This is a genomic window from Mesorhizobium sp. B2-2-3 (assembly GCF_006442405.1).
GTDB lineage: Bacteria > Pseudomonadota > Alphaproteobacteria > Rhizobiales > Rhizobiaceae > Mesorhizobium.
This window is the reverse complement of the sequence record NZ_VFWC01000003.1, coordinates 390,624-446,148: the sequence shown is the minus strand read 5'-3', so window position 1 is coordinate 446,148 and position 55,525 is coordinate 390,624. Positions and strand designations below refer to the sequence as shown.

Here is a 55,525-nt window from a genome sequence, read left to right as displayed (position 1 = left end):
TTCGGAGCTCTCATGGATGCTGCCGCCAAGCCGCTCGATCTCATCGGCCACGGAACGCAGATAATTAAGCGGATGGATGTGAAAGGCTTTCGGGTCGCGCAGGCCCTGATAGTAGCGAGCCGATTTAAGCACCGAACGGACGTCTTCTCTGCGCAGATATTGAAGCTCGTATCCGTGGTCGCGCGCCGTCTGGTCGGCATAGGCCTTGAGCGCGTCGCCATCGTCGTAGCGCAGGACGCTGACCAGCCCCTCGCGCGGCATGGCGGCCGATATGTCGAGAGCCTCGATGGTATGACGCACGAACTCGACGCCCTCGATCGACAGCCGGTGCAGTTGCCGCGCGGCCTCCTTGCCGACGCGTGCGGCAATGGTGTCGCCGCCGGTGGCGAAGCCAGGCGTGACGAAGCCGCCATTGCGGCCGGAGGCGCCGAAACCGACGACCTGGGCCTCCAGCACGGCGACGCGCAGCCCGGAACGCGACAGCTGCAACGCCGTGGTCAGGCCGGCCAGTCCTCCGCCGACGACGGCCACGTCACAGTGCGCCTCGCCGCGGAGCGGGGGCCTGATCTTCCGGTCGATCATGGTGCGGGCGTAGTAGGTGTCCGGATAGGCCATCGGCGACTTTCAACTGCATCCCGCTCGTCAGGAAAAGCGCGTAGCGCTTTTCCCTGGGGAATTGCGCAAGAACAAAGGTTTAGAGAGGGGTGGCGATTGTTTCAAACGCTGCACCGCTCCGGCATCTGACACGTGATGCCCGCCGGTCGCCGAGCGGCGGCCGGCGGGCAATCCAACGTCATTTGGCGCTGTAGTCCTTGCCGTACCATTTCGTGGTCAGCGCGGCGAGCGTGCCGTCCTTCTTCAGCTCGGCGATGATGCCCGAAACCTTTGCGGTCCACTCGGGATCGTTCTTCTCGGCGATGACCACGAGCGGTTCCCGGAAGGCATATTCCCCTTCGAGGATCTTCACGGGATAGCCGTTCTTGATGGCGTTCTGCGCCGTCTGCTCCGGCGCGATCACGGCATTCAGGCGAACGCCGTCGCCAAGCCGCAGGTCATCGAAGGGAAGCATGGAATCGGCGAAGGTGCGGATCTCGCCGGGCTCCAGCTTGTATTCGACGGGAGGCAGGCCGGGCGCGTCGATCTCAAGCTTGCGGCGGATGAAATCCTCCGAGGTGGTGGCCGTCTCGACGCCGATCACCTTGCCGTTGAGATCGGCGACCGACTTCGCGGTGCTGTCCTTGTGCACGACGTAGACATAGGGGCTGTAGTAATAGATGCCGACAAAATCGATCACCTTGGAACGGGCCTTGGTCGGCGTGACCGAGCCGACGCCGAGGTCGTAGCGCCCTTGCCAGCGGCCGCCGGTCAGGGTCGCCCAGTCGGGCGTCTCGAACGAGACCTCGACCCCCAGCCGTTTGCCGATCTCGCGCGAGACATCGATGTCGAAGCCGGCGAGCTCGTTGCTGTCATTGAGAAAGCTTTGCGGCGGCCAGGCGGCGTTGGTGGCGACGACCATCGCCTTCTTCGACGTGACGCGATCCAAAGTTTCTCCGGCCATGGCCGCCGTCGTGATCGCGAATGTCGCGACGGCAAGAATGGCGAAATCGAGCAGTTTCTTCAAAGTTATCCTCCCTTATGGATGCAGCTGAAATGACGGTACCTGCGTCGGGCACCAGTGGTTGTTTCGATCGGCCTCGTCCGCGACGTCTCCGCGGCGTACCGTGGCGTTCGGCTTGCGGATGCAAGTCCAACGCGGCTCGGTGTCGATTTGCGTCCATCGCAGCCGAAGCTGTTCCCCCTCATGGACTGGCGTTTGTGACAGTTGACACTCAGGTCGCGAAAAGCAGGGTTCCACCCGGCGAAATGCCGGATAATGGCAGCCATGCAGTCATTACGTGCCGTGAGGCGGCAAAATGCCGGATATTTGCGCCTTGCGCAGCCTGCACCGGCGGTTCCTGAGGATTGTCGCGGCGGTGGTTCAGCCGATAGGATCGCGCCGAGCGATTGGACGGGTTCCAGGGCGGATCGAAGGAGAGGATTGATTGTGGAATTGACCGAAAAAGATCGCCAGCTGCTCGCGCTGATGCAGAAGAACGCGCGTGAGCCGGTCGCATCACTGGCGCGTCAGCTCGGCGTATCCCGGACTGCCTTGCAGGAGCGCATACAAAAGCTCGAGGCGGGCGGGGTCATCGAAGGCTACGCGGTGCGGCTGACCAAGGAGGCGGCGCAGAATTCCGTCCACTGTTTCACCTTCGCCGCCCTGAACAACAAGAGCTACCCGGACGTCTCCAGGAAGATCAAGGCGATGCCTTCGATCCAGGCGGTCTATGCCATAGCCGGCGAGTGGGACCTGATCATCCATGTCGCGGCCGAGACGCTCGAGAAGCTGAACCGGGAAGTGAATGCGCTGAATGAAATCAGCGGCATCGTCAAAACCGCATCGCATGTGGTGATGGAGACGAAGTTCAATCGCAACATCTATGCCGCACTGTAGGAAGGGCGAGGTTTCGCTCGCCCCTGCCCATCCAAATCCGGCTACACAGTCGCCGGGTCGAGTGCGGGCTCGCCCATGCGGCGAGCGACGATCGCCGCGAAATCGGCGGTCTGGAATGTGTCGCGCAGCGCGTCGAAGGACGGCAGCACGAAATAGACGCGCTGGAACTTGTCGATTTCGTAGCCCGTGCGCATCACCGTTTCCAGGTCGAAAGGCGCATGGTGCGCATCCTTGCTTTCGACCGCGAACTGCAACTCCGTGAAGGATGACATCAGGCCGGCGCCGAAGGCCTTCAGCGGCTGACCACTCTCCTGCATGAGGCCGTATTCGGCCGTGTACCAGTAGAGCCGGCTGATCATTTCGTCGCCGCCCAGCGCGATGATGTCGCCGGCCTTCTGGCCATACATCTGCATGAAGTCGGCGAAGACCGGCTGCGACAGCACAGGCACATGTCCGAAGAAATCATGGAACATGTCGGGTTCGACGATGTAGTCGAGCTCCTGCTGCGTCCGCAGCCAGTTGGTGACGGGGAAACGGCGGCTGGCGAGATGGTCGAAGAAGGGCGCGGCCGGGATGAGCCCTGGCACGGCGACGATCTCCCAGCCAGTCAGCTTGCGCAACTTGGCACTGACTTCGTCGAAGTCCGGGATGCGGTCGAGCAGGCCGAGCTTGTCGACGCCGTCGAGATAGGAATGGTGGGCGAGCTTGCGCGTCAGTTTCGTCTGGCGGTCGCACAGCGTGCGCCAGACCGCCTGTTCCTCGGCGCTGTAGTCATAGCCTTGCGCCACGGTGAAATCGGCACGGCAGACCGAGTAGTCGCCGCGCAACCCTTGAGCCGCGCAGTCGCGGGCATATTCGGCAACGCTCATTGTCGTCATGGTTTTCTCCTCGCCAATCTTGAATTCCGGATGTGCCCGAAGTTAACCGGACTTGCGGAGGCAAATCGGTTTTGGTGATGGCCGGAATGAGGATTTTTGGATAACATCCACTCGGAATATGCCATAGCGGAGGGAAAATGCCTCAATTCGACGATTTCGAGATCAAGATGCTCGATATCCTCCAGCGCGACGGACGCAAGCCGGTCTCCGAACTGGCGCAGGAGATCGGCCTGTCGACGACACCTTGCGCGCGGCGCTTCGAGGCGCTGCAGGAGGCCGGCATCATCAAGGGCTTTGCCGCCGTGCTCAGCCGCCGTGCCGTCGGCCTGACGGTCGAGGTGTTCATCCAGGTGCGGCTGGTCAGCCACAGCGACGGTTCGCCCGAGAGTTTCATCGCCGCGGTCCAGCGCATGGACGAGGTATCATCCTGCTGGACGATGACCGGCGACCACGACTTCCTGCTGCATGTCATGGTGCCGTCGGTCGACGAACTCAACGCCTTCGTCATGCACCGGCTGATGCGGCTTGACGGTGTGCGCGACGTCCACACGCAGCTCGTGCTGCAGAACATCAAGGGACCCGGCCACGTGCCGCTCGGACATCTGCGGCGGTGATGGCGCCGGCCAGCATGGGCGGATCACCCATGAAGAGGTCCCGCCATGAAGCTCGTTCTCCATGCGCTGGTATACGGAGATGGACGGCGGCTCTGGTCCGCGAGTCTGGGGATTTCTGACGCGCGATGGCCGGATGAAAGATGGCCGATTTCCGGAGCGCGCCACAGACGCGGAAGAGCAATCGATGGTGTTCGAACGGACGGCATGGAAACCTGCCGTGCTCGCGGCCATGCATTCGCACCGCGCCTGACTTTTTCACGCTGGCCGTTACCAGGCTGCGCGCTACTTCCTGGAAGCAGAGGGTGTCCGGCAGGAGGAAGAGATGGAGCTTGTCACCCATAAAAAGATGAAAGAGGGCCGGCTGATGCCTTGGGGAAAAGGCACCGTCGTCAGCGGCGCCAGGGGCTATGTCTTTCTCGCCGGCAATACGGGCACGGCCGAAAATTACGACCCGTCGACGGGCAAAGGTGGCGCCGTCGGGGACGCGGCGACGCAATGGCGCTCCATTTTGACGACCATCAAATCGGACCTGGAGGAGCTTGGCAGCTCGCTCGAGCATCCCGTCAAGATCACCCAATATGTCAAAGGACCATTTCCGGACGGCGGCGTTCTGAGTTCCCCCAATTTCCGGCTGGACGTCATGGACGAATTCTTCGCCGCGCACTGCCCGAAGCACTGCAGCTACAACAATCCGCCGCCCTCGGAGGTAATCGGGGTTGCCGCACTTGCGCATCCCGATCTCGTCATCGAGATCGTGGCGGTCGCCGCTCTGCCGGATTAGCGCCGGGCGCGACAGCCCACAAATATCAGGGCACGATCAGCGTGCCGGCGCCGTGCTCGGTGAACAGTTCAAGCAGCACCGAATGCGGCGTCTTGCCGTTGAGGATGACGACGCCTTCGACGCCGCGCTCGATCGCCTCGATGCAGGTCTCGACCTTCGGGATCATGCCGCCCGACACCGTGCCGTCCTTGATCAGCGCCTTGGCCTCGGCGACCGTCAGCTCGTCGATCAGCTTCTTGTCCTTGTCGAGCACGCCCGGCACATCGGTGAGGAACAGAAGACGCGAGGCCTTGCAGGCGCCGGCGATGGCGCCGGCGAAGGTATCGGCATTGATGTTGTAGGTGTGACCATCGCGGCCGGGCGCCACAGGTGCCAGCACCGGGATCATCTCGGAGCGCGCCAGAAGGTCGAGCAGCGTGCGGTCGACCTCGACCGGCTCGCCGACGAAGCCGAGATCGAGCACGCGCTCGATGTTGGAGTCCGGGTCGATCATGGTCTTGCGCGCCTTTTCGGCGAACACCATGTTGCCGTCCTTGCCGCACAGGCCGATCGCCCATTCGCCCTCGGCGTTGATGAGTGCGACGATCTCCTTGTTGATAGAGCCCGCCAGCACCATCTCGACGATCTCGACCGTCTTCTGGTCGGTGACGCGCAGGCCGCCCTCGAATTTGGATTCAATGCCCATCTTGTTGAGCATGGCGCCGATCTGCGGCCCGCCGCCATGGACGACGATCGGGTTGACGCCGGACTGTTTCAACAGCGCGATGTCGCGCGCGAAGGCTTTGCCGAGTTCGCTGTCGCCCATGGCGTGGCCGCCATATTTCACCACCACCGTCTTGTTCTCGTAGCGCTGCATGTAGGGCAGCGCCCGCGACAGCAGGGCGGCCTGCATTTCGGCGGTGGCGGCGATGTCCGTCATCGGCGTGGTTCCCTGGCTTTTGATTTCATGCCTGTCGTTGCCCCAAAACCGCTGCGCATTTTTGGCGACATGCATCAGGTAAAGACGGCGGCGTCTTAGCGGGAATTGACGCGGGCCGCAAACGGCTTTGCTGTCATATTCGGGCGGCTCACGACCTCGTCATCACTTAAGGCACCATAAGCGGCGCCCTGCGGCCAAGCCAACCGGAGATCTTCTCCATCTGCGCGGCCAGGGACAAAAGCGTCTCCTCGTCACCGGGGCGGCCCGCGGCCTGGACGCCGAGCGGCAGGCCGGCTTCGGTGACGTAAACAGGGAGCGCGATGGAAGGCTGGCCGCTGACATTCTGGATCGCCGGCCAGTGAGTGAACCACAGGCTCTTGTCCATCAACTGGCCGAACAGCGGTTCGATCCTGAGCAGCGCCGTGAGGCGAAGCTTGTCGAGCATATTCTCGATGAGCTCGTCGGCACCCTTCGGGTCCATCGCACCGCAAGCGAGCGGCGGGTGGGCGATAACAGGCATCAGCACGGCGTCGTAACGCGCCGTCTCCGCAATCAGTTGCCGCGAGGCGGCATGCAGCCGCTGCAAGCCGGCATAGGTCTCGCCGGCCGAGACCATTTCGCCCAGTCGGCCGAGCACCCGCGTCGCGCGCTCGATGTCGCCGGTGACGGTGCGGCCGACGCGCACCGCCTCGGCCCGCAACATGCCTGCGACAGCCGAGGCAACCGTTCTGCAGAAATCGGCGAAGAAGTCGCGACCGATGGAGGGCAAATCGATTTCCTCGACGCTGTGGCCGCCCTCGCGGGCGAGCGCCACCGCGGTATCGAGCGCTTTCAGCGTCTCGGCCGAAATCGGCAGGCCGAGCGGAGAGTTCCGGTACATTGCGAGCTTGAGCTTGCCGGGATCGCGGGCGGCAGCCGCGGCGAACGCACCCTTCGGCGGCGGCGCGACATAGGGTGCGAGCGGGTCGGGGCCATGGGTGAGGTCAAGCAGCAGGGCGCAATCGCGCACCGAGCGGGTGACGGCATGGTCGACCACCATGCCGTACCAGCTTTCGCTCACCAATGGCGACAGCGGGATGCGGCCGCGCGAGGTCTTGAGGCCGACCAGCCCGGTGCAGGCAGAAGGCACGCGGATCGAGCCGCCGCCATCGGAGGCATGCGCCACCGGCACGACGCCGGCGGCGACCAGTGCCGCAGCGCCGCCGGACGAGCCGCCGCTGGTGTGGCCGGTGTTCCAGGGATTACGGGTGATGCCGAAGGCTTTTGATTCGGTCATCAGCCGCAGCCCGTGTTCGGGCGATGTCGAGGTGACGATGGGTATCAGTCCGGCGGCGAGATAGCGTTCGGTCAGCACCGAACTGACCTCGGGCACCCAGGCGGGGATGCGGCTGCCGCCATGCGACGGCACGCCCTTGATGGCGATGCCGAGATCCTTGATGGCGAAGGGCACGCCGGCCAGCGGTAGGGAACGATCGATGCCCTTCGCCCGGCTGCGCGCCGCATCGTAGAGTGTCTCGGCCGTGGCATTGATTTCAGGCCGGCTGGCCTCGGCGCGCGCGATCGCCGCGTCGACCAGTTCGACCGGCGAAACCTCGCCCTTGCGCACCAACGTGGCAAGGCCGGTGGCGTCTTCTTCCCACAGCACTCGTTCGACCGACATGCGCGCTCCCCCGATCCAGGCAAGGTAACCAGCGGCCAATCCGTTGGCAATCGAGCGATGGAACGAGTGCGGCGCGGTGCGGAAAGCTTTGGGTGCACGGAAATTTGCGCCGTTGCAAATACATCGCAATCCCCTAATTTGCCGACATGACGCCACAGGAGATCAGCAATCTGATTGTCCGGACTTCGATGAAGGACCGGGCTTCGTTCGATCTGCTGTACCGGCAGACCAGCGCGAAACTTTTCGGTGTCTGCCTTCGTGTATTGAAGGACCGGGGAGATGCCGAAGAGGCGCTTCAGGAGGTCTTCGTCAAGATATGGACGAAGGCGGACCGTTTCGCCGTCTCGGATCTAAGCCCGATTTCCTGGCTGGTGGCCATCGCGCGCAACCATGCGATCGATCGTATCAGGGCGCGGCGGGAACCTGCCGCCTATATCGATGCCGCGCTCGATGTGGCCGATCCGGCGCCGGGACCGGAGGCCATGACCGTGGCAGGTGGCGAGTCCGAGCGCATCTACCATTGTCTCGAGGAATTGGAGAAGGGCCGGGCAGCGGCTGTCCGGGGCGCCTATCTGAACGGCGAGAGCTATGCCGAACTGGCGGAGCGCCATGGCGTGCCGCTGAACACGATGCGAACCTGGCTGCGGCGCAGCCTGCTGAAGCTCAGAGAGTGTCTGGAAAGATGACGCTGGTAGACGACGACGGACCGGAACGTGGAGGCGACGACCTGTTCGCCGCCGAATACGTTCTTGGCGTCCTGACAGCGGAAGAACGCCAGATCGCGTCCCGCCGCATCGATGGCGACGCCGCATTCGCTCGGCTTGTCGATGCCTGGGAGGCCCATTTTTCGCCCTTGGCCGTCGCCTATCCCGGGACAGAACCTCCGATCAGGGTCAAGGAGGCGATCGATCGCCGGCTGTTCGCCTCGCAGCCTCGCGCCGGCCTATGGTCGAGCCTTGCCTTCTGGCGCGGCCTTGCCGCCGCCGCCATCGCGGCGCTGGCGATCTACATCGCCTTGCCTTTCATCAACCCGCCGCTCCAACAACCACAGCTTGTCGCCTCGCTGGCCGCCGAAGGCAGCGACGTCAGATACCTCGTCGTCTATGACGCGGCGCATCATGAAGTCGGCCTGTCGCACGTTTCCGGTGAGCGGGCCTCCGGCAAGGACTTCGAACTGTGGGTGATCGTGGGCAAGAACGCGCCGGTTTCGATGGGCGTCATCCCGGCCGGGAAGGCTGCGCATGTGACGGTTTCGCCGGCCGTGCAGCAGAAACTTGCGCAGGGCGCCGTGCTGGCGGTCAGCCTCGAGCCTTCAGGCGGTTCGCCGACCGGCCAGCCGACGGGACCGGTGGTGGCGGCAGGCGACCTGAAGGGCATCTGATGGCTCCCCGCCCGGACCGTCGCCTTACAAAATAGTGAAGTCTATTTTTGCATGGATAACCGCGGACCAAATTCCCGCGGTTGGATCAGCCTATCCACCGAAATCACTGGACCTCATTCGGAAGAAAAGAATTCTTTCATAGAAAGCGAAACTAAGTTTTTCATGGCCCGTATCTCCTCGCGTTCCCAATGATGGGGAAAACAACCCGAGGAGACTTACATCATGCGTAAATTCGCCACCCTTTTGCTCGCCGGTACGATCGGCCTCTCAGCGCTCGGCACCATCGCCTATGCCGCCAATCCGATGGTCGGGGGCGCACCCATGTACGCCAAGAAGAACATCATCGAGAACGCCGTCAATTCGAAGGACCACACGACGCTGGTCGCTGCCGTCAAGGCAGCGGGCCTGGTCGACACGCTGCAGGGCGCCGGGCCCTTCACCGTCTTCGCTCCCACCAACGAGGCCTTTGCAGCACTTCCGGCCGGCACGGTCGAAACGCTGCTCAAGCCCGAGAACAAGGACAAGCTGACCAAGGTCCTGACCTGCCATGTGATCGCGGCGAAAGCGATGGCCGCCGACGTCGCCAAGATGGCCAAGGCCGATGGCGGCGCGCATGTGGTCAAGACCGCCGGCGGCTGCGAGCTGACGCTCAAGGCCGACAAGGGCAAGGTCACCGTCACGGACGAGAACGGCAATGTCGCCCATGTGACGATTGCCGACGTCAGGCAGTCCAATGGCGTCATCCACGTCATCGACAAGGTTCTTTTGCCGAAGATGTAACATACGGCTCGCTGCCGGCGAACAGGCAGCAAGGCTCTCCTGCCGGTGCGCGACTTCGTACACGCGTTGCGCCGGCAGGCGTCCGCTCCGCACTGTGGCTCCATCCAGGAGGCTGGTGCGGGTAACGTTCGGCCCTCAACGGCTTTTGATTTTCAGCCGAGCGTTGAATGTGGCAAACAGATAGCAGGAGGATTGGCCATGAACCGTCGCGACTTTCTCTTGAGCGGCGCCGCCGCCATCGGCGTGGTCGCCGGCACGGCATCTCTGCTGCGCATGGGCGGATCGCAGGATGCACGTGCGGCGGAGACCTTCGAAGTCACCAAGACCGATGCCGAATGGCGCGCGATCCTGTCTCCCGCGGCCTTCGACGTGCTGCGCAAGGAAGGCACCGAATATCCCGGCACCAGCCCATTGCTCAACGAGCACCGCAAGGGCGTCTTCGCCTGCGCCGGCTGCGACCTGCCGGTTTACTCCTCCGAGACGAAGTTCGATTCCGGCACCGGCTGGCCGAGTTTCTGGCAGGAGATCGCCAACGCCGTCGGCAAGACGCAGGACCGGTCGCTCGGCATGACTCGCACCGAAGTCCACTGCCGCCGCTGCGGCGGCCATCTGGGCCATGTCTTCGACGACGGCCCGCCGCCGACCGGGCTGCGTCACTGCATCAACGGCGTGGCGCTGAGCTTCAAGCCCGCCACAGCCTGAGACCATGCGGCCGCGATATGAAAAAACTCCGGGCTTGCGACCCGGAGTTTTTTAGCGGTCAGTCATTTCGGGCGTGGACTGGAGGAGCTTCCCGAAACGGCTGCCCGTGTTTCCTTGCTTCCAGCGCATTACCGGACGCAAATCGTTTCTCCGGTATTGCCCTGGTGTCAGTGCCCGCCGCCACCACCGCCGGCGGCCGCCGGTTTGCGGATCATCATGGTGAACAGGCCAAGCGTCGCGAACAGCACCGTCAGCATGTAGAACACGTCCATGAAGGACAGCAGCGCCGCCTGCTGCTGGACCATGCCCGACAATTTCGAGATCGCCGCGCTGGCCGCATCCAGGCCGGCGGTCTGCTCGAAATTGAGCGTCATGTTCTGAAGCTTCTGCTGCGCGGCCGCACTTCCCCACTGCACGTGCTCGGAGAGCCTTGCATAGTGGAAGGCGTTGCGGTCGATCAGCACCGTGTTGATCAAGGCGAGGCCGACGGCACCGCCGAGATTGCGGGTCAGGTTGAACAGGCCCGATGCATTCTTCAGCCGCTCGGGCGGCAGCGTGCCGAGCGCGATGTTGTTGATCGGCACCATGCACAGCATCATCGAACAGCCGCGCAGGATCTGCGGGATGAGCAGCTCGTAGAAATCCCAGTCGGCGGTCAGGTGCGTCATCCACCAGGTTCCGGTGGCAAAGCCGAAGAAGCCGATCATCATCATCAGCCGCGGGTCCATCTTGTTCGACAGGATGCCCGAGACCGGCGCGGTGAAGAACATCGCCAGGCCGCTGACGAACAGCGCCTCGCCGATCATCATGGAATCGTAGCCGCGGATGCGTCCGAGGAACACGGGGTAGAGATAGGTGAGACCGTAGAGGCCGATGCCGATGACGAAGGAGAACAGCGAGCCGAAGGCGAAGTTGATATTGCTGAACGCCTTGAGATCGACGATCGGCTCCTCGGCGGTGAACACCCGCCAGAAGAACAGCACCGCGCCGAAGGTCATGACGACGGCGCAGATGAACACCGCCTGATCCTGCAGCCAATCATTGTTCGGGCCTTCCTCGAGCACATATTCCATGCAGCCGAGGAACGCCGCCATGCCGGCAAGGCCCCACCAGTCGAACTTCGAGAACAGCTTGAGGTTGGGCTTGTCGAAGTCGATCAGCGACCAGGCCGCCGTCGTCACCAGAATGCCGGGCACGACATTGACGAGGAACAGCCAGTGCCAGGACATTGCGTGGCTGATATAGCCGCCGACGGTCGGACCGATGGTCGGCGCCAGGGTGGCCACCAGGCCGATCATCGGCGACACGACGGCACGGCGCGACGGCGGGAAGATGGTAAAGGCGGCCGCGAAGACGCTGGGGATCATGCCGCCGCCGATAAAACCCTGAATGGCGCGATAGACGATCATCTGGTCGATGTTGGTTGCGGTCGCAGCGAGCGCGCTGGCGGCGGTAAAACCCGCCGCCGAAATTGTGAACAGAACGCGCGTCGACAGCATCCGGCTGAGAAAGCCGGATAGGGGGATCATGACCACCTCGGCGATCAGATAGGCCGTCTGCACCCAGGGGATCTCGTCGGAACTGGCGCTCAGGCCAGCCTGGATCTCGGCCAGCGAGGCCGAGACGATCTGGATGTCCAGGATGGCCATGAACATGCCGAACACCATCGCCAGGAAGGCTATGACGCGCCGCGTCGAGATGGTGTCAGGCACTGCCGGCCTCGCCGGCGGCGCTCCTGCGGTCAGGGTTGCGGTAGCCATGGCGTTGCTCCCCGGAGCGCGCTCAGTTGGTCGCGGCCGGCGCGGTGCGGCTGTCGACGGCGACAACGACGCTCAAGCCGGCGCGCAGCCTGCCGCTCTTCAGGGCATCGGCCGGCACGTCGATGCGGACCGGGACGCGCTGCACCACTTTGGTGAAGTTGCCGGTGGCGTTTTCCGGCGGCAGCAGCGAGAACACGGCACCCGAGGCCGGCGCCAGCGAGGAGACGGTGCCCTCGATGGGCTCGCCGTCGATGGCATCGACCGAAATCCTGACCTTTTCGCCGGGCACCAGCCGGGCAAGCTGGGTCTCCTTGAAGTTGGCGACGATGTAGAGCTTGTTCATCGGGACGATGACGGCGAGCTTCTGGCCGGGGCTCACGAGGTCGCCCTGCTCGACGGAACGGTTGCCGACGACGCCGTCATAGGGCGCCTTGAGCACCGTGAAGGAAAGGTCGCGCGCGGCCTTGTCGCGGCTGAGCTGCAAGGATGCCAGCGTGCTTGCCGATTCAGCACGCTGCGCCTCCAGCACGCCGATATTGGCCTGTGCTGCGGCGATCTGTGCGTCGGCGCCGACGAGAGCGGCGTTGGCCTGGTCGAGCGCCGTCTGGGCGTCGTCGAGTTGCGCCTGCGTACCGACATGGGTCTTGAGCAGTTGCGCGGCGCGCTGCTGGGCGCGCGCGGCATTGGCCGCCGCGGCCTGGTCGGCGGTCTTGGCGGCCTGCGCCTGCTGCAAGGAGGCCTGCGCCGCCTTGGTCTGCGCATCGATGCGATCGAGCGTCCTGGCCAGCGTGGCGATCTGCGCCTCGGCCTGGGCGACCGCTATTTTGTAATCACCGTCATCGACCGTCAGCAGGGGATCGCCGGCCTTGACCTGCTGGTTCTCGCTGACCTTGACCTGATCGACATAGCCGGAGATCTTGGGCGAAATGAAAGCCATGTCGGCCTGGACATAGGCGTCGTCGGTCGAAATCATGAAACGGCCGGTGGTCCAGTAATCATAGCCGTACCAGGCGCCGGCGCCGAGCAGGGCGACGCCGATGATCGGCAGCAGGAAGGAGCGCACGGAACGCTTTTTCTTCGGCGGAGTTTCCGCCAGAGGCGGCGCGGCGACTGGCTGGACGGGAACTTCCGGTGCTTCCGTCGCCGGGGCGATCTTGGCGTTGGGGAAAGGACGGACTTCGGCGGTGGACGGCGCGTTCGAGGACATGACATCTCTCTAAGTTATAATACTGAACCGTTCGGTTCGATCCGGCCGTTGACATAGCGCCTAAAGAGGGCCATATCAAGAGGCAATCGAACCGCTTGGTTCGAATTATTTTCGAGGTGTGACTTTAATGGCCGACACAACGCCCGACGTCGAAAACGACAATTGCGGCGACCTGCTGGACGGCTTGCGCCGCGGCCGCCCGGCTGCTGGACAGGATCCGGTCAAGCGCAGCCAGATCATCGATGGCGCCCGCCGGGTCTTCATCGACAAGGGCTTCGAGGCGGCCTCGATGAACGACATCACGCGGGAAGCCGGCGTGTCGAAAGGCACCATCTATGTCTACTTCGCCAACAAGGAAGAGCTGTTCGAGGCGCTGATCGAGGAAGAGCGCGGCACGATCTTCAAGAACATGTATGACGTGCTCGACCGTGCCGACGACCTGCGCGAGACGCTGGTGAAATTCGGCAAGGTCCTGTCCATGAAGATCACCTCGGCCAAGGTCATCCAGGCCCAGCGCACGGTGATCGGCGCCTCCGACAGGATACCCGACATGGGCGCGCGGTTTTACGAACGCGGCCCCAAACGCGGCCACGACAAGGTCGTGACCTTCCTCAATGCCGCCATCGACCGTGGCCTGCTCAAGATCGACGATGTCGACCTTGCCGCCTATCAGTTCACAGAACTCTGCCTGGCCGGTCTTTTCCGGCAGTGCATCTTCGCCTATCGCGCCAAGGCTCCGAACCAGGACGAAATCGACCATATCGTCAGGTCGGGCGTCGACATGTTCCTGAAGGCCTATGGCACCGAAATGCTTGCCGCGGAGGAAAGCCACAAGATGATCGCCCTGGAGGCGAAGGCTTAACCCGGCTTTTTCTGCCGCTAGCCGCCATTGGCCGCGAGCACGATCGCGGCGCGCAGCTCCTCCAGGCCCTCGGCCTTTTCCGATGACGTCGCCAGCACGAAAGGAAACGCCGCCGGTCGCTTCTTGATCTTGGCAAGCGTCTCCTCAATCAGCCGGGGCACGCCGGCGGCCTTGATCTTGTCGGTCTTGGTCAGAACGACCTGGTACGAAACCGCCGCCTTGTCGAGCAGCGACAGCACCTCGTCGTCCTTGGCCTTGATGCCGTGGCGGGCGTCGATCAGCACATAAACCCGCTTCAGCGTGACACGGCCCTTGAGATAGTCGAAGACCAGCTTCGTCCAATTGTCGACCTTTTCCTTGGGCGCGGTGGCATAGCCGTAGCCCGGCATGTCGACCAATGCCATTGGCGGCAGGTCGGCGCCCTCCCCCGAAAATCCGTCCGGCACGAAATAATTGAGTTCCTGCGTGCGCCCCGGCGTGTTGGAGGTGCGCGCCAGGCCCTTCTGGTTGACCAGAGCGTTGATCAGCGACGACTTGCCGACGTTGGAGCGGCCGGCAAAGGCGATTTCCGGCGGCCCTTCCGGAGGCAGGAACTTCATGGCGGGCACACCGCGGATAAAGATCCACCCGCGGGTAAACAGGTCCGTGCCGATCGTGGTGCTGTATTGAGCGTTCAAGCTGCTGTCTCCAGAAAAGAAATATCGGCGCCCCTGATGGCATCGAGGTTGCGGCTGATCTTGTCCACCGGCCAATCCCACCAAGCCACCGCCAGCAGCCGCCGGATCGTCCTGTCGTCGAAACGCATCTTGACGACCTTGGCCGCGTTGCCGGCGACGATGGCATAGGGCCGCACGTCGTGCGTGACCACGGACTTCGCCGCGACGATGGCGCCATGGCCGATTTGCACCCCCGGCAGGATCACTGCCTCCATGCCGATCCAGACATCGTTGCCGACCACCGTGTCGCCGCGCACCTCCTTCGACCATGTGGCGGGGTCGAAACCCTTTTCCCAGCCATGGCCGAAAATGTTGAACGGATAGGTCGAAAAACCGGACATGGCGTGGTTGGCGCCGTTCATGATGAAGCGGGCACCTTCGGCGATGGCGCAGAACTTACCGATGATCAGCCTGTCGCCGATGAAGGAATAGTGGTGCAGCACGCATTTCTCGGCGAATTTGTCCGGCCCTTCCGGATCGTCATAGTAGGTGAAGTCGCCAATCTCGATGTTGGGCGCGCTCACCAGCGCCTTGAGGAAGCCGACGCGCGCGTGCATCGGGACCGGGTGCTTGATGTCGGGATTGGGTCCGGTCATGGCGGTTCGTCCGGGAATTGGCTGGCGGACGCGTCCCGCGTCGGCGCACACCTCGTCAAAGTAGCGTAATCCGCCGTATAGCACCAATCGCCCCGGGAGCGAGTCTTCGATGGTGGACAAGCGCATTTGCCGGATCGGACGGTGCCGCGCGTTTGCAGTTTCGCCCATCGCGGGCGGACGTGGACCGATGCCGGCGCATAAGAAAAAGCCCGGGCGACCGGGCTTTTAGCGAAGAATGAGGCTTTATTCCGCTGGCGACGGTTTCTTGCGGAACAGCGCCAGCAGATTGTCCCACAGTTCGATCTTGGCGCCTTGGCGCTTCATGATCACGCCTTGCTGGAGGATCGACAGCGTGTTGTTCCAGGCCCAGTAGATGACAAGCCCGGCCGGGAACCCAGCCATCATGAAGGTGAAGATGACGGGCATCCAGGTGAAGATGGCGGCCTGCGTCGGATCCGGCGGCGTCGGGTTCATGCGCATCTGCAGGAACATGGTGACGCCCATGATCAGCGGCCAGACGCCGATCATCAGCATGTGCGGAAGCGTGATCGGAACAAGGCCGAACAGGTTGAAGATCGAGGTCGGATCGGGCGCGGCCAGATCCTGGATCCAGCCGAAGAACGGCGCATGGCGCATCTCGATGGTGATGTAGAGCACCTTGTAGAGCGAGAAGAAGACCGGGATCTGCAATGCCACCGGCCAGCAGCCGGCGAGCGGATTGATCTTCTCGGTCTTGTACAGCTCCATCATCGCCTGCTGCTGCTTCATCTTGTCGTCCGCGTATTTCTCGCGGATCTCGAGCATCTTGGGCTGCACCTTCTTCATGTTCGCCATCGACGCGTAGGACTTATTGGCGAGCGGGAAGAAGATGGCCTTGACGATGACGGTGGTGGCGAGGATCGCCAGGCCGAAATTGCCGAGGAATTTGTAGAGCGTGTCGATCAGCCAGAACATCGGCTTGGTGATGAAGTGGAACCAACCCCAGTCGATCAGCAGGTCGAACCGCTTGATGTGGCGGTCTTCGGCATAGGCATTGATCTTGGCGACTTCCTTGGCGCCGGCGAAGACCTCGGTCTCGACGGTTGCCGACTGGCCGGCCTCGACATTGATCGGGTCGGTGAGGAAGTCGGACTGGTAGCGGTGGCGGCCGTCCACGAAATAGCCGAAGCGCGGCTGGAACGGCTGCTTCTCGCTCGGGACCACCGTCACCGCCCAGTATTTGTCGGTAATGCCAAGCCAGCCGTCCGTCGACTTGCCCGGCTTGACTTCCTTGTCCTTCTCGATGGACGCGTATTTGTGTTCCTGCAGGCCTTCCGCACCGGTGAAGCCGATCAGGCCTTCATGCAGCACGTAGGTGCTGGCGACTGCCGGCTTGTCGTAGCGCGTTACGCGGCCGTAATTCGATAGCGTAACCGGGGCCGAACCCGAGTTGCGCACCTCGTCGGAAACGGTGAACATGTAGTCGCTGTCCACAGAGAAGGTGCGCTTGAAGGTCAGCCCCTTGTCACTGGTGTAAGTCAGCGTCACCGGCGTCGACGGGGTCAGCGTCGGATTGCCTTCGACGTTCCACACCGTATCCGCGCCCGGTACCGTGCCCGTCTTGTCGTTGCCGACGAAGCCGATCTCGGCGAAGTAGCCGCTGGGCAACTCCGAAGGGTTGAGCAGTTCGATCTTGGGCGAATCCTTGTCGACGGTTTCGGTGTAGTGCTTGAGCTTGAGGTCGTCGAGGCGCGCGCCGGTCAGGTTGATCGAGCCTTCGAGGCTCGGCGTGTCGATCTTGACGCGCTTCGAAGCCGCCAGCGCCTGGTCGCGGCTGGCCGCGGTGACGGTGTCGCCGCCGGGCGCGTTGGGGATGGCACCGGGAGCGGTGCCGGCCGGCGCTGGCGTTGCCGCGCCCGGATTGGCTGTCTCCGCCGCCTTCTTCTGCTCTTCCACGCGCTGCTGCTCGACGCGCGCCGCCTCGCGCTGCTGTTCGACGCGCGGGTTCATGTAGAAAACCTGCCACAGGGTCAGGATCAGCACCGATAGCGCGATGGTGATGAAGAAGTTTCGGTTGTTTTCCATCGAGAGCCCTTGGCCTATCGTGTTCCGCGAAGTCGGCGGGAGAGTTCGGCCTTCAACTGGCCGAACGGGGCGCGGAGCGCATCATCGCGCCCGACGATGACATAATCATTGCCGGGCATCATGTCATCGGCCGCATGGGTGCGCACGGCCTCTTTCAGCCGCCGCCGGACGCGGTTACGCACGACCGCGTTGCCGACCTTCTTGGTGACGGTGTAGCCGACGCGCGGCGCGCCGCCGTCGCCGCGGTCGAGGACCTCGACGAGGAAAAACCGCCCGCGACGTTTTTCACCACGGCGGACGGCCAGGAATTCCGCGCGTTTCAGAAGCCGCTTGGGATTTTGTCCCACTGGCTTGCCGGTTGCGGGCAACGATCTTGTCTCGCTCAGGCGCTGAGCCGCTTGCGGCCGCGGTTGCGGCGAGCTGCGACGACGCCGCGACCACCCTTGGTGGCCATGCGGGCACGGAAACCGTGCCGGCGTTTGCGGACGAGTTTTGACGGTTGGTAGGTACGCTTCATTTGTTTTAATACCGCGGGGTGCGGCCCTTCTTGATTCTGTCACTCTGTAACAGGAGCTTTGCCGGGCCGGCTTTGGCGCGATCGAAACCGCGCCGGGACGAATGGCCCGAGCGTGAGCGGGCTTATAGAAAGAAGGGTTTTGGAAGTCAATCCGGTGCCGGGCCGGTGCCGGGCCGGTGTCGCCGGGCCCGGGATGCGCACTTTCGGCGGCAATTATATCTCTCCGACCAAGGGGGAAATTGGCAAAAAAGCCGCAATCGCCTAATCTGGGCTGATCAAGCGATTGTGAAGACAGGACCGCATGAGCGAAACCACGCACGCCGAGGAAGGGACAGGACCAGCGCCAGCCGGCGTCCGCAGCGTACCCTTGTCGCGCGGCCTGTCGACAAAACTGCTGCTGTTGACCATCGTCTTCGTGCTTTTGGCCGAGGTGCTCATCTTCCTGCCCTGGATCGCCAGCTACCGGCTGGCCTGGCTCAAGGAGCGGCTGAGTACCGCCGCGGCCGTATCGATCGTGCTGGTGCAGGGCGAACCGACCTCGCTGTCGCGCACGGCGCAGAACGACGTGCTTATGGCGATCGGCGCCAAGGCGATCGCGGTGCGCGACGGCGGCGTGTCGCGGCTGCTTGTGGTGGCCGATATGCCGCCGCAGGTCGACGAGCACATCGACCTCGCCAGCGTCGGCATGGTCAAGGGCATGACCGGCGCGCTCGACACGCTGTTTTTCGGCGGCAACCGGATGCTGCGCGTCTTCGGGCCGGTCGGCGACAGCGACAAGGAGTTCGAGCTGATCATGCCGGACTACAGCCTGCGCAAGGCGATGCTTATCTATTCGCGCAACGTCGCCTTCGTCTCGCTGCTGATCTCGCTGTTCACGGCCATGCTGGTCTATGCCGCGATCGACCTGATCATGATCGGACCGATCCGCAACATGACGCGCTCCATGCTGTCCTTCTCGCAGGCCCCCGACGACCCCAGCCGGATCATTCATCCCGCCGCTCGCGCCGATGAGATCGGGGTGGCCGAGCGCGAGCTGTCGCAGATGCAGGAGCGGCTGCAGAAGATGCTGACCGAGCAGAAGCACCTGGCCGACCTCGGCCTCGCCGTGTCGAAGATCAACCACGACATGCGCAACATCCTGGCCTCGGCGCAGCTAATTTCGGACCGCCTGCGCCAGGTCAAGGATCCGACCGTGCAGGCCTTCGCGCCGAAGCTCCTGCGTGCGCTCGACCGTGCGGTCTCCTACTCGGAAGGCGTGCTTCATTACGGCCGTACGCAGGAGCCGCCGCCTTCGCGCCGGCGCGTGCGGCTGCGCCAGCTGGTCGAGGACGTGCACGGCCTGCTCGACATCGAGGAAGGCATCGAGTTCATCAACGCGGTCGAAAAGGCGTTCGAGGTGGACGCCGATTCCGACCAGTTGTTCCGCGTGCTCACCAATCTGTGCCGCAACGCCGTGCAGGCGATGGCGGCGGACACGGAGAGCGCCGTGGTGCGCCGGCTGGCGGTTTCGGCCGAGCGCATGGGCAGCGTCAGCCGCATCGTCGTGACCGACACCGGTCCCGGCCTGCCGCCGAAGGCGCGCGAGAACCTGTTCGCGGCGTTCCGCGGCTCTGCGCGCAGCGGCGGCACCGGGCTTGGTCTGGCGATCGCGCATGAACTGATCCGCGCGCATGGCGGCACGGTGGAGCTGGTCGAATCGATCGGCGGGCGCACCACCTTCGCCGTCACCATTCCCGACCAGCCGGTGCGGCTCGACCAGGCCCGCAACGGGCTGCGCCGCCCGGCCTGACAGGCTTGGGCGCTGTTTCGCCCGCAAACCGGTCCGGCCCCCTTCGCCCTGTATGCCGCTTCTAACAACCCGATTTCCGGCCGGATCCAGCGGATGACGCATCGACGACAAAACTTTTGCCGGATCGGCTTGCTTTTCGCGAATTCAGTCGCTAGGGAACTGCACACATTCGCGGCCGGTCCTCGAGGATCGGATCGCGGGGTCATGGAAAGCATGACCTGATGCGCGCCCGTAGCTCAGCTGGATAGAGCACCAGACTACGAATCTGGGGGTCAGGAGTTCGAATCTCTTCGGGCGCGCCATTTTATCCTATTGAAATCAATAGACTTCCAGGCGTTTCCAGCGCGACGCCACTGGCTTGATTTTCGGAATTCAGCCGGTTTTGGCAAGACGGCGGCAGCCGGTGCCAAAATCGCACTATGGGCTAAAGTGCCCTACTTGGAACGGCACAGTCTCTGCCAAGCATTCGAAATTTGCTGAGTTTCCTGGCGGTGCACGTGACAGACTCACATTCCGGGGCCGCGCAGGCGTAGTTCGGGATTGAAATCATTGTAGTTCTTCTTTCCGATCTTTCAGTGCGCGCCACCCGCCTCGATATGGCCCGGGTTGCGCAACAGCAGCGTGGCGAAGAACGCGACGACAAGGGCTGCTCCGAGTAGATAGAACGCGTCGCTGAAAGCCATGATGAAAGCCTGCTTGCGCACCATCTGTCCGATGGCGATGACGGCCTTGTGCATCGCGGCTGCGCGATCGCCGGCGCCATGCGCCAGGAAGTACCGGGTCAGATGCTCGATGCGCGCGCGAGTGCTCTCTTCGAACAGCGACACCGACCGCACCAGCACGTTGGAGTGGAACTGCTCGCGCTTGGTCAGAAAAGTCTGCAGCATGGCGATGCCGACGGCGCCGCCGAGATTCCGGATCATGTTGAACAATGCGGAGGCAGAGCCGGCGTTCTCCTGTTCGATGCCGGCCGTAGCGACCGCAGCCAGGGGTACCATGACCAGGGCCTGACCGACGGCACGGACGACATTCGGCCAAAAGAACTGCTCCGACGCGTAGGTCGCCGTCATTTCGATGTTCATGAAATTGCTCGCCGCGAACAGCGCAAAGCCGAAGGCGACGATAATGCGCATGTCGAAACGCTTCATCAACTGCGGCACCAGCGGGATCAGCACCAGTTGCGGCAGGCCTGTCCAGGCCAGCACCATGCCGATCTGCTGGGCGTTGTAGCCCTGGATGCGCGCGAGATAGACGGGCAGGATGAACACCGCCCCGTAGAGCGCAATTCCGAGCAGGAAGCTGGCCAGGATGGAGAAACCGAAATTCCAGCGGGCGAACAGTCTGAGGTTAAGCAAGGGCCTTTCGCTTCTCAACTCGATCCACAGGAAAAGCGAGAGGCTGACGAGGGCGATCAAGGACAGCCGCACGATGAACGGCGAGCCGAACCAATCGTCCTTGTTGCCCTCCTCGAGCACGGTCTGCAAGGTGCCGAGCCCGATCGCCATGGTGATGATCCCGGCCCAGTCGCCCTGGCGCAGCAGCGAAAGCTGCATCGGCGCCCTTTCGAGGGACATCCACAGCATGCCGACCATCATCGCGCCGGGGACCAAGTTGACATAGAAGATGAACTGCCAGCCCCAGTTCTCGGTGAGATAGCCACCGATTGTCGGTCCGATGGCCGGTGCGAAGGTCGCCGACAGCGCGAACAGGGCGAATCCGATCGGCTGCTTCGCCTTGGGCAGGAGGGTTATGGTGATGGTGAAGGCGACCGGGATCAGCACGCCGCCGCAAAAGCCCTGCAAAGCACGCAGAACAATCATCTGCTGAAGGTTTTGCGCGAAGGCGCATGCAACCGAGAAGGCGAGAAACAGGATTGCATTGGCCAGAAGATAGACGCGGATGGAAAAGACCCGCGACAACCAGCCGGTGAGCGGAATGACGACGATCTCGGCCACCAGGTAGGCGGTCGATATCCAGCCGCCGTCGTCGATGCCGGCGCCGATGGCGCCCTGAATGTCGGCGAGGGATGCGTTGACGATCTGGATGTTGAGGACCGCCATGAAGGCGCCGAGCGTCGAGCCAATGACGGCGATCCAGGTCTTGAGCGAGGCGGAAGAGGCATCGGTCGGCGCCAGGCTCGATGCTTTGGCTGCCGCCGGCGCAGGCGTGGGATTGGTAGTGAGGGTTGCGGGCACGGCTGAATTCCTTGTTTGACGAAGCGCGCGTGAGACACTGGCGTGGCGGCCACCATGCGAGGTCCCGGAGAACCTCGCGCAGCCGCTACGAGTTACCAGCCGGCGATGATCCGGCGGCCGCTGTCCGGTTCACCCCGTTCGGCCAGGATGGTTGCCTTCGTGTCGATCGTCGGTTCCGCCGACATGCCGGCGCGCAGCTTGCCGGCGAGCCTGCCGTCGTTGATCGCGATCTTCACCGGGATGCGCTGCACGATCTTGGTGAAATTGCCGGTGGCGTTATCCGGGGGCAGCAGCGCGAACTCGAGACCGCTGGCCGGCGACACACTGTCGACGCGGCCCTTGAGTGCCACGCCGGGAAAGCCGTCGACGGCGATCTCGACCGGCTGTCCGCTCTGCACATGAGTGAGCTGTGTTTCCTTGAAATTGGCCACGACATAGACCGCATTCAGCGGCACCACCGCCATGAGCAGCGTGCCGGCCTGCACATACTGGCCGACGCGAAGCGAACGGGCCCCGACGGTGCCGTCGACGGGCGCTGTGATCGTGGTGTAGGAGAGATTGAGTTTCGCCTGACGCAGGGCGGCCTGGCTGCTGTCGCGCTCGGCCTCCGCCTTGCCGCGCTCAGTCGTGAGCACGTCGATCGCTTTGCGGGCAGCAACCAGTGCGGCGCGATCCCGCCGCAGTTGGGCTTCGTTTTCGCCAAGGGAGGCCGCGGCTTGCTGGGCGCGTTGGCTGGTGCCGTAGCCGCTTTTCAGCAGGGTTTTATAGCGGTCACCCTCCTGCTGCGCGAATTTGAGCTTCGCCTCGGTTGCGGCGACGTTGGCCTTTTGCTGTTCGACCACCGAATGCTGCAGGCCGATCTGGGCGTCGAGGTTATGCAGCGTCGCTTCGGCTGCTTCGACATTGGCTTGCGCTTGGTCGAGCGCGGTCCTGAAGTCGCGGTCGTCGATGCGGGCCAGAACCTGGCCCGCCTTGACGGGAGTGTTGTCATCGACCAGCACCTCGGCGATGTGGCCCGAGATCTTCGGCGCGACAGTCGTATAGTCGGCCTTGACATAGGCATCGTCGGTCGATTGCAGATACTGCCCGACCGTCCAATAGTCATAGCCGTAGAGCGCAGCCGCGGTCAGGCCGACCACCAGACCCAACCCGACAACGGTGCGCTTGATCATCGTCTTGCGGGCCCGCAGCGCGGGCTTCACCTCAACCGGGTATTCCAAGGTGGCGGGTTTGACGCTTACGTTCATCGTAATCTCCTCTCACGGTCGGGCCGAGTGGCCGATTGGTGTCAGGACGATGCAACGGCAATCTTGATGTGATAATCGAGGAAAGAACAGAAGGATCATCCATTAAGAGCGGATAATCGAAATGGACAGGCTCACGAGCTTGACAGTGTTTGGCCGCGTTGTGGAATGCGGCGGCTTTTCCGCGGCAGCCCGACGCCTCAACATGTCGACGACCATGGTCAGCAACCACGTCCAGGCGCTGGAGGACAGGCTCGGCGTCCGGCTTCTCAACCGCACCACCCGCAAGGTGAGCCTGACCGAGATCGGCCAGGCTTACTACCAGCGTTCCTCACAAATCCTCGCCGATCTGGAGGAGGCGGACCGCGTCGCGGGAGCACTTCAGGCGACGCCGCAAGGCACGCTTCGCCTTCATTCCAGCATGAGCGTCATCCGTTTTCTGGCGCCGATCGTTTCCGAATTCGTCAACCTTTATCCGGCTGTTTCGGTCGATCTCACCGTCGGCGAAAGAATGGTCGACATGGTGGAGGAGGGCTTCGACCTTGACGTGCGTTCGCTGCCGCTTCCCGATTCAAGCCTGATCGTCCGGCGGCTGACCTCATGGCGCAACATCGTCTGCGGTTCGCCCGGCTATTTCGAACGCCATGGAACACCGCGTCGGCCCGATGACCTCGCACGCCACAATTGCATGCGCCATGCGTCATATCCTTTCGGTAACGAGTGGCGTTTCGAGGACCCCGACGGCGAGCCCGTTTCCGTCCGCGTCGATGGCAACTTATTGACCAACAGCCAGGAGACGCTCAGACGCCTTGCTCTCGACGGCCGCGGTCTGTTCATACCGCCGCCCTTCCTCGTGGCCGACGACCTGAGCGCCGGGCGCCTTGTCCGGGTGCTGGAGGAATATTCAGGAGTCGAGTTCGCGATCAACGCGTTCTATCCGCATCGTCACCATGTCTCGGCCAAGGTCAGGACTTTCATCGATCTGTTGGCCGAGCGCTTTGCCGAACACCGCAGATGGATGGAATTGAAGTACTGAACAGCAGTCCACCGTCCGCGCCGGAAAGTCGGCGGGCTGATGTCCCTTCTGATCTTCTGGCCGGCCACATGCGGGCAAGGGCCGGAGCGATTGCCAGCACCGACATGGCAAAATCCTCGATCCGGGAGGGGTCAGCGCTGAGGCAGCGCGCCCGCTCATGATCCTATTATCCGCTCTTGGCGGATGATCCTTCCCAATCTTCGATGATTACCATGAGTGGGCCCAAGATGCATCGTCTTGGCGAACAGGCAAGGACCTGTTCTTGAACCCAAGTCCAGAACTCAACCTTAGGAGATTTCCATGAAAAAGATCGCTCTTGCCACCGCCGCGTTCCTGGCCATCACTGGCGCCGCACTCGCCGAGAACCCGAATGTCGGCGGTTCCGACATCAATGCGATTGCCCGGGAACAGCTCGACAACACCCACACGTCCTCGATCGCGCATAGTGCAGCCTACGAACTGCTCAATGCGGGCTCGAATGCGGCCATCGCGCAGGATCAGGCGGTCGAGCATCGCCGGGACCTTTTCGGCAACCGCTAGACACCGGCTCCGGCCGCCGAGCCCCCAAAGCGGCGGGCTCATCCGCCGCCTTCGCCTCGGGGTTCGGCCGGTCGCGAAAAAAGGAGAAATGCGATGGACGCAGTCGTCAACGGCGCCGCCTTGGAGCGGGCCGAAACAAGGAGTGCACCGCAGCGGCGTGGAGTCGAGGCTCTACAGATTCTGATGGCGCGCGTCGCGGCGATCTTGGTCTGGGTCGAAGCTGGTATGGAAAGGCGCCGGAGCCGCCGCATGCTGATGGAACTCACGGACTCGCAATTGCAAGACATCGGTCTTTCTCGCGCCGACGTTGCCGGCCGAGACTGGAAAACCGATCCTTTCCGCCCTGTTCCAGCCGATGGCCGCTAAATAACCATGACAGGCATCAAGCACCCGGCGGGACAAACCGGAAAGCCTTACCTTCATCAACAGGAGAAAGAACATGCAGTTCATGGTCTTGACACGTCGGCGGACGGAAAGCTTCAACGACGCGGACTACACGCCCGAGAGACTGGAAGCCGAAGCCGAAGGCGTTCGCCGACTTTTCATGGCGAGCACCGTGCGACAAATCTGGAACCGCGGCGACATGGGCGGCGCTTGTCTTCTCATGGAGGCCGAAACGGAGGAAGAGGTTCGCTCGGTGCTCAATGCCCTTCCGCTGTTCAAAAGCGGCATGCAGGAAACGACCTCCATTGTTCCGCTACGGCCATATAGAGGCTTTGGGCCACGGCAATAGAAGATGTCACAAGGCATGCATGGCATATGGGACCTCGGCCAAGCGATCCCTGGCTCCGCAGAGCTTCATTCCCCGCGCGTGCCTGGGAAAAGAACCGTCAGTCGTTGCTCGGCCGCCGCCCAAGCCCGCAGGTGGTAGCTGCGCAGCGCGAACACGCTTGCAGCGAAGGCGAGCATCCCGGCTGCCACACCGAGAGCCATTCCGGCGCCGGCTGCCGCTGTGGCGGCTATGCCCGTAAAGACACCTGCAATGGCGCTGCTGATCACGCTCACCATTCCGGCCGTGGTCATGAAATACTGCAACGGCGATGGGCTGAGCCCCTTGTCCACGAGCACCGCCGAGCGATCGTCGTGCGTGGAATGAACGAGGTAGCTTTGCATGGCGGGCGCGACTTCAACGTAGTAGTGCCGGATCCGCGCCATTCCACGGGCGTGCACCATGTCCTCGATGGCGACCTGCACGGCGCGGACGAAGGTGACCAGGCCGATGAAGAAAACGCAGGGCAGCAAGATCAGGCTGAACAGCACGAACGGCGTACCCATTTTCGTGACTTGCGCCACGAATGACAGCGCGATCGCCGCGCTTGAGACCGACGTGAGGAACAGATTGGCGCGCTGATTTGCCTCCTGAATGGTGGCCGCGCGGGCGGTCTGCAGCACAAAGTGCTCGGTTGTCATGCATTGCAGGACTACCCGCGCGTCGTTGCCTTCTTCCGCCATCCCATCCGTCCTCCGGTCGGCTCGACCACAGCGCCGCCGAAATCGCTCAGGATCGGCAGGCCGCCTTCAGTCGCGCATATGCGGGCCTGGCGGCCTTCCGTAGCCGCCGATGGAGCCACGCCGGCCCGAGAGGCTGGGTCATTCCACGCGCTCGAACACATCCAGGCTGGTCCCGAAGGCGCGCCATGCCCCAACTCTGACCATCCTGGCAGGCGCCCCTTCCGCCGATGCGGTAAGGGTCTGCCCTGCAACGGTATGCCAAAGCATCTCGAGCTTACTTTCCCGCAGAATACCGGTGTAGCTCACGGCCGCAGGCCCGGCCTTGCCCTGTCCCGCAGCCGTGAAGCCGATTACGTCGCCGCAAGCAGCGCCATGGATCGGAAGTTCCTGACCAAAGAAACTGCTGTCTTCCAACGCCGTCCTGAACGTGCCGCGGATGACGCCTTCCGCATCGTCCTCGATGATGACGGTCGAGCCGTATTGGTTTCGCCAAGTCCCGATCCAATCTGGCATGGTGCACTCCACGAGCGGTTCGGGATCAACGTGCAGGGCCCGCCCGTGTTCCGAGGCTGCCTGCGCCGCTCGGCGTCGAGGCCAACCTCTGGGCAGCCGTCGCCGGGCCGAGTGCGGCGCTGATGCCGCAACAGCGCCAATTCCGGCGCCCGCGTCAGCTGACGTCGATGACGACCATCAGCCCGCCGCCGCCCTTTTGCTCGACATTGTTGTTCGTCGTGTGGTGCGGAATGTGGCAGTGGATGAGCCATTTGCCGGGTCGCCGCGCCGTCCAGACGACATCATAGCGCTGGCCCGGACCGACATTGATGGTGTCGGCGAGGAAGCGGGCCGCCGGGGGAATGGTCTCGCCGTCGCGCGCGACGACCTCGAATGGTCCGCCATGAATGTGCATCGGATGGATGAAGCCGTTGTTGGTGCCGATGAAGCGAACCTTCAGGGTCTCGCCGACCTTCATGCGGATCGTCTCGGTGGAGGGATAGGCCTTGCCGTTGATGGTGAAGAAGTTCGGCATGCCGCCGTCCATCGGCATCGAGGGATAGGTCAGCCCCTCTCGCACCAGCCATTCCTGCAACTCGATGACGTAGTCATGGTCGGCGGCGACCTCATCGGCGGGGTTGGCGGGATCGATGATCAGGGCGCCATAGAGGCCGAGTGCCTGGGTGCGGTCGGGCTTGGCGTGCGGATGGTAGAAATAGGTGCCGTGCTGGGTGGCCGTGAATTCGTAAGAATAGGTCTGCCCCGGCTCGATCGGGGCCTGCGTGATCTCGGCCGGCCCGTCCATCTGGTTGGGCAGGATCAGGCCATGCCAGTGCACGGTCGTTTCCTCAGGCAGATCGTTTGTCACGTTGACCCTGATGCGGTCACCCTGCCGGATGTGGATGCGCGGGCCGGGAATCTGGCCGTTATAGGCATAGGCATCGACCGCGACGTCCGGCAGGATCTGCCAGCGGATCACCGAGGGCCTCAGCTCGAACACCTTCACGCCGTTCTCCATTCGGAACGGCAGATCCTGGTCGCCCTTGGTGGCGAGGTCGTATAAAGCGGTGACGAGGCGCGGATCGGCCGCCGCCATGTCGCGCATGGCGTCGGCCGGGGTGTCGCGGTCCATGATCATGCCCTGCGGCATGATCACCCCGCCGACGTCGCGGGCCGAAAGCCTGAGGTTCAGCCAGTTCGCCGGAGCGGCCATGCCAACACCAAGCGCAATCAGCGACACCACGCCGAGCGCGGCGATCTGCGGCGTGGTCGCGTCCGACCGCGTCTGATGGCCGCCCTTGCTTTTGTGGGAACCCGTGTCGTGGCCATGCTCGCGATGACCATGGCCACCGGCCTGCCGCATTTGCGTCTGCGCATGCTGCCTTCTGGCAGCGGGCTCCTGGTTGTCTTTCCCGGCCTCCGGCGGGCGCTCGGTCATCAGGCCGTGCTTCAACTCGCACGCAACCAGCCAGACATTGGCGGGGTAGGCAAGCGCGAAACCGGCGATGACGCCGAGCGACATCACGCCCCAGAACAGCAGCTCGGCCGGCTCCATGGCGCGCATGTCGCGGCCCATCATCAGGAAGCTCATGACCGGCGCCATGCCGGCCATCATGAAGTTCATCGAAATGAACTCGGGCAGGAAGCTCTTGCGCACGTTTTCCCAATAGCTGCCGCCCATCATCGATTTCATGAACAGCGACTGGAAGATGAAAAGGCCGAACGCGAAGCCGGCGAGATATTCGACGATGAGATCGAGCCACATCGGCAGGCCGAGCGTGGCGGTGACGACCGCGGCAAGGATGATGCCCGTCGCATCGCCGGCGACACAGTGGATGGTCGAGCCGACGCCCTGCTTCCAGAGCGGACTGGTGAAGGCTTCATGCTCGCCCGGGCGCGGCTCCTTGTCGGCGAGCACGTAAAGCAGCAGCCCGAGCGGGCCCATATAGAGCGTCACCAGGATGAAGCCCCATTTCATCACCACCGGCTCAGGATTGTTGCGGTACTGGTCAACGCCGACATAGAGCGTCGAGGCCAGGGCGAGCACGAACCAGGCGACCAGAAAATAGTCGATCGGTTGGATAAGCATGGATTCGGCCTCTTTGCGTCGTCAGATAAAACGGCAGGTTGTGCCCTCCTGCGGATGAACGCGGTCGTGGCGGATACGATCCCGTCTGTTCCTCTCATACGCCGACGGCTCGATCCCGCTTGACCTTCCAGCTACTGGAACCTCTAGGGTCGGAGCGAGGTTTTCCGGCGAGGCCTTTCCATCGGGCGCAAGGAGCAAAAAATGCATCGACGCGGTTTTCTGGCGGCAGGCCTGGCGACGGTTCTGGCGAGCCCGCGCGCACTGGCGCAGACGAAGATGGACGACATGTCGATGCCCGGCATGGATATGGGCGGCCATGCCGGCCACGACATGGCCGCGATGAGGCAAGACGCTGTTACCCTGCCCGACGGCCAGGCGTTGCGCGACCTGCCGCTGCTTGCCAACGAAACTGATCGGCCAGGCCTGTTCAAGGCGAGGCTGGCGGCGGAGCCGGCCGTCGCGAGGTTCGCCGAGAGGCTCGACACGCCGATCCTCGCCTATAACTGTGTGAGCCCGGGCCCGCTGATCGAAGCCTTCGAGGGCGACCGCGTGGAGATCACCTTCGCCAACCGCTGCCATTCCAGGTTCCGGCAAAGGGTGAAATGAGAATGGCTGCGACCGCGCCGGCGCGCCCTTTTTTGCAAGACAATCAACCAGCAGGCCGCCAATTGACGAACAGTGTCGCACCGTTGTCTGTTAGCAGGCGACGCCTCCTGGCGCTCACGGGGGAACCTTTCCCGCGCGTGGGGGTTTGGCCGGACGACGCCCGCTGACGGACAAGGTCACGCCGGAGATTCAGGATCATTTCATCCAGCGAAAGAGCCGGATCAGGAAAGCTGTTCGACGGGCGCACGCATCGGATCGCTTCGGCGCTGGAGCAGCTTGGGATCGACTCGAAGCTGAACGAGACAGACGGCGCCGCCGTCGTTCATGAACTGCCGGTCGAGTTCATGGCCAACGTGGCTGGACTGCGTGCAAACGTTAAAGGGACCTACTCGAATGCGGTGCCTCGTCACAGCTATGGCGCTGACCTTTGCCGCGCTCTGCGCCCCCGCACCCGCGCAAGAACAGCAGCACGCAACCTCTGTTGAAACGCAGCAAACCGGCCTGCCACCCGGCTTTGAGGCGCAATTCCAGCACCGCTATATCGACGCGAACGGTACCCGGCTCCACTATGTCATCGGCGGCGGCGCCACCGGCCCGCTCGTGGTACTGCTGCACGGTTGGCCGCAGACCTGGTATACATGGCGGAATGTGATGCCGTCGCTGGCGAAGGCCGGCTACCGCGTCGTCGCCGTCGACTATCGCGGTGCGGGAGAATCCGACAAGCCACTCGCCGGGTATGACAAAGCGACTATGGCCGCCGATATTCGCGCCCTTGTCCACGGGCTCGGCGCGACCAAGGTCGATCTGGTCGGGCGCGACATCGGCGTGATGGTCGCCTATGCCTACGCCGCGCAGTGGCCGGACGAGGTCGCGAGTTTGGTGATGCTCGACGTGCCGATTCCGGCCACCGCCGCATGGAACGAGGCGAAGCACAAGCCCGATCCGGAGCTTTGGCATTTCGGGCTGTTCCAGCAGCGCGACATCGCCGAAATGTTGGTCGCGGGCCACGAATACCCGTTCATCCGGGATTTCTATCTGAAGCGCGCCTACAGGCACGTCGCCGACGAGGACATAGCGGTCTATGCCAGGGCCTACGCCGCTCCAGGAGGGCTTCGTGCCGGCTTCGAGCTCTATCGCGCCTTTCCCGAAGACGAGCGCCGTTTCGCCGAATTTGAGAAACGCAGACTGCCCATGCCTATCCTGGCGCTTGCCGGCGACAAGAGCAACGGCATGACGGAACTCGCCATGGCGAAGGACCTCGGCATCAACGTGCGCGGCGGTGTCGCACCGGACACCGGGCACTGGCTGCCCGACGAAAACCCGGAGTTCCTCACCAAGGAGCTGGTCGCCTTCTTCAGTCAAATCTATCGCGGAGCGAAATAGTGCGGTGATCATCCGCTTTGGACATTCATCGCCCTGATCGTTCCTGAGACAGTCACTCGTTGCGGCGTCCGCCGCCAGCCGTTAAACAGAGACTGACACACGAGCGTGAGAAGCAGCCGTGAGCGAGCCGACGCAGCGAATGGTCGAGACCAACGGCATCCGCCTCAACGTCGCGGAGCAGGGCGATGGCCCTTTGGTGTTCTTGTGCCACGGCTTTCCCGAATCCTGGTATTCCTGGCGCCATCAATTGAGTGCGCTCGCGGCGGCGGGCTTTCACGCCGTCGCCCCCGACATGCGGGGCTATGGCAAGAGCGATCGGCCGGAGGCGGTCGAACAGTATACGCTCTTCCATCTGGTCGGCGACATGGTGGGCCTTCTCGACGCCCTCGAAGCGCCGACCGCCATCATCGCCGGCCACGACTGGGGCGCCGTCATCGCCTGGCACGCGGCGCTGATGCGCCCGGATCGGTTTCAAGCCGTCATCGGTCTCAGCGTGCCGTTCCGGCCGCGGGCCAAGGTGCGCCCAACCAGCGTGATGCCGCGAACGACGGACTCGCAATTCTACCAGCTCTATTTCCAGCAACCCGGCATTGCAGAAGCCGAGCTGGAGCGGGACCCCCGGACCACGGTGCGGGCCATGCTTTACGCCGCATCGGGGGATGCCTCGGGCACGAGCGGGGGTGGAATCGGCATGGTTCCACATGATGGAGGTTTCCTGCAAGCCGTCGAGGCACCGCCGGGCCTACCGCCCTGGCTCAGCCAAGGCGACCTCGATTTCTACGCCGGCGAGTTCCAGCGCACCGGTTTCGCGGGAGGTCTCAACTGGTACCGCAACATCGACCGGAACTGGGAGCTGATGGCGCCCTTTGCGGGCGCGCGGATCAAGGTTCCCGCGCTCTATATAGCGGGCGACCGCGATCTGGTGGTCGCCTTCCCCGGAATGGACCAGTTACTGGCCAATCTCGGAAATTTCGTCCCGCAACTCCGCGACAAGTTGATGCTGCCCGGCTGCGGGCACTGGACCCAGCAGGAACGCCCGGACGAGGTCAACGCCGCGATGATCCATTTCCTCCGGAGCGTGCGGGAACAGCGCTGATCCGAGGACACGACCGGAGCGGAAATCATGGAGATGAGCGTAAAGAGATTTTTTGAACGCTATCAGCGGTTTTTCAAGGAGTCGCTTGGCGGCGGCATGGATATGGATGAGGCCGCGTCGCTCTACACGTCGGAGTTCATAGCCGCCTCGCCTGCCGGCGTCGTGACCGGAAAGAACGACGATCAACTCAAGCAAGTCATGGCTCAGGGCTATGCTCACTACCGGGCGATCGGAACGAAAGAGATGCGGATACGCGACATCGGCATCTCGCCGATCGACGAGCATCATTGCGTTGCCCATGTTGCGTGGACCGCGACCTATGCCCGCGAGGGCCAAGCGGACGTCGGGATAGATTTCGACGTTCACTACCTTGTCCGGAAACTCGACGGGGAGCCGAAGATATTCGGATGGGTGGCGGGCGATGAGCAGGCGCTGTTAAGGAAGCACGGCATCATCTGAGGTCCGCCGCTCCCATTCCCGGTTGTGCTCAGCCCCCTCCTCGGCTTCTGTGTGGTGGCCATCATTGGCTGTGTTTTCGAAGCGCGTCGACAATGACCTTGAAGGCCGGCGAGTTCTGGCGACTGCTTGGATAGTATAGGTAATAGCCGGCGAATTTCGGCGCCCAATCGTCGAGCACGAGTTGCAGCCGGCCGGCGGCAACATGCGCCGTGACTAGATCCTCGGGCACATAGGCAAGCCCGTAGCCGGCAATGGCGGCGTCGACCATCGGCAGGGTCGAGTTGAACACGAGTTGGCCATCGACGCGCACACGCAGAGCCTGGCCGGCCTTCTGGAATTCCCAGGCATAGAGGCCACCGGCGCTGGTCATGCGCAGGTTGATGCAATTGTGGCCGATCAGGTCTTGCGGCGCCTTCGGCACGCCACGTCCGGCGATGTAGGCCGGCGAGCCTACGGCAACAAGTCGCCAGTCCGGCCCGATGCGCACGGCGATCATGTCCTTCTCCACGCTTTCGCCAAGCCGCACGCCAGCATCGAAACCATCCTCGACAATGTTGCGCAATCCGTTGTCCCGGCTGAATTCGAGCTTGATGTCGGGATAGTCGGCAAGGACAGGCCGCAGTTTCGGCCAGACCAGCTGCTCGAGCGCATGATCGGAGACGGTGATGCGCACGGTCCCCGAGGGTTTGTCGCGATAGGCCGTCAGCGCCGCGATGTCGGTTTCGATATCGACGATGCGCGGTGCCAGGGATTGACGCAACCGCTCCCCCGCCTCGGTCGTCGAGACACTGCGCGTCGTTCGCGCCAGCAGCCGCAGGCCCAGGCGCGTTTCGAGCCGCTTGATGGTGTGGCTGAGGGTCGATTGAGTAATACCGATCTTGGCGGCGGCCTTGGTGAAACTGCGCTCCTCGGCCACCATCAGGAACCACAGAAGATCGTTGAAGTTTTCGCGCATGGCCTTCTGCCCCGCTGAATACGGCCCGACGTTATTTATGGCCTGCATCGATAAGTTCAAGCGACTTTCAGCCGCTAATCATTCCAATAGTCCGGCGCTATCTCCTGTCGCGAACAGGCCGCCGATGCGTTTTCCGGCGGCCGGCTTTTTGTGCGTGGTGACGGCTGATGGAAACGACTTACGACGACAGGCTGGTGAAGCCTCGGGCAGCATGGGGTGCGGTGTTCTCGATGACGCTTTGCGTCGCCGTCCTCATCGCTTCCGAGTTCATGCCGGTCAGCTTGCTGACGCCGATCGCCGACGGGCTCGGCATCACCGAAGGCCGGGCGGGACAGGCGATCTCGGTCTCCGGCATCTTCGCGGTCCTCACCAGCCTGTTCATCGCCGGCCTGACGCGGCATATCGACCGCAAGCTGGTGCTGACGTCGTTCTCGCTGCTGCTCGCCGTGTCCGGCTTGGTGGTGACCTTTGCGCCCAACTATGCCGTGCTGATGATCGGCCGCGTCTTGCTCGGCATTGCCATCGGCGGTTTCTGGTCGATGTCCACCGCGATCGTGATGCGCCTCGTGCCGGAGGACTCCGTGTCCGAGGGCTTGGCGATGATCAACGCCGGCAACGCCATCGCGGCAACCATATCGGCGCCGCTCGGAAGCCTGCTCGGCGATTATGTCGGCTGGCGCGGCGCGTTCTTCCTCGTGGTGCCGCTGGCCCTCTTTGCCCTTGTCTGGCAAAGCTTCAGCCTGCCTGCGCTGCCGCCACGCGGCCGCAAGGCGTCGGGCAATGTCCTCCGGTTGCTGCTGCGCCGTCAGGTCGCGCTCGGCATGACCTCGATCCTGTTGCTCTTCATGGGCCAGTTCGCGCTCTTCACCTATCTCAGGCCTTTCCTGGAAACCGTGACCGGTGTCGGCGTTTCGGCGCTCTCGGCGATCCTGCTCGTGATGGGACTAGCAGGCGTCGCCGGCACCTGGACCATAGGCCGGCTGCTCAAGACGCGGCTCTACAGCATCGTCATCATCATTCCGCTGGCCATGGCGCTGTTGGCGGTCGCATTGATCGTGCTTGGATCGATGCCGGTGGCCGTCACCGCGTTGCTCGTCGGCTGGGGCTTTTTCGGAACCGCGGCGCCGGTCGGCTGGGGCACCTGGCTGAGCCGCGCGCTGCGCGACGATGCCGAAGCCGGCGGCGGCTTGCAGGTCGCCGTCATCCAGTTCGCCATCACGCTCGGGGTGGCGGGCGGCGGCCTGCTACTGGACACGCTCGGCTGGCGAAGCCCCTTCGCACTCGGCGCGGTGCTGCTTGTGGGATCCGCGCTGGCCGCGGCGGCAGCCGCCCATGATCATGGCAAGGACGCGCCATGACACGCAGCCACATGACGCGCCGCACCGCGGTTGCCGCCGCACTGGCAGCCGCGTTCGCGCCCTCCGCCGCGCCAAGCCAAGCCGGCGGAACGGACGGACAGGAGAGACCGTTGATGAGGATTGCTATTGAAGTGGACGCAATGCGCCTGACGGCCTCCCTGTTCGACAATCTGAGCGCGCAGGATTTCGCCGCGATGCTGCCGCTCGACCTGACACTGGAAGACTACGCATCCGTCGAGAAGATCGGCTACCTGCCGCGCAAATTGCGGATCGAGGGCAGCGGCCCGTTCGACAACGAGGCCATCGGCGACATCGCCTACTACGCGCCCTGGGGCAATCTCATCTTCTTTTATGGCCCCTACCGGTATTCGCGCGGCCTGATCCGGCTCGGCCGCGTCGACAGCGGTATCGCGCCGCTGCTGCGCGGCGGACGCTTCAACATACGCATAGAACGCCTGACATAGGCTCAAGGAGAAAACCATGCTCGGAACAGTTCTTTACGGTGCCGGCGACATCCGCTGCGAGGAAGTGGCGGAGCCCGAAATCCTTCATCCCACCGACGCCATCCTCAAGCTCTCGGCCACCTGCATCTGCGGCTCCGACCTGTGGCCCTATCGCGGGCTCCAGCCGCTGAACGAACCGATGCATATGGGCCACGAATATTGCGGCGTGGTGGTGGAAGTGGGCAGCGCGGTGAGAACGGTGAAGCCCGGCCAGTTCGTCGTCGGCTCGTTCTGCACCTCCGACAACACCTGCCCGCATTGCCGCTTCGGCTTCCCCTCGTCCTGCGAGCAGCGCGAGTTCATGAGCCGGGCGCAGGCGCCGATGCTGCGCGTGCCGCTTGCCGACGGCACGCTGGTCGCCACCCCCGGCATGCCCGAGGACGATCTGATCCCGAGCCTGCTGGCGGCATCGGATGTGCTTGGCACCGGCTGGTATGCCGCCGACGCCGCGCGCGTCGAGCCCGGCGCGACGGCGGTCGTCGTGGGTGACGGCGCGGTCGGGCTGATGGGCGTGCTCGCGGCCAAGCAGATGGGCGCGGAGCGCATCATCGCCATGAGCCGTCACAAGACGCGCCAGGATCTCGCGCTCGAATTCGGCGCCACCGATATCATTTCGGAGCGCGGCGATGACGGCGTGGCGCGGATCAAGGATCTGACCCGCGGCGTCGGCGCGGAATCCGTGCTGGAATGCGTCGGCACGCAGGAATCCATGATGCAGGCGATCAACTGTGCCCGCCCCGGCGGCTCGATCGGCTTCGTCGGCGTGCCGCATGGCGTCCAGCTCGACGGCCAGGGCCTCTTCTTCGCCCAGAAGAGCCTGCTCGGCGGCCCCGCGCCCGTGCGCCGTTTTCTTCCGCATCTGATGGATCTGGTGCTGGAGCGCAAGATCAATCCCGGCAAGGTCTTCGACCTGACCCTGCCGCTGGCCGATGTCGCCGAGGGCTACCGCGCCATGGATGAGAGGCGGGCGATCAAGACGCTGCTTCGTCTGTAAGCGCCGCACTGCGTTCAGCCCACAAATGCAGGGGAGCGAACCTTAAGGAGACCAAAATGAAGAAAATCCTGACAGCAACGGCCGCGAGTGTGGCGGGAGGTATGCCCGTGCAAGCGCAGGGCATCGAAATCCGGACAAACGGCAGCACGCCGGCGATGATCGGAGCGGCAGAAAACTTTACCGGGCAAGCGGTCATCACTGCGCTGTTTCCCGCCACCGAGATAACGCGCGCAAGCACAGGGCTGGTGAACTTTGCTCCCGGAGCGCGCACCGTCTGGCACACCCATCCTGCCGGTCAGTTGCTGATCGTCACATCAGGCCAAGGCTGGATTCGCGAAGACGGCAAGGAGGCCCTCGTCATCAATCCAGGCGACGTCGTCTGGATTCCCGCCGGGGTGAAGCACTGGCATGGCGCGACCGCCACCAGCCCGATGGCCCATATCGCGTTGAGCTACATGCATGACGGCAAGAATGTCGACTGGCTGGAGCCTGTCTCCGACGAGCAATACCGCTGACCGTACGCAGGAACGAAAGGCATCATCATGAAACCTTCAACCATTCTCGCACTCGCTTTGTCGATGGGGGCTGCCGACGCTGCGGCGCAGACGGGATCGCAGACCGGCAGCCTGCCTCCAGAGGATGTGCAGGCCGTCTCGCCCGCCCTTGCGCGCTATGCGACGGACAAGCTTGCCAATGACGTTTGGAAGCGCCCCGGCCTGTCGCGGCGCGATCGCAGCATCGTCACCATCGCGGCGGTGGTCACCCGCAACCAGGGCATACTCCTGCCGGAGCAGTTGAGCCTCGCCCTCGACAGTGGCGTGAAGCCGGCCGAGATCTCGGAGATGATCACGCATCTTGCCTTCTATGCCGGGTGGGGCAACGCGATGGCAGCCACGGCGATCGCCAAAGCGGTGTTCGAGGCACGCGGCATCGGGTCGGACCAGCTCCCCAAGGCTGTCGTCGATTTGCTGCCGCTCGACGAAAAGGCGGAGGCCGATCGTGCCGCACGGGTCGAGCAAGGCACGGGACCGGCGTCGCCGGGCCTGGTGCGCGACACGACGGAAGTGCTGTTTCGCGACCTGTGGCTGCGTCCCGATCTCGCGCCGCGCGACCGCAGCCTGGTGACGGTCAGCGCGCTGGTCGCCGCCGGTCAGGTGGAGCAGATTCCCTATCATCTCAACAGGGCCATGGATAATGGACTGACGCGCGCCGAGGCCTCGGAGGTGATCAGTCATCTCGCCTATTACGCGGGATGGCCAAACGCTTTCTCGGCAGCCCCGGTCGCACGCTCCGTATTCGAGAAGCGCTCCGCCGACTGATCATTTTCGACCGTAACGACCCTGCCGTTCGAGCCGCGCGGCCTGACGCGGCCAAGTGGCGATGCGGCGAGCATCTGGAGACTGCCCAGCGCAAATTCAGGGCGGTCTGGCGGATCGAGGCCGAAAGCCGACGCGGGCGGCATGACCTGACATTGCGCTCAGCCGGCGCGCGATCCCGGCGCTTCCGGCCGGAGATAGACCGTCAGGCAGCAGCAACAGATCGCCAGTCCGGCGATCGGGTATTTCAGGGCGACGACCGCCGCCAAGCCGAAAAGGCACAGCGTCACCATCGAGCGGATGCGCATGACCTTGCGCACCTTGAGCGGAACGGTGTCGGCCGGCATCGGGTCGATGAGTTCCCGGATCAGGAGAATGTAGGTCAGGTTCACCAGGAAGAAGACGACCGCGTAGAACGCCACCGGCTGCGGGGCCAGCTCGCTGACCGCCATCCACGCGGTTGCCAGCGGCAGCAGCGACACCGAGAACAGGTGCGCGAAATTGTACCACATCAGGCTGGTCGTCGCCGCCGTGGCATGGCGCAGGAGATGATGGTGGTTCGCCCAGACGATGGCGATGAAGAGATAGCTCACGCCGTAGCTCAGCCATGTCGGCCACAAGGCCAGCAACGCAGTGAAGGTCGGCACCTCCGGTGGGCGCAGGTCAAGCACGAGCACGGTGATAAGGACGGCGAACACGCCATCCGAAAATGCGCTCAATCGCTCAAGCCCTGTCGAGGGAAGCACCTGGAGTGTCCTTGTCGAGGTTCGTCCGGCCTATGGTAGCATCGCCACCCGCAATATCCATGGCTGCCCAGTTGAGATCGCTAACGCGTTGCTTCGCGCCAAGTCCAACCCCGCTCACGACGCCTTGGCCAGAAAGCTCTGGTAATCCGATTTGGCCTGCAGCAGGCGCAGCACGTTCTCGCGCGAGCCGCGCACATGGGCGCGCGCCAGGGCGCCGGCGCGCTTGGCGTCGCCGGCGCAGATCGCCTCGACGATCTCGGCATGCTCGTCGCGGGCGATCTTCCATTCGTCGAGCCACAGCAGTTCCGTCCAGACATAGTGCTGGCATTTGTCGAGGATGCCGCACAGCATGCCGTGCAGCATGGCATTGCCGCTGATTTCGGCGATGACGCGGTGCAGATCGATGCCGACTTCAAGCTCCTGGAATTTTTCCCTTGTGGTTCGATCCGCAATGGCGGCCAGCCTCTCGCATTCGGCCAGCATGGCGCGCAGCCGCGCCTTGTCTTTCTCGGTGGCCGCAGCCGCCGCCAGTTCGGTGGCGTGGCCGTCGAGCAGTTCGCGGATGTCGAAGGCCTCGCGGAACATGTTTATGTCGAACTCGGTGACGGCGTAGCCCTGCCGCGGCCGGCCGGTGACCAACCCGTCGCGCTCGAGGCGGTTGAAGGCCTCGCGCACGGGCGTGCGGCTGACATTCAGCTTTGCCGCAATGTCGCTCTCGGTGACGCGCGCGCCCGGCGGGATCTGGCCGGTCACGATCATTGCCTTGAGCGCGGAATAGACCGAGTCGCGCAGCGTGTTTTTTGTTTCCTTGGCCAAGTTCCGTATCCAGTCTCCGGTCCGTGCCGGAAATCGATGTGTTTCGCGCGTAGCTGTATTCAAAATCGGCGCGTTTTGCCATTCCCCGGCCCCGGGTCGGTGGCCCCAAGGCCCCGCCGAGCGGTGTTGACTTCGCTGATCCCCGAGCTACACTCAAAATTGTATACAAAATCGCATGCGAAATCAAAAACAATGGGAACACCGGTTGGAGAACCGAAATGAACAGCACCAAAGGCATTAGCGTCGTTGCCATAGCGGGCCTCATGGCCACGGTCACGGCGCCCGCCGCGGCAGGCGACACCATTACCGTCGCCTCATGGGGCGGCACCTATCAGGAGGCGCAGGCCAAGGCCTTCTTCAAGCCGACCGCCGATGCGCTCGGCATCACCATCAAGGAAGACACGACCAACGGTCTCGATGACGTGCGCCTGCAGGTGACAGGCAACGCGGTGAAGTGGGACATCACCGAGCTCGGCGCCGACGAATGCGCGCGCGGCTCGAAGGAAGGGCTTTTCGAAAAGCTCGACTACAACCTCATCGACAAGAGCGGCATCAATCCCAAGCTCGTGCATGACGACTGGGTCGGCATCTCCTACACCTCCGTGGTACTCGTCTACCGGACCGACGTATTCGGTGACAAAGGCCCCAAGACCTGGGCCGACTTCTGGAATGTGGAGAAGTTTCCCGGACGGCGCGCACTGAGCAGCAGCCAGGCGACGGAGACGCTTAGCGTTGCAGCCCTCGCCGAAGGCATTCCGATCGACAAGGTCTATCCTGTCGACATCGACGGCGCGCTGAAATCGGTCGACAAGATCCGTGGCCATGTCGATGCCTGGTGGACTTCCGGCGCGCAGGCCATGCAACTGGTGAAGGACGGCGAGGTCGACATGGCAAGCATCTGGAACGGCCGCGCCGGCACCTTGAAGAAGGAAGGCGCGCCGGTCAGCTTCTCCTTCGACCAGGGCGTACTCACCGCCGACTGCATGGTCATTCCCAAGGGCGCCAAGAACAAGGAGGTCGCGATGAAGGCGCTGGCGATGTTCGTCAGTCCGCAATTACAGGCCAATCTGCCGCTTTATGTCGACAACGGACCGGTCAACGAGAAGGCGTTCGAGACCGGGAAGATCCCGCCGGAGCGGATCAAGGACATCAACTCGTCGCCTGAGAACGTCAAGAAGCAGGTGCTGCAGGACGCCGAGTTCTGGCGCGACAACCTCGTCGAGGCGACGGAGAAGTTCAACAATCTGATCCAGCAATAGACCGGAAACCCTGACATTGCGGGGCCGCCTGGCCCTGCTTCTTGGAGTCCTGCCTAGGAGAAAACAATCTTGTCCATTGCGCCATCCGCGCTGCCGATCGGCATGCGCGCGATAGAGAAACGTTTTGGCTCCGTATCGGTGCTGCGCGACCTCAATCTCGACGTCGCGGCCGGCGAATTCCTGACGTTGCTCGGCCCTTCCGGCTCCGGAAAGACGACGCTGCTGATGATCCTGGCGGGATTCGTCAGGGCCAATGCCGGCTCAATCAAGGTCGGCGACGAGGAGATCATCACCACGCCGCCGCACAGGCGCAATATCGGCATGGTGTTCCAGAACTATGCCCTGTTCCCGCATATGAACGTCTTCCACAACATCGCCTTTCCGCTGAAGCAGCGCCGCGTTCCGGCCGCCGAGACGGTGGAACGCGTCGAAAAAGCGCTGGAGCTGGTGAAGTTGCAGGGCCTCGGCGAACGGCGCGTCGACCAGCTCTCCGGTGGCCAGCGCCAGCGCGTGGCGCTGGCGCGCGCCATCGTGTTCGAGCCGCGCATCGTGCTGATGGACGAGCCGCTGTCGGCGTTGGACAAGGGCCTGCGCGAGCACATGCAGATCGAACTGCGCGCCCTGCATCGGCGGCTTGGCATGACGACTGTCTATGTCACGCACGACCAGCGCGAGGCGATCACCATGTCGGATCGTATCGCCGTCATGAATGCCGGGCGCATCGAGCAGCTCGACAAGCCCGAAATTCTCTACGCCGCGCCGCGCACCCGGTTCGTCGCCGGCTTCATCGGGGAATCGAATTTCATTCCCGTCGAATACCGCAGCGGTTCGGTCTGGTACGAGGACAGGCAAATCCACACCGCGGCGCCGGCGCCGGCATCGGGCCAGCAGCTGATGGTGGTGCGGCCGGAAAAGCTGCGGCTGCTGTCAAATGCAGAGCCGGCCAAGGGCGTCAACGTGCTCAGCGCGACGCTCAGTGACGTGATTTATCAGGGCGACAGCTTCGTCTGCTACGCCGTGCTGCGCGACGGCAGGCAGCTGACATTGCGCGACTATTGCCGCAGCGACGTGCTGGCCAGGTTGCCGGCCTCCGGGCAGCCGATCGCGCTTGGCCTCGATGCGCAGGATACGATCCTGGTGGCGGCGGACTGATGAGCGTGCAAACCGCCACGATGGACGAGGCAATTGGCGCCATGACCCAGGACCTGAACGCGCATGCGTTGCGCGCCGATGCGCGGCGCGAGCAGTTTCGGCTGCTGGCGCTGCTGGCGCCAAGTCTGTTCCTCGTCTTTGCCATCATCATCGTGCCGATCGGCTGGCTGTTCTGGCTGTCGCTGTTCGACGAGGCCGGCGTCTTGAGCGCCGCCAACTATGCGCGCTTCTTCGAGCAGGCCTCCTACATCAAGACCTTCCTCACCACCTTCAAGGTCGCCTTCATCGTCACCGCCGCCTGCGTGCTGCTGGGCTATCCCTTGGCCTACATGCTGTCGCAACTGCCGCGCCGGGCGGCGTCGATCTGCCTGATCTTCGTCATCCTGCCGTTCTGGACATCGGTGCTGGTGCGCACCTATGCCTGGCTGGTGATCCTGCAGCGCAAGGGGCTGATCAACAGTTGGCTGATCGACCTCGGAGTCATCAGCCAGCCGCTGCCGCTGGCCAACAATTTTTCCGGCGTCGTCATCGGCATGACGCATATATTGCTGCCGTTCCTGGTGCTGCCGCTCTACGCCTCGATGAAGACCATCGACACCGACTGCCTGCGCGCCGGGATGAATCTGGGCGCCGGCCCCGTCGCCACCTTCCGGCAGATCTTCTTTCCGCTGTCGCTGCCCGGCCTCGCCTCGGGCGTGGTCATCGTCTTCGTGCTGTGCCTGGGCTTTTTCGTCACGCCGGCGCTGATGGGCGGCGGCAAGGTCGTCATGTGGGCGATGCGCATGGAACAGACCACCAGCCTCTATTCCAACTGGGGCGCCGGCGCGGCGCTCGGCGTCGTGCTGCTCGTGGTCACGCTGGCGCTGCTCGGCCTGTTCCAGTGGCTGCTCGGCGCGCGCGCCACAGGTGTGTGGAGTTCGCGATGAGCGGAGATGTCGGCCTGCCGATCTCGCACCGGCAACGTCTGTGGCTCTATGCGCTGGGCGGCCTCGTGCTGCTGTTCCTGATCGCGCCGTCGGTCATCATCGTCATCATGTCGTTTTCGGATTCGACGCTGCTGCAGTTTCCGCCGCAGCAATGGTCGCTGCGTTGGTACCAGACCTACTTCCAGTCGCTGGAGTGGCGCGACGCGACGGTGGTCTCGGTCAAGGTGGCCGTTATGACCGCGCTGGTGGCGACGCCGCTCGGCACGGCCGCCGCCTATGCCATCAACCGGGGCACCCTGCGCTTCAACGGCACCATCAACGCGCTGATGACCGCGTCGCTGATCGTGCCGGTGATCTTGATCGGCATCGGCACCTTCTTCCTCTATGCGCGCATCGGGCTCAACAACACGCTGACCGGCCTGGTCATCGCGCATACGGTGCAGGCGCTGCCGCTGGTGGTGCTGACGGTGCTGTCCGGCTTGCGCTCCTATGACATGAACCAAGAGCGCGTGGCGCGCAGCCTCGGCGCCGGACGCGTCGCCGCCTTCTGGCAGGTGACCATGCCGCAGATCCGCTTCTCGATCGTTTCGGGCGCGCTGTTTGCCTTCATCACCTCCTTCGACGAAGTGGTGGTTTCGCTGTTCATATCGGGCGGCGAGACGACGACCTTGACGCGCCGCATGTTCAACGCCCTGCGCGACCAGATAGACCCGACGATCGCTGCCATCTCGACCTGCCTGATCGTGCTGTCGGTCGTGCTCTTGTCGGTGGCGCAGATCTTCGGCAGACGGCATTGATTTCACCGGACCAATTGGCTTCAAGTGACCAGGAGATATTCGGACAGAATGCGTGATTTCCAGTTTCCCGGCCGCTCGCCGGTCCGTGCCACCGAAGCGATCGCCGCGACCTCGCATCCGCTTTCGACGCTTGCAGCCATTGACATGCTGCGCGCCGGCGGCAATGCCATGGACGCCGCTGTCTGCGCCGCCGCCGTGCAGGGCGTGGTCGAGCCGCAATCGACCGGCATAGGCGGCGACTGCTTTGTCCTCTATTGCCCCGCGGGGCAGGGACACGTGCTGGCTTTCAATGGCTCCGGCCGGGCGCCCGCCAAGGCGACCGTGGACTGGTATCGCGACAAAGGCTTCAGCGAACTTCCCAAACAGGGACCGCATGCCGTGACCGTGCCCGGCGCGATCGACGCCTGGTGCAGGCTGCTGGAAGACCATGGCAGCAAGGACCTTGCAGAGGTGTTGGCGCCGGCGATCAACTATGCCGAGAACGGCTATGTCGTGCATGACCGCGTCGCCTTCGACTGGGCCGAACCGGAGACCGACCTGTCGGCCGACGAGCACGCCGCGCGCATTTTCCTGCCGGGCGGCGAGGCGCCCAGGGCCGGCGACGTGCACCGGCAGCCGGAGCTTGCCGCCACCTTACGCATCATTGCCAGGCATGGCCGCGCCGGGTTCTATGAAGGCGCCGTCGCCGACGACATTGTGAGCCGGCTCAAGGCGTTGGGCGGACTGCATTCGCTTGAGGATTTCGCTTCGACCAAGGGCGATTATGTAGCGCCGGTCAGCGTCTCCTATGGCGGCCACGAGATCCACCAGATGCCGCCGAACAATCAGGGGCTGACGGCGCTCGTGATGCTGAATGTGCTGTCGGGGCTCAGGCTCGGCGAGCTCGACCCCGACGGCGCCGAGCGCCTGCACTTGGAGATCGAAGCGGGGCGGTTGGCCTACCGCGACCGCGACCGTTTCCTCGGCGACCAGGACCATGTGCCGGTGCCGGTAAAAGAGCTTCTGTCGGCCGCCTATGCCGAGCGGCTGCGCGCCGAGATCGACCGCCAGCGTGCCATGACGCACCTGCCGGATGTGCAGCTGCCCGGCAGCGACACGGTCTACATCTCCATCGTCGACCGCGACCGCAACGCGGTCTCCTTCATCAACTCGACCTATTATTCCTTCGGCAGCGGCGTCGTCGGCCCGAAGACCGGCGTGGTGCTGCAGAACCGCGGCTCGAGCTTCCGCCTCGACCCGGCGCATCCGAACGCCATCGCGCCCGGCAAGCGGCCGATGCACACGATCATGCCCGGCATGGCGACGCGAAACGGCCGCGTGGTGATGCCGTTCGGCGTCATGGGCGGCGGCTACCAGCCGTTCGGCCACGTCCATCTTTTGACCAACATGCTCGACTTCGGCATGGATCCGCAGCAGGCGCTCGATGCGCCGCGAGTGTTCTACAATGACGGCATGGTGGAGGCCGAGCGCGGTGTTCCCGCTGATGCGATCGAAGGCCTGCGCCGCCGCGGCCATGCCATCACCCAGCCGCACCATCCGCTCGGCGGCGGCCAGGCGGTGTTGATCGACTGGGAAAAGGGAACGCTGACCGGGGCGTCGGATCCACGCAAGGACGGAATGGCGCTTGGGTATTGATGGGATCGGGACAGCCGTCGCGGCCCGGATATGGCTGCAGTTGCCACAGGAAGCGTCGGCGCCGCCCCACATGAGCAGCATACCCTCACCCCGCCACCAGGTGACCGCCTCCGACATCGCTCAGCACCAGCCTCTGCGGGCTCTCGCCCAGCCTCCGCGTCGCACTCGGAATCTCCTGGTCCAGCCTTGCGAACCGGCTCCTGCGCTTCGCCGGATCGGGCACCGGCACGGCTTCGATCAGCCGCCTGGTGTAAGGGTGGCGCGGGTTGGAGAAAACCTGGTCGCGCGTGCCCATTTCGACGATCTGGCCGAGATACATGACGGCGACGCGGTCGGAGATGTTTTCGACCACGGCCATGTCGTGCGAGATGAAGAGGTAGGCGACGCCGAATTCGCGCTGCAATTCCTTCAGCAGGTCGAGCACGCGCGCCTGCACGGAAACGTCGAGGGCCGAAACGCTTTCGTCGGCGATGATCAGCTTCGGCCTGAGCGCCAGGGCACGGGCGATGCAGACGCGCTGGCGCTGGCCGCCGGAGAATTCGTGGGGATAGAGCTCCATCTGGCCGGCCGACAGGCCGACACGCTCGAATAATGCCGCCACCCGCTCCCTGCGCTCTTCCTTCGAAGCGACGCCATGGATGACCAGCGGCTCGGCGACGAGATCGCCGACGCGCATGCGCGGGTCGAGCGACGCGTAGGGGTCCTGGAAGATCATCTGCACGTCGCGGCGCACCGCCTTGCGCTGGTCGCGGCCGAGGCCCGACAGGTTGCGTCCGCCGATGACGATGTCGCCGGTATAAGGCACCAGTCCGGCCAGCGCCTTGGCGGTGGTCGACTTGCCGCAGCCGGACTCGCCCACCAGCGCCAGCGTTTCGTTGGGCGCGATCGAAAAGCTGACGCCTTCGACGGCATGGACGCGCCGGTTGACCCGGCCGAAGAAGCCGCCACGCAGGTCGAACCGGACATGCAGATCGGTGACATCGGCGACGTTCGCCGGCGCAGCCGGCTCGGCAATCTCTTTCGATTTCTGGCGGCCGGCGCCAGTGCCGATGCGCGGCACGGCGGCGAGCAGCTCGCGTGTGTACTCGGCTTGCGGCCTGGCGAAAATGTCCGATGTCTTGCCTTCCTCGACCATGCGGCCATGCCGCATGATGATGACGCGGTCGGCCATTTCGGCGACCACGCCCATGTCGTGGGTGATGAGAATGACGCTGGTGCCGTGCTGGCGCTGCAGGTCGCGCAGCAGTTCCAGAACCTCGCCCTGCACGGTGACGTCGAGCGCAGTCGTCGGCTCGTCGGCGATCAGCACGTCGGGTTCCAGCGCCAGCGCCATGGCGATCATCACCCGCTGGCGCATACCGCCGGACAGCTCATGCGGAAACTGTTTCAGCCGGCTTTCGGCTTCCGAAATGCGCACTGCCTTCAACGCCTCGATGGCGCGGCTTCGGGCCTCGGCGGGCGAGAGGCTGGTGTGCGCCTCGATGGATTCGGTGAGCTGGCGGCCGATCGACAGCACCGGGTTCAGCGAGGTCATCGGCTCCTGAAAGATCATGGCGACGCGGTCGCCGCGGATGCGGCGCATCCGGCGCTCGTCGAGCGCTGTGAGATCGGTGTCGCCCGCATCCCCGCCAAGAAGGCGGATCGTGCCCGAAGATATGCGCGCGGGGGGCTGCGGCAGTAGTTGCATGATCGCCAGCGCGGTCATCGATTTGCCGGAGCCGGATTCGCCGGCGATGCAGAGCGTCTCGCCGCGTGAAAGCGTCAGAGAGAGGTTGGAGACGACGTCGCGCTCGGCGTCCTCGCCACGCACGGAGACGGAGAGATTGGCGATGTCGAGAATTGTTTCGGTGGCGGAGATCATTGCAGACGAAAACCTGCAAGGGATCTATTCTGTGGCGCCCCCCACCCGGACCTTCGGTCCGACCTCCCCACAAGGGGGAGGTAGGGCGCCGGTTTTTTACCCTCCTCCTTGTGGGAAGGGTCGCTGCGAAGCAGCGGGGTGGGGGTGCAGCGCCGACCGAACATCATTCGAACACGCAGCGCGGGAAGTAGAACGACACCACCCAGTTCGGCATGTCGACGATCTCGCTGATCCTGAGATCGCCACAGACCGAGGCCAGCATATAGGCCTCGACCGGATCGATCTGGTAACGGCCGGCGAGCAGGTCGATCATCTGGGCGACCGCCTCTTTCGCGCCGGTCATCAGGTCCGGGCCGATGCCGGTGGTCACCTCGTAGCCCTTGGTGTCGAGATGACGCGTCACCGGGCCCGGCGTGGTGAAGCGCGGCATCTTCAGCCTGGCGTCCTTGACCAGGTCGAGCTTGAGCACGACGTCCATCGGGCTTTCGATCGCCGTGCCGCAGACCTCGCCGTCGCCCTGCGCGGCATGCGTGTCGCCGACCGAAAACAGTGCGCCGGCCACCTCCACCGGCAGATAGAGCGTTGTGCCGGCGGCGAGGTCGCGAATGTCCAGATTGCCGCCGACGCGGCGGGGCGGCACCACCGAGTGATGGCCCATCTCGCCCGGCGCATTGCCGATGGTGCCGGCGAAGGGTTTCAGCGGCACGCGGCCGTTCTTGCCGAACAAGGCCGGCTCCAGCGAGGCGGCATCGTATTTCCAGATGTTCAGCGCCGGCTGCTTGAAGTCGTCGGCGAGCAGGCCGAAACCTGGAATGTTCGCCGTCCAGCCGAAGCCGGACGGTTTGAACATCTCGATCGTCACCTTCAGCGCGTCGCCCGGCTGGGCGCCCTCGACGAAAATCGGCCCGGTGACAGGGTTGATCCCGGCGAAGTCGAGCTTGGCGATGTCGGCGACGGTGCTGTCGGGCTTGAGCTGGCCACCGGAGGAATCGAGGCACTGAAACTCGATGGTCGAGCCGGGCGCCACCCGCTCGGCCGGGGCAAAGGAATTGTCCCAGCCGAAATGGTGATGGCGTCCGTGGATGGTGTAGTCGCAATTATTGCACATCTTTTACGTACACATTGTCGTAGTTGATCGGGATATGGACCGGGTCGACATAGAGGTTGTCGGCGCCGCCCATGCGCGCGGACTTCATGGTGAAGCGCTGCTCGTTGAAGACCGGCGCCCAGGGCGCGTCCTCCATCACCTTGTCGTAGATGGCGCTCCACATCTTGTCGCGCTCGGCGGCTTTAGCCGGGTCGACCACCGAGTCGGCCTCGGCCGCCTTGGCGTCGAGGTCCTTGTTGCAATACCACGACCAGTTCCAGCCGCCAGGCACCGCGCCAGCACAGCCGAGGATCGGACCGTAGAAGTTCGATGGGTCCGGGAAGTCGGCGATCCAGGCCATGCCGCCCGACCAGATCATCGGCGCGCCGGCCTTGTCGCCGCCGGCGGCGATGACGTTTGCCTGGGCGAGCGACTGGATGCTGGCCTTGATGCCGATCGCCGCGAGGTCCTGCTGGATCGCCTGCGCGATGCGCGGATTGGGATCGGTGTTCATGGCGAAAAGCTGCGTCTCGAAGCCGTCGGGATGGCCGGCTTCGGCCAGCAGCGCCTTGGCTTTGGCGACGTCATAGGGATAGCCCTTGTACGCCTTGTCGTAGCCCGGCATCGAGGGCGGCAGCGGCTGGTTGGCCGGCACGGCACGGTTGTTGATGATCTGGACGACACGCGCCTTGTTGATCGCCATGTTGACCGCCTGGCGCACCTTCACATTGTCGAACGGCGCCATGGTGGTGTTCATGGTGACGTAGCCGGTGTGCAGCTGCCCGCCCTCGACGACGCGCGCCTTCTGCTCGGGATCGGCCATCACCTCCTGGAACTTGGCCGGCGGAATGCCATCGCCGGGCACGTCGATCTCGCCCTTCTGAAGGCGCAGCAGCGCCACGATCGGCTCTTGGCCGATCTCGAAGGTGATCTTGTCCAGATGCGGCAGTCCCTTGTGCCAGTAGTCCGCGTTGCGCTCGAAGACGATGCGCTGGCCGAGCGTCCACTCGGCGAGCTTGAAGGCGCCGGTGCCGACCGGATGCTTGCCGAAATCGGCGCCGTATTTCTCGACCTCTTCCTTCGGCACGACATGCGAGAAGTTGATGGCCATGACATGCAGGAAGGTGGCGTCGGGCCGGGTCAGCTCGAACTTGACGGTATAGGGATCGACGACGGTGACGCCGGACAGGCTTTCGGCCTTGCCGGCGGCGACATCGTCATAGCCCTTGATCGAGCCGAAGAATCCGGCGCCGGGGCTCTGCGTCTTCGGATTGGTGACGCGGTCGAGCGAGTATTTCACGTCCTCGGCGGTCATTTCGCGGCCATTGTGGAATTTCACACCATGGCGCAGCTTGAAGGTGAAGGTCTTGCCGTCGGGCGAGATCTCGTAGCTTTCGGCGAGGTCGGGCTTGAGATTGGTGGTGCCCGGCTCGTAGTCCATCAGCCCGTCGAACAGGCTCTTGATCATCGACCAGTTCTGCCAGTCATAGCCGATCGCCGGGTCGAGGGTCGCGACATCGTCCTTGTAGGTGATGGTGATGGCGCCGCCCTGCTTGGCGTTGGGATCGACGGCGTCCTCGGCGCGGACGCTCGTCATGCCGAGCATCAGCGCCAGCGCCGATGCGGCCACGGTTGATGCGAGAAGCTTTTTCATTGTTATGTTCCCTTTCTCTGTTGGTTTTCTGGTTTCATCTGAGCTTGATGCGGGGATCGATGAACGGGGCGATGATGTCGGCCAAGAGATTGCCGAGCACGATGGCGAAGGCCGACACCAGGGTGATGCCCATGATGATCGGAATGTCGACGCGCTGGATCGCCTGCCAGGCGAGCTGGCCGATGCCTGGCCAGCCGAACACGCTTTCGACCACCACGATGCCGCCCATGAAGATGCCGATATCGATGCCGATCATGGCGATGACCGGCAGGATGGCGTTGGGGAGCGCATGGCGGAACAGGATGGCGCGCCGCGCAAGGCCCTTGGCACGCGCAGTGCGCACATAATCCTGGCGCAGCACGTCGATCATCGAGGAGCGCATCATGCGCGCGTACCAGCCGGCGCCGAGAATGCCCATGGTCAGCGAAGGCAGCACCAGATGGCGCCAGGTGCCGTAGCCGCCGATCGGGAACCAGCCGAGCCGCACGGCGAACACGTAGAGCAAAAGCAGGCCGACGACGAATTGCGGCGCCGAGACGCCGACGAAGGAGGCGACCATCAGCGTCTGGTCGGTGGCGGTGCCGCGCTTGACGGCGGCGATCAGCCCCATCGAGAGCCCGATCAGCAATTCGCACAGGATGGCGCCGACCATCAGGAGCAGGCTCGCCGGCAGCCGCGAGACGATCAGTTCGGTGACCTCGGAGCGCTGGATGTAGGAGCGGCCGAGATCGCCGCTGGCGAGCTTCGTGAGATAGTGCCAGTACTGGACCACGAAGGGCTGATCGAGGCCGAGCTGCTGGCGGATGTTCTCGACCGTCTGCGGCGTGGCGCTGCGGCCGGCGATCTGGCGCACCGGGTCGGCAGGCAGCAAATAAAGCAGCGCGAAGGTGATAAGCGAGACGCCGAGCAGGATGAGCAGCGACTGGATCAGGCGGCGGCCGAGATAGGCGATCATGCGCGGCCCCTTTGCGTCGGATCGAGGATGTCGCGCAGCGCGTCGCCGATCAGGTTGAAGGCCAGCGCCAGCGCCAGGATCGCCGCACCCGGGAAGAACACCAGCCAGGGCGCCGCCTGGAAGTAGGTCTGGTTCTCGAAGATGATGTTGCCCCAGGAGGCCGTCGGCGGCTGCACGCCGATGCCCAGGAAGGAAAGCGTCGCTTCCAGCAGCACCGTGGTCGAGATGCCGAGCGTGCCCCAGACGATAATGGTGGGCAGAAGATGCGGCAGGATGTGGCGGAACAGGATGCGCGGCGCGCCGGCACCGATAGTGCGTTCGGCATCGATGAACTCGCGTTCGGCGAGCGAGGAGGTTTCGGTGTAGATCACGCGCGCGGTCTGCACCCAGTTGACCAGTGCGATCACCAGAGCGACGATCCAGAGACTTGGTTCGAACACCGCCGCGAGACAAATGGCGAGCAGCAGTGCCGGAAACGCCATCATCAGATCGGTGAAGCGCATGAGAGCACTGCCGATCCAGCCGCGGAAATAACCCGCCGTGACGCCGACCAGCGTGCCGATCAACAGCGCCACGCCGTTGGCGGCGATGCCGATGATCAGCGAGGTGCGGGCGCCGTAGAGGATGCGGGTCAACAGGTCACGGCCGAGCAGGTCGGTGCCCAGCCAGAATTTTGCGCCGGGCGGCAAGGGCGAGCCTTCCAGCGTCAGCCCGTCGAACATCTGCTCATTCGGATCATAGACGGTCAGCCAAGGCGCAAGGATCGCGCCGGCGAGGACGATGGCGACGATAACCAGGCCAAGCACTGCCAGGCGGCGTTTGACCAGCCGACGCCAGACGCCGGCGCGCGGCTTGACCGGCATGCGTGCGGCCGCCGGGAGGTCAGGCGCGATGGGAGTGGTCATCGCCGCTTTCCTCACCCGTTACTTCCTCACTCATCATTGCCACGATGCGGCGCGCCGCATCCTCCACGCTGATCTGCCAGCTCATCGCCAGCGAGCGAAGCTGCGCATAGGCGCGATCGTCGTCGGCGCCTTTCGACAGTGCCGCGACCGCGCGCACGATGGTCTGGCGCTCGGCGACGCGCTGGCGCAGCGTGGCGATCTCGCCGGCCAAATGTTTTCGCGCCTCGAAACTCTGCCTTGCGATCAGCAGCGCGCTGTAGACGCCGGCGGTGCCGACCGGCTTCAGGAGCTGCGCATCGGCCTTGTGCGACAGCGCCCATTCGATGCGGCCGGGCGCCTCCGAACCGATCAGCGCCACCAGCGGCATCGGCGCCTCGCCGGCCTTCCACGGGAATTGCTCGTCGAAACCGAGATCGGCGTCGAAGAACACGAAATCGGCAGCCAGCGCTTCAGGCGGCAGTTCGGGCCAGCAGTCGACGGTGACCAGGCCGATGGCGGACAACTGCCTGGTGATGGCCTGCACGGTCGGGTGCGGGCGATGCAGGATGAATGCCCTGGCGCCGCCGAGATTCGGGATGCGCGATGGCCTGGTCACGACACCACCCTCAGGCGCGGCCGGCCGAATGTTTTGGCCGGGTCATAGCGTGACAGATACGGATCCGGCGCGACCTCGTGCTGCCGGCTGACGACCTCGAAGAAGCCGTCGGCGATCCGGCCGATGATTACCGGCAGCGTTGCGTGCTGGGAATGAGCGTCGATAGCAATCGGGCCGAGCCGGGTGGAGAAGCGCCGTTCGGCGAAGGCCTTGGAAAATTCCGCCGGACCGGCGTCGGGATCACGCGAGAGCACGTCGGCCATCACTTGCACGGAGGCATAGGCGGAGGCCTCGAAAGACGAGGCGAAGGCCGCCGGGCGAGGCGCGAAATACGGCCCGACCGACAAATGCCCCTTGCCGGTTTCGCCGATCGCCGGCAGCTCACCCTCGGTGAGGTTGCAGGAGATGACCGGGCACACCTCGGGGCTGAAGGCCGGGTCCTCAACGCCCAGGTCGCGGTAGGCCGCCAGGAAGGCGTAGGAGGAGGTGCCGATCAGGTTGTTGAGGACGAAGTTCGGCCGCGTCGCCCGGATCTCGGCGATCAGCCGCGACACGTCGGTCTCCCCTATGCGCAGATAGCGCTCGCCCAGAACCTTGCCGCCGGCATCCGCGATCAGGTCGCGCGCCACGCGGTTCATCTCCCAGCCCCAGATGTAGTTCGAGCCGAGCAGGAAGCCGTTGGCGCCGAAGCGGGGCACGACATGGGCCATCAGCGGCACCAGATGCTGGTTTGGGCAAGCGTGCATGTAGACGACGTGCTCGTTGGCCTCGAAGCCTTCATAGGGGCAGGCGTACCAGAGCATGCCGCCGGCTTTTTCCAGCACCGGAATGGTCTCCTTGCGACTCCAGGAAGTGACGCAGCCGACGACATGGCGGGCGCTGCTGGTCCTGAAGATGTCCTCGCAGAGCGTCGCATAGCGATCGGCGTTGCTTTGCGGGTCGCGCTCGACGGGCATCAGTTCGATACCCGAGCCGCGGTCGGCATTGATGTCGGCGATGGCGCGCATGGCGCCCATCCGGCACGCATCGGAGACGAGCTGGTAGCTTCCCGAGCGGGAATAGAGGATGCCGATCTCGATACGCCGTTTCAAACAGATCCCCAAAATAACAATGCCCCGCAGCCACCGCCGGAGGGCGAGGCATACGAGGCATTCTTGCCGCCCGGCGATCAGGGCCGGTATTTTCAGCCTAAACTATTCCGTGCCACCACCCAGTCAAGCGGGAAAGTGCGTGGTGTCTCAGTTTGAATTTGACGGGCTATCACCTACCGCCGCTATCCCTGTCGTGTCGCGCACCGAACTCCTATATGCTTGCCGGAAAGCACAGGTCGTCCGCATGTCCGATTTCGATTTCGTGACCTACAAGGCACGTGACTTCGCATACCACTATGCGATGGAGAAGGAATATGCGTCATGCCCTGGCGGCCGGCCAAGGCGGATCAGAAATCAGTGGCGCGAGGAATCGCAGCGCTTGTTCCGCTTGTGGGACCGCGAAGTTTCCCGTTTGCGAAAGGCGCATGAGCCTTTCAGTGATGCCCTTATGTATCGAGAGTACTACAGAAAAGAAATGCTGGATTGGTCGGAGCCGCGCTGAAACGCCCATCGGCTGAAGGCCTGAAGCGCGTCGCCGACGTGATCGGCAGGCCCGTTTGGCTCGGCGGCTAGGCTGCCGTGCTCGCCGTTCAGAAAATTTTGAGAGAATATTCCGGGCTTCCGGGCGAACGGGGGAACGTGGTTCTTTGATAATATCCCTAGAGTTTCTGATGATCTGGACAAGGCTTGGCGTTCCGCCCGGCTTGTGACTTCGCAACCGCAGAGATCCATCATGTCCGATTTCAGGAACACCTTGTCGTCTTCCCTCTCGTCATATTTCAACCGCCGCGCGGGTCTTGGCTTGCTTTTCGCTTCGGCGGTCGCGGTCGCCGGGCTGATTGCGCCCAGCGCTTCGTTCGCCGAAGACAAGAAGGCGATCAAGGTCGGCATCATCAGCGGTGAGGACGAGGATGTCTGGCGGGTCGTCGTCGCCCAGGCGGCGCAAAAGGGCCTCAGCATCGAGACCGTGGTGTTCAACGATTACACCCAGCCCAACGAGGCGCTGGAACGCGGCGAGATCGACGCCAATGCCTTCCAGCACCAGCCCTATCTCGACAACCAGATCAAGACACAGGGCTACCACATCGTGCGCGTCGGCTATACCGGCGTCTGGCCGATCGGCCTCTACTCCAAGAAATATACGAAGATCGCCGACCTGCCCGAGGGCGCGGTGATCGGCGTGCCGAACGATCCCTCCAATGAAGGCCGGGCGCTGCGCGTGCTGCAGAACGAAGGCGTGATCAAACTGAAGGACGGCACCCGCATTCTCGCCACCACCGCCGACATCGCGGAAAACCCGAAGAAGGTCGAGATCAAGGAGCTTGACGCCGGCATTGTCGGCCGCTCCGTCGAGGATCTCGATGCCGCCGTGGTCAACACCGACTGGGCGCTGAAGAGCGGCCTGACACCGGAAAACCGTATCGCGCAGGAGCCTATCGCCGACAACCCCTACCGCAACTTCATCGCGGTCAAGGTTGGCAATGAGAACGAGCCCTGGGTGAAGACGCTGGTCGCCTCCTACCAGAACGAGGCGGTGAAAGCCGAGTTCGACAAGGTCTACAAGGGCACCGGCCTCAGCGCCTATTGAGAACGGACGGGCGCCCGGTTCGACAGCTATTGCGGCCCGCGCTCGAGCGCGGGCCGCAATTTTCGTTTTCGGATGACGAGAACAGGAACACGCATGAACCAGCATTTCGCGGCATCAACGGGCACCGTCGGCCCGATCCAGGGCCAGCCTGACACGTCCCAGGACGTGGTGCGGCTCGTTGACCTGAAGCGCCGCTTCGGCGCGACGGCGGCGCTCGACGGCACTTCGCTGACGGTGCGCAAGGGCGAGATCCTCGGCATCATTGGCCGCAGCGGCGCCGGCAAGTCGACGCTGATCCGCTGCCTGAACGGGCTGGAGCGGCCGGATTCCGGTGAAGTCTTCATCGAAGGCCGCGAGATCAGCCGGCTCGGCGAGCGCGACCTGCAGCCGCTGCGGCGGCGCATCGGCATGATCTTCCAGCATTTCAACCTTTTGTCGGCCAAGACCGTCGAGGACAATGTGGCGCTGCCGCTCAAGATCGAGGGCCGCCCGAAGGCGGAGCGGCTGCGCCGCGCCGCCGAACTGCTTGAACTGGTCGGCCTGTCGGAGAAGGCAAAGGCGTATCCGGCATCGCTGTCGGGTGGGCAGAAGCAGCGCGTCGGCATCGCCAGGGCGCTGGCCGCGCGGCCGGCGCTGCTGTTGTCGGATGAAGCCACCTCCGCGCTTGACCCGGAGACGACGCGGTCCATCCTCGCCTTGCTGAGGGACATCAACCGGCAGCTTGGCCTGACCATCCTTTTGATCACCCATGAGATGGAGGTGATCCGCTCGATCGGCGACCGCGTGGCGGTGATCGACGCCGGGCGCTTCGTCGAGCAAGGCCCGGTCTGGTCGGTGTTTGCCGAGCCACGGTCGCCGATCACGAAAAGCCTGCTTGGCGCCATCCGGCCGCAACTGCCGGCCGAGCTCTTGGCCCGGCTGCTGCCCGCGACCGGCGCGGAGACGATCCTGCGCGTGGATGTGGCCGGGGAGGCCGCGCAAAGCCCGCTCTTGTCCGATCTCGCGACGCTCGTGCCTGGC

Annotated in this window: 57 protein-coding genes and 1 tRNA gene (2 of these 58 only partly in view); 31 read left to right on the top strand and 27 right to left on the bottom strand. The window is 63.8% G+C overall.

What is annotated here, in order from left to right; all coding sequences use genetic code 11:
• Together FJ951_RS08140 and FJ951_RS08135 are read right to left on the bottom strand one after the other, a co-directional pair.
• Positions 1-615 carry the start of an FAD-binding oxidoreductase gene (locus tag FJ951_RS08140; RefSeq protein ID WP_140514308.1) on the bottom strand. 690 nt of this gene lie to the left of the window's left edge, so 615 of the gene's 1,305 nt are visible here — the first part of the coding sequence; it begins with the start codon at positions 613-615; its stop codon lies off the left edge, out of view.
• Positions 616-793: 178 nt separating this feature from the next.
• Positions 794-1,558, bottom strand: coding sequence for a transporter substrate-binding domain-containing protein (locus FJ951_RS08135; RefSeq protein WP_224519058.1), 765 nt, complete (start codon positions 1,556-1,558; stop codon positions 794-796).
• Positions 1,559-1,873: 315 nt separating this feature from the next.
• Between FJ951_RS08135 and FJ951_RS08130 the strand changes: the two genes are divergently transcribed.
• Positions 1,874-2,494, top strand: coding sequence for an Lrp/AsnC family transcriptional regulator (locus tag FJ951_RS08130; protein ID WP_224680500.1), 621 nt, complete (start codon positions 1,874-1,876; stop codon positions 2,492-2,494).
• 41 nt (positions 2,495-2,535) lie between these two features.
• Here the strand turns inward: FJ951_RS08130 and phhA are convergent, their stop codons facing one another.
• On the bottom strand, positions 2,536-3,372 hold the full coding sequence (gene phhA, locus FJ951_RS08125; RefSeq protein ID WP_140514307.1) for a phenylalanine 4-monooxygenase: 837 nt from the start codon (positions 3,370-3,372) through the stop codon (positions 2,536-2,538).
• Between the two features lie 137 nt (positions 3,373-3,509).
• Between phhA and FJ951_RS08120 the strand changes: the two genes are divergently transcribed.
• Both FJ951_RS08120 and FJ951_RS08115 read left to right on the top strand, forming a co-directional pair.
• Positions 3,510-3,986: an Lrp/AsnC family transcriptional regulator gene (locus FJ951_RS08120; protein ID WP_140491470.1), complete on the top strand. Its 477-nt coding sequence runs from the start codon at positions 3,510-3,512 to the stop codon at positions 3,984-3,986.
• Positions 3,987-4,308: 322 nt separating this feature from the next.
• A complete protein-coding gene (locus FJ951_RS08115; RefSeq protein WP_140514305.1) occupies positions 4,309-4,767 on the top strand; it encodes a RidA family protein in 459 nt (152 codons plus the stop codon).
• A 25-nt stretch (positions 4,768-4,792) separates the two neighbouring features.
• On the opposite strand, the gene argB is transcribed toward FJ951_RS08115, so the two are convergent.
• The gene (gene argB / locus FJ951_RS08110; RefSeq protein WP_140491474.1) at positions 4,793-5,686 is read right to left on the bottom strand and encodes an acetylglutamate kinase; all 894 of its coding nucleotides are present in this window, start codon (positions 5,684-5,686) and stop codon (positions 4,793-4,795) included.
• A gap of 166 nt (positions 5,687-5,852) precedes the next feature.
• Positions 5,853-7,346: an amidase gene (locus FJ951_RS08105; RefSeq protein WP_140514303.1), complete on the bottom strand. Its 1,494-nt coding sequence runs from the start codon at positions 7,344-7,346 to the stop codon at positions 5,853-5,855.
• Between the two features lie 146 nt (positions 7,347-7,492).
• Between FJ951_RS08105 and FJ951_RS08100 the strand changes: the two genes are divergently transcribed.
• The 4 genes from FJ951_RS08100 (at position 7,493) to msrB (ending at position 10,209) form a co-directional block, all read left to right on the top strand.
• Positions 7,493-8,032, top strand: coding sequence for a sigma-70 family RNA polymerase sigma factor (locus FJ951_RS08100; RefSeq protein ID WP_140491478.1), 540 nt, complete (start codon positions 7,493-7,495; stop codon positions 8,030-8,032).
• On the top strand, positions 8,029-8,727 hold the full coding sequence (locus tag FJ951_RS08095) for an anti-sigma factor (RefSeq protein ID WP_140514302.1): 699 nt from the start codon (positions 8,029-8,031) through the stop codon (positions 8,725-8,727). Before FJ951_RS08100 ends, FJ951_RS08095 begins: the two co-directional genes overlap by 4 nt.
• A 222-nt stretch (positions 8,728-8,949) precedes the next feature.
• Positions 8,950-9,507 carry a fasciclin domain-containing protein gene (locus FJ951_RS08090; RefSeq protein ID WP_140491483.1) on the top strand — a complete coding sequence of 186 codons (558 nt, stop codon included), beginning with the start codon at positions 8,950-8,952 and terminating at the stop codon, positions 9,505-9,507.
• A 198-nt stretch (positions 9,508-9,705) separates the two neighbouring features.
• Positions 9,706-10,209 carry a peptide-methionine (R)-S-oxide reductase MsrB gene (msrB, locus tag FJ951_RS08085; protein ID WP_140491485.1) on the top strand — a complete coding sequence of 168 codons (504 nt, stop codon included), beginning with the start codon at positions 9,706-9,708 and terminating at the stop codon, positions 10,207-10,209.
• Between the two features lie 167 nt (positions 10,210-10,376).
• Here msrB and FJ951_RS08080 read toward each other — a convergent pair whose 3' ends face one another.
• Together FJ951_RS08080 and FJ951_RS08075 are read right to left on the bottom strand one after the other, a co-directional pair.
• Positions 10,377-11,969, bottom strand: coding sequence for a DHA2 family efflux MFS transporter permease subunit (locus tag FJ951_RS08080; RefSeq protein ID WP_140491487.1), 1,593 nt, complete (start codon positions 11,967-11,969; stop codon positions 10,377-10,379).
• A 22-nt stretch (positions 11,970-11,991) separates the two neighbouring features.
• On the bottom strand, positions 11,992-13,176 hold the full coding sequence (locus FJ951_RS08075; protein ID WP_140514300.1) for an HlyD family secretion protein: 1,185 nt from the start codon (positions 13,174-13,176) through the stop codon (positions 11,992-11,994).
• Positions 13,177-13,303: 127 nt separating this feature from the next.
• On the opposite strand from FJ951_RS08075, the gene FJ951_RS08070 reads away from it, so the two are divergent.
• Complete coding sequence (locus FJ951_RS08070; RefSeq protein WP_140514299.1) at positions 13,304-14,038, top strand: TetR/AcrR family transcriptional regulator; 735 nt, start codon at positions 13,304-13,306, stop codon at positions 14,036-14,038.
• A gap of 17 nt (positions 14,039-14,055) precedes the next feature.
• On the opposite strand, the gene yihA is transcribed toward FJ951_RS08070, so the two are convergent.
• The 5 genes from yihA to rpmH form a co-directional block, all read right to left on the bottom strand.
• The gene (gene yihA / locus FJ951_RS08065) at positions 14,056-14,715 is read right to left on the bottom strand and encodes a ribosome biogenesis GTP-binding protein YihA/YsxC (RefSeq protein WP_140514297.1); all 660 of its coding nucleotides are present in this window, start codon (positions 14,713-14,715) and stop codon (positions 14,056-14,058) included.
• On the bottom strand, positions 14,712-15,350 hold the full coding sequence (locus FJ951_RS08060) for a CatB-related O-acetyltransferase (RefSeq protein ID WP_140514296.1): 639 nt from the start codon (positions 15,348-15,350) through the stop codon (positions 14,712-14,714). Before FJ951_RS08060 ends, yihA begins: the two co-directional genes overlap by 4 nt.
• A gap of 243 nt (positions 15,351-15,593) precedes the next feature.
• The gene (gene yidC, locus FJ951_RS08055) at positions 15,594-17,414 is read right to left on the bottom strand and encodes a membrane protein insertase YidC (protein ID WP_140491498.1); all 1,821 of its coding nucleotides are present in this window, start codon (positions 17,412-17,414) and stop codon (positions 15,594-15,596) included.
• Positions 17,415-17,428: 14 nt separating this feature from the next.
• On the bottom strand, positions 17,429-17,782 hold the full coding sequence (gene rnpA, locus FJ951_RS08050) for a ribonuclease P protein component (protein ID WP_140514294.1): 354 nt from the start codon (positions 17,780-17,782) through the stop codon (positions 17,429-17,431).
• A gap of 14 nt (positions 17,783-17,796) precedes the next feature.
• Positions 17,797-17,931 (bottom strand): 50S ribosomal protein L34, encoded by a 135-nt coding sequence (gene rpmH, locus FJ951_RS08045; RefSeq protein ID WP_008833937.1) that lies wholly within the window; start codon positions 17,929-17,931, stop codon positions 17,797-17,799.
• A 301-nt stretch (positions 17,932-18,232) separates the two neighbouring features.
• Between rpmH and FJ951_RS08035 the strand changes: the two genes are divergently transcribed.
• Both FJ951_RS08035 and FJ951_RS08030 read left to right on the top strand, forming a co-directional pair.
• Positions 18,233-19,720 (top strand): HAMP domain-containing sensor histidine kinase, encoded by a 1,488-nt coding sequence (locus FJ951_RS08035; RefSeq protein ID WP_140514292.1) that lies wholly within the window; start codon positions 18,233-18,235, stop codon positions 19,718-19,720.
• 225 nt (positions 19,721-19,945) lie between these two features.
• Positions 19,946-20,022 (top strand) — tRNA-Arg (locus tag FJ951_RS08030).
• Positions 20,023-20,292: 270 nt separating this feature from the next.
• On the opposite strand, the gene FJ951_RS08025 is transcribed toward FJ951_RS08030, so the two are convergent.
• Together FJ951_RS08025 and FJ951_RS08020 are read right to left on the bottom strand one after the other, a co-directional pair.
• A complete protein-coding gene (locus tag FJ951_RS08025; protein WP_140514290.1) occupies positions 20,293-21,915 on the bottom strand; it encodes an MDR family MFS transporter in 1,623 nt (540 codons plus the stop codon).
• 92 nt (positions 21,916-22,007) lie between these two features.
• On the bottom strand, positions 22,008-23,162 hold the full coding sequence (locus FJ951_RS08020; protein ID WP_140514288.1) for an HlyD family secretion protein: 1,155 nt from the start codon (positions 23,160-23,162) through the stop codon (positions 22,008-22,010).
• A gap of 121 nt (positions 23,163-23,283) precedes the next feature.
• Here FJ951_RS08020 and FJ951_RS08015 point away from each other — a divergent pair, with 121 nt between their 5' ends.
• The 4 genes from FJ951_RS08015 to FJ951_RS08000 all read left to right on the top strand — a co-directional run bounded on the left by FJ951_RS08015 (position 23,284) and on the right by FJ951_RS08000 (position 25,468).
• On the top strand, positions 23,284-24,195 hold the full coding sequence (locus FJ951_RS08015; protein WP_140514286.1) for a LysR family transcriptional regulator: 912 nt from the start codon (positions 23,284-23,286) through the stop codon (positions 24,193-24,195).
• 300 nt (positions 24,196-24,495) lie between these two features.
• Positions 24,496-24,735 (top strand): DUF680 domain-containing protein, encoded by a 240-nt coding sequence (locus FJ951_RS08010; protein ID WP_140514284.1) that lies wholly within the window; start codon positions 24,496-24,498, stop codon positions 24,733-24,735.
• Positions 24,736-24,828: 93 nt separating this feature from the next.
• Positions 24,829-25,101, top strand: coding sequence for a DUF1127 domain-containing protein (locus FJ951_RS08005; RefSeq protein ID WP_226880488.1), 273 nt, complete (start codon positions 24,829-24,831; stop codon positions 25,099-25,101).
• Between the two features lie 73 nt (positions 25,102-25,174).
• Entirely contained in the window at positions 25,175-25,468 is a 294-nt protein-coding gene (locus FJ951_RS08000; RefSeq protein ID WP_140514283.1) for a muconolactone Delta-isomerase family protein, read from the top strand.
• 65 nt (positions 25,469-25,533) lie between these two features.
• Here FJ951_RS08000 and FJ951_RS07995 read toward each other — a convergent pair whose 3' ends face one another.
• The 3 genes from FJ951_RS07995 to FJ951_RS07985 form a co-directional block, all read right to left on the bottom strand.
• A complete protein-coding gene (locus tag FJ951_RS07995) occupies positions 25,534-26,187 on the bottom strand; it encodes a hypothetical protein (RefSeq protein WP_140514281.1) in 654 nt (217 codons plus the stop codon).
• Between the two features lie 138 nt (positions 26,188-26,325).
• The gene (locus FJ951_RS07990; RefSeq protein ID WP_140514279.1) at positions 26,326-26,700 is read right to left on the bottom strand and encodes an avidin/streptavidin family protein; all 375 of its coding nucleotides are present in this window, start codon (positions 26,698-26,700) and stop codon (positions 26,326-26,328) included.
• A gap of 154 nt (positions 26,701-26,854) precedes the next feature.
• Positions 26,855-28,768 carry a DUF4396 domain-containing protein gene (locus FJ951_RS07985; RefSeq protein ID WP_140514278.1) on the bottom strand — a complete coding sequence of 638 codons (1,914 nt, stop codon included), beginning with the start codon at positions 28,766-28,768 and terminating at the stop codon, positions 26,855-26,857.
• A gap of 201 nt (positions 28,769-28,969) precedes the next feature.
• Here FJ951_RS07985 and FJ951_RS07980 point away from each other — a divergent pair, with 201 nt between their 5' ends.
• The 4 genes from FJ951_RS07980 to FJ951_RS07965 all read left to right on the top strand — a co-directional run bounded on the left by FJ951_RS07980 (position 28,970) and on the right by FJ951_RS07965 (position 32,312).
• The gene (locus FJ951_RS07980; protein ID WP_224680503.1) at positions 28,970-29,374 is read left to right on the top strand and encodes a hypothetical protein; all 405 of its coding nucleotides are present in this window, start codon (positions 28,970-28,972) and stop codon (positions 29,372-29,374) included.
• 393 nt (positions 29,375-29,767) lie between these two features.
• Positions 29,768-30,757, top strand: coding sequence for an alpha/beta hydrolase (locus FJ951_RS07975; protein WP_210239740.1), 990 nt, complete (start codon positions 29,768-29,770; stop codon positions 30,755-30,757).
• 139 nt (positions 30,758-30,896) lie between these two features.
• Positions 30,897-31,853: an alpha/beta hydrolase gene (locus FJ951_RS07970; RefSeq protein WP_281405588.1), complete on the top strand. Its 957-nt coding sequence runs from the start codon at positions 30,897-30,899 to the stop codon at positions 31,851-31,853.
• 27 nt (positions 31,854-31,880) lie between these two features.
• Positions 31,881-32,312, top strand: coding sequence for a nuclear transport factor 2 family protein (locus FJ951_RS07965; protein ID WP_140514275.1), 432 nt, complete (start codon positions 31,881-31,883; stop codon positions 32,310-32,312).
• 61 nt (positions 32,313-32,373) lie between these two features.
• Here the strand turns inward: FJ951_RS07965 and FJ951_RS07960 are convergent, their stop codons facing one another.
• Positions 32,374-33,267: a LysR family transcriptional regulator gene (locus FJ951_RS07960; protein WP_140514273.1), complete on the bottom strand. Its 894-nt coding sequence runs from the start codon at positions 33,265-33,267 to the stop codon at positions 32,374-32,376.
• A gap of 167 nt (positions 33,268-33,434) precedes the next feature.
• On the opposite strand from FJ951_RS07960, the gene FJ951_RS07955 reads away from it, so the two are divergent.
• The 5 genes from FJ951_RS07955 to FJ951_RS07935 all read left to right on the top strand — a co-directional run bounded on the left by FJ951_RS07955 (position 33,435) and on the right by FJ951_RS07935 (position 37,441).
• Positions 33,435-34,625, top strand: a complete 1,191-nt coding sequence (locus tag FJ951_RS07955) for an MFS transporter (protein WP_140514271.1) — start codon at positions 33,435-33,437, stop codon at positions 34,623-34,625.
• 113 nt (positions 34,626-34,738) lie between these two features.
• On the top strand, positions 34,739-35,089 hold the full coding sequence (locus FJ951_RS07950) for a cyclophilin-like fold protein (protein ID WP_224646208.1): 351 nt from the start codon (positions 34,739-34,741) through the stop codon (positions 35,087-35,089).
• Between the two features lie 16 nt (positions 35,090-35,105).
• Positions 35,106-36,122: a zinc-dependent alcohol dehydrogenase family protein gene (locus tag FJ951_RS07945; RefSeq protein ID WP_140514270.1), complete on the top strand. Its 1,017-nt coding sequence runs from the start codon at positions 35,106-35,108 to the stop codon at positions 36,120-36,122.
• A 56-nt stretch (positions 36,123-36,178) separates the two neighbouring features.
• The gene (locus tag FJ951_RS07940; RefSeq protein ID WP_140514268.1) at positions 36,179-36,637 is read left to right on the top strand and encodes a cupin domain-containing protein; all 459 of its coding nucleotides are present in this window, start codon (positions 36,179-36,181) and stop codon (positions 36,635-36,637) included.
• A 63-nt stretch (positions 36,638-36,700) separates the two neighbouring features.
• Positions 36,701-37,441 carry a carboxymuconolactone decarboxylase family protein gene (locus FJ951_RS07935; protein WP_348640072.1) on the top strand — a complete coding sequence of 247 codons (741 nt, stop codon included), beginning with the start codon at positions 36,701-36,703 and terminating at the stop codon, positions 37,439-37,441.
• A gap of 158 nt (positions 37,442-37,599) precedes the next feature.
• On the opposite strand, the gene FJ951_RS07930 is transcribed toward FJ951_RS07935, so the two are convergent.
• Positions 37,600-38,157, bottom strand: a complete 558-nt coding sequence (locus FJ951_RS07930) for a TMEM175 family protein (RefSeq protein WP_246670963.1) — start codon at positions 38,155-38,157, stop codon at positions 37,600-37,602.
• Positions 38,158-38,298: 141 nt separating this feature from the next.
• Positions 38,299-39,000, bottom strand: coding sequence for a GntR family transcriptional regulator (locus tag FJ951_RS07925; RefSeq protein ID WP_181165185.1), 702 nt, complete (start codon positions 38,998-39,000; stop codon positions 38,299-38,301).
• Between the two features lie 218 nt (positions 39,001-39,218).
• Here FJ951_RS07925 and FJ951_RS07920 point away from each other — a divergent pair, with 218 nt between their 5' ends.
• The 5 genes from FJ951_RS07920 (at position 39,219) to ggt (ending at position 44,769) form a co-directional block, all read left to right on the top strand.
• Positions 39,219-40,259: an ABC transporter substrate-binding protein gene (locus FJ951_RS07920; RefSeq protein WP_140514265.1), complete on the top strand. Its 1,041-nt coding sequence runs from the start codon at positions 39,219-39,221 to the stop codon at positions 40,257-40,259.
• 69 nt (positions 40,260-40,328) lie between these two features.
• Positions 40,329-41,411 (top strand): ABC transporter ATP-binding protein, encoded by a 1,083-nt coding sequence (locus tag FJ951_RS07915; RefSeq protein WP_140514264.1) that lies wholly within the window; start codon positions 40,329-40,331, stop codon positions 41,409-41,411.
• Positions 41,411-42,337, top strand: coding sequence for an ABC transporter permease (locus tag FJ951_RS07910; protein ID WP_140514262.1), 927 nt, complete (start codon positions 41,411-41,413; stop codon positions 42,335-42,337). The genes FJ951_RS07915 and FJ951_RS07910 overlap by 1 nt, the downstream gene beginning before the upstream one ends.
• A complete protein-coding gene (locus FJ951_RS07905) occupies positions 42,334-43,134 on the top strand; it encodes an ABC transporter permease (RefSeq protein WP_140491547.1) in 801 nt (266 codons plus the stop codon). The genes FJ951_RS07910 and FJ951_RS07905 overlap by 4 nt, the downstream gene beginning before the upstream one ends.
• A gap of 48 nt (positions 43,135-43,182) precedes the next feature.
• Positions 43,183-44,769, top strand: coding sequence for a gamma-glutamyltransferase (gene ggt, locus FJ951_RS07900; RefSeq protein ID WP_140514260.1), 1,587 nt, complete (start codon positions 43,183-43,185; stop codon positions 44,767-44,769).
• A gap of 85 nt (positions 44,770-44,854) precedes the next feature.
• On the opposite strand, the gene FJ951_RS07895 is transcribed toward ggt, so the two are convergent.
• From FJ951_RS07895 to FJ951_RS07865, 7 genes are all read right to left on the bottom strand, one after another.
• Positions 44,855-46,630: an ABC transporter ATP-binding protein gene (locus FJ951_RS07895; RefSeq protein ID WP_140514258.1), complete on the bottom strand. Its 1,776-nt coding sequence runs from the start codon at positions 46,628-46,630 to the stop codon at positions 44,855-44,857.
• Between the two features lie 163 nt (positions 46,631-46,793).
• A complete protein-coding gene (locus tag FJ951_RS07890) occupies positions 46,794-47,738 on the bottom strand; it encodes an acetamidase/formamidase family protein (RefSeq protein ID WP_140514256.1) in 945 nt (314 codons plus the stop codon).
• Positions 47,728-49,371: an ABC transporter substrate-binding protein gene (locus FJ951_RS07885; protein WP_140514253.1), complete on the bottom strand. Its 1,644-nt coding sequence runs from the start codon at positions 49,369-49,371 to the stop codon at positions 47,728-47,730. The genes FJ951_RS07890 and FJ951_RS07885 overlap by 11 nt, the downstream gene beginning before the upstream one ends.
• Before the next feature lie 34 nt (positions 49,372-49,405).
• Entirely contained in the window at positions 49,406-50,326 is a 921-nt protein-coding gene (locus FJ951_RS07880) for an ABC transporter permease (protein ID WP_140514251.1), read from the bottom strand.
• Positions 50,323-51,189, bottom strand: a complete 867-nt coding sequence (locus FJ951_RS07875; RefSeq protein ID WP_210239741.1) for an ABC transporter permease — start codon at positions 51,187-51,189, stop codon at positions 50,323-50,325. The genes FJ951_RS07880 and FJ951_RS07875 overlap by 4 nt, the downstream gene beginning before the upstream one ends.
• A gap of 19 nt (positions 51,190-51,208) precedes the next feature.
• Positions 51,209-51,826, bottom strand: coding sequence for an ANTAR domain-containing protein (locus tag FJ951_RS07870; protein ID WP_140514247.1), 618 nt, complete (start codon positions 51,824-51,826; stop codon positions 51,209-51,211).
• Positions 51,823-52,917: a transporter substrate-binding protein gene (locus tag FJ951_RS07865; protein WP_140514245.1), complete on the bottom strand. Its 1,095-nt coding sequence runs from the start codon at positions 52,915-52,917 to the stop codon at positions 51,823-51,825. Before FJ951_RS07865 ends, FJ951_RS07870 begins: the two co-directional genes overlap by 4 nt.
• Before the next feature lie 244 nt (positions 52,918-53,161).
• On the opposite strand from FJ951_RS07865, the gene FJ951_RS07860 reads away from it, so the two are divergent.
• From FJ951_RS07860 to FJ951_RS07850, 3 genes are all read left to right on the top strand, one after another.
• A complete protein-coding gene (locus FJ951_RS07860; RefSeq protein WP_140514243.1) occupies positions 53,162-53,419 on the top strand; it encodes a hypothetical protein in 258 nt (85 codons plus the stop codon).
• A gap of 231 nt (positions 53,420-53,650) precedes the next feature.
• A complete protein-coding gene (locus tag FJ951_RS07855) occupies positions 53,651-54,505 on the top strand; it encodes a MetQ/NlpA family lipoprotein (RefSeq protein WP_140514241.1) in 855 nt (284 codons plus the stop codon).
• A gap of 93 nt (positions 54,506-54,598) precedes the next feature.
• Positions 54,599-55,525, top strand: partial view of a methionine ABC transporter ATP-binding protein gene (locus FJ951_RS07850; protein WP_140514239.1) — the 5' portion only. It continues 171 nt past the right edge of the window; 927 of the gene's 1,098 nt are visible here — the first part of the coding sequence; the start codon lies at positions 54,599-54,601; its stop codon lies beyond the right edge, outside the window.

Coding starts and splice junctions, on each gene's coding strand:
- FJ951_RS07920 (WP_140514265.1), top strand. CDS start 39,219: ATGAACAGCACCAAAGGCATTAGCGTCGTTGCCATAGCGGGCCTCATG.
- FJ951_RS07910 (WP_140514262.1), top strand. CDS start 41,411: ATGAGCGTGCAAACCGCCACGATGGACGAGGCAATTGGCGCCATGACC.
- FJ951_RS08105 (WP_140514303.1), bottom strand. CDS start 7,346: ATGTCGGTCGAACGAGTGCTGTGGGAAGAAGACGCCACCGGCCTTGCC.
- FJ951_RS08070 (WP_140514299.1), top strand. CDS start 13,304: ATGGCCGACACAACGCCCGACGTCGAAAACGACAATTGCGGCGACCTG.
- FJ951_RS07985 (WP_140514278.1), bottom strand. CDS start 28,768: ATGCTTATCCAACCGATCGACTATTTTCTGGTCGCCTGGTTCGTGCTC.
- FJ951_RS08005 (WP_226880488.1), top strand. CDS start 24,829: ATGGACGCAGTCGTCAACGGCGCCGCCTTGGAGCGGGCCGAAACAAGG.
- FJ951_RS07965 (WP_140514275.1), top strand. CDS start 31,881: ATGGAGATGAGCGTAAAGAGATTTTTTGAACGCTATCAGCGGTTTTTC.
- FJ951_RS07955 (WP_140514271.1), top strand. CDS start 33,435: ATGGAAACGACTTACGACGACAGGCTGGTGAAGCCTCGGGCAGCATGG.
- FJ951_RS07895 (WP_140514258.1), bottom strand. CDS start 46,630: ATGATCTCCGCCACCGAAACAATTCTCGACATCGCCAATCTCTCCGTC.
- FJ951_RS07905 (WP_140491547.1), top strand. CDS start 42,334: ATGAGCGGAGATGTCGGCCTGCCGATCTCGCACCGGCAACGTCTGTGG.
- FJ951_RS08000 (WP_140514283.1), top strand. CDS start 25,175: ATGCAGTTCATGGTCTTGACACGTCGGCGGACGGAAAGCTTCAACGAC.
- FJ951_RS07855 (WP_140514241.1), top strand. CDS start 53,651: ATGTCCGATTTCAGGAACACCTTGTCGTCTTCCCTCTCGTCATATTTC.
- FJ951_RS07995 (WP_140514281.1), bottom strand. CDS start 26,187: ATGGCGGAAGAAGGCAACGACGCGCGGGTAGTCCTGCAATGCATGACA.
- FJ951_RS08135 (WP_224519058.1), bottom strand. CDS start 1,558: ATGGCCGGAGAAACTTTGGATCGCGTCACGTCGAAGAAGGCGATGGTC.
- FJ951_RS07980 (WP_224680503.1), top strand. CDS start 28,970: ATGCATCGACGCGGTTTTCTGGCGGCAGGCCTGGCGACGGTTCTGGCG.
- FJ951_RS07875 (WP_210239741.1), bottom strand. CDS start 51,189: ATGCCGGTCAAGCCGCGCGCCGGCGTCTGGCGTCGGCTGGTCAAACGC.
- FJ951_RS07935 (WP_348640072.1), top strand. CDS start 36,701: ATGGGGGCTGCCGACGCTGCGGCGCAGACGGGATCGCAGACCGGCAGC.
- FJ951_RS08015 (WP_140514286.1), top strand. CDS start 23,284: ATGGACAGGCTCACGAGCTTGACAGTGTTTGGCCGCGTTGTGGAATGC.
- FJ951_RS08075 (WP_140514300.1), bottom strand. CDS start 13,176: ATGTCCTCGAACGCGCCGTCCACCGCCGAAGTCCGTCCTTTCCCCAAC.
- FJ951_RS08080 (WP_140491487.1), bottom strand. CDS start 11,969: ATGGCTACCGCAACCCTGACCGCAGGAGCGCCGCCGGCGAGGCCGGCA.
- FJ951_RS08010 (WP_140514284.1), top strand. CDS start 24,496: ATGAAAAAGATCGCTCTTGCCACCGCCGCGTTCCTGGCCATCACTGGC.
- FJ951_RS07945 (WP_140514270.1), top strand. CDS start 35,106: ATGCTCGGAACAGTTCTTTACGGTGCCGGCGACATCCGCTGCGAGGAA.
- FJ951_RS07975 (WP_210239740.1), top strand. CDS start 29,768: ATGCGGTGCCTCGTCACAGCTATGGCGCTGACCTTTGCCGCGCTCTGC.
- FJ951_RS07960 (WP_140514273.1), bottom strand. CDS start 33,267: ATGCGCGAAAACTTCAACGATCTTCTGTGGTTCCTGATGGTGGCCGAG.
- FJ951_RS07950 (WP_224646208.1), top strand. CDS start 34,739: ATGAGGATTGCTATTGAAGTGGACGCAATGCGCCTGACGGCCTCCCTG.
- FJ951_RS08100 (WP_140491478.1), top strand. CDS start 7,493: ATGACGCCACAGGAGATCAGCAATCTGATTGTCCGGACTTCGATGAAG.
- FJ951_RS08035 (WP_140514292.1), top strand. CDS start 18,233: ATGAGCGAAACCACGCACGCCGAGGAAGGGACAGGACCAGCGCCAGCC.
- FJ951_RS07970 (WP_281405588.1), top strand. CDS start 30,897: ATGGTCGAGACCAACGGCATCCGCCTCAACGTCGCGGAGCAGGGCGAT.
- FJ951_RS08090 (WP_140491483.1), top strand. CDS start 8,950: ATGCGTAAATTCGCCACCCTTTTGCTCGCCGGTACGATCGGCCTCTCA.
- FJ951_RS08120 (WP_140491470.1), top strand. CDS start 3,510: ATGCCTCAATTCGACGATTTCGAGATCAAGATGCTCGATATCCTCCAG.
- phhA (WP_140514307.1), bottom strand. CDS start 3,372: ATGACGACAATGAGCGTTGCCGAATATGCCCGCGACTGCGCGGCTCAA.
- FJ951_RS08095 (WP_140514302.1), top strand. CDS start 8,029: ATGACGCTGGTAGACGACGACGGACCGGAACGTGGAGGCGACGACCTG.
- FJ951_RS08020 (WP_140514288.1), bottom strand. CDS start 23,162: ATGAACGTAAGCGTCAAACCCGCCACCTTGGAATACCCGGTTGAGGTG.
- FJ951_RS08130 (WP_224680500.1), top strand. CDS start 1,874: ATGGCAGCCATGCAGTCATTACGTGCCGTGAGGCGGCAAAATGCCGGA.
- FJ951_RS07885 (WP_140514253.1), bottom strand. CDS start 49,371: ATGAAAAAGCTTCTCGCATCAACCGTGGCCGCATCGGCGCTGGCGCTG.
- FJ951_RS08115 (WP_140514305.1), top strand. CDS start 4,309: ATGGAGCTTGTCACCCATAAAAAGATGAAAGAGGGCCGGCTGATGCCT.
- FJ951_RS08060 (WP_140514296.1), bottom strand. CDS start 15,350: ATGACCGGACCCAATCCCGACATCAAGCACCCGGTCCCGATGCACGCG.
- FJ951_RS07990 (WP_140514279.1), bottom strand. CDS start 26,700: ATGCCAGATTGGATCGGGACTTGGCGAAACCAATACGGCTCGACCGTC.
- yidC (WP_140491498.1), bottom strand. CDS start 17,414: ATGGAAAACAACCGAAACTTCTTCATCACCATCGCGCTATCGGTGCTG.
- FJ951_RS07880 (WP_140514251.1), bottom strand. CDS start 50,326: ATGATCGCCTATCTCGGCCGCCGCCTGATCCAGTCGCTGCTCATCCTG.
- FJ951_RS07940 (WP_140514268.1), top strand. CDS start 36,179: ATGAAGAAAATCCTGACAGCAACGGCCGCGAGTGTGGCGGGAGGTATG.
- FJ951_RS07890 (WP_140514256.1), bottom strand. CDS start 47,738: ATGTGCAATAATTGCGACTACACCATCCACGGACGCCATCACCATTTC.
- rpmH (WP_008833937.1), bottom strand. CDS start 17,931: ATGAAGCGTACCTACCAACCGTCAAAACTCGTCCGCAAACGCCGGCAC.
- argB (WP_140491474.1), bottom strand. CDS start 5,686: ATGACGGACATCGCCGCCACCGCCGAAATGCAGGCCGCCCTGCTGTCG.
- ggt (WP_140514260.1), top strand. CDS start 43,183: ATGCGTGATTTCCAGTTTCCCGGCCGCTCGCCGGTCCGTGCCACCGAA.
- FJ951_RS07860 (WP_140514243.1), top strand. CDS start 53,162: ATGTCCGATTTCGATTTCGTGACCTACAAGGCACGTGACTTCGCATAC.
- msrB (WP_140491485.1), top strand. CDS start 9,706: ATGAACCGTCGCGACTTTCTCTTGAGCGGCGCCGCCGCCATCGGCGTG.